Annotated in this window: 33 protein-coding genes; 20 read left to right on the top strand and 13 right to left on the bottom strand. The window is 52.1% G+C overall.

Annotated features, from left to right (window positions below; genetic code table 11):
- Nucleotides 1-22: 22 nt before the first annotated feature.
- The 3 genes from AAF564_05860 to AAF564_05850 form a co-directional block, all read right to left on the bottom strand.
- Entirely contained in the window at nt 23-601 is a 579-nt protein-coding gene (locus AAF564_05860) for a TIGR00730 family Rossman fold protein (protein MEM8485052.1), read from the bottom strand.
- Nucleotides 598-1,722, bottom strand: a complete 1,125-nt coding sequence (locus AAF564_05855; protein ID MEM8485051.1) for a TRAP transporter substrate-binding protein — start codon at nt 1,720-1,722, stop codon at nt 598-600. Before AAF564_05855 ends, AAF564_05860 begins: the two co-directional genes overlap by 4 nt.
- A 112-nt stretch (nt 1,723-1,834) precedes the next feature.
- On the bottom strand, nt 1,835-2,392 hold the full coding sequence (locus tag AAF564_05850; GenBank protein MEM8485050.1) for a hypothetical protein: 558 nt from the start codon (nt 2,390-2,392) through the stop codon (nt 1,835-1,837).
- A 306-nt stretch (nt 2,393-2,698) separates the two neighbouring features.
- Between AAF564_05850 and AAF564_05845 the strand changes: the two genes are divergently transcribed.
- Together AAF564_05845 and AAF564_05840 are read left to right on the top strand one after the other, a co-directional pair.
- Complete coding sequence (locus AAF564_05845) at nt 2,699-4,036, top strand: hypothetical protein (GenBank protein ID MEM8485049.1); 1,338 nt, start codon at nt 2,699-2,701, stop codon at nt 4,034-4,036.
- Nucleotides 4,037-4,083: 47 nt separating this feature from the next.
- Nucleotides 4,084-5,226, top strand: coding sequence for a hypothetical protein (locus AAF564_05840; GenBank protein ID MEM8485048.1), 1,143 nt, complete (start codon nt 4,084-4,086; stop codon nt 5,224-5,226).
- Between the two features lie 4 nt (nt 5,227-5,230).
- Here the strand turns inward: AAF564_05840 and AAF564_05835 are convergent, their stop codons facing one another.
- Entirely contained in the window at nt 5,231-5,668 is a 438-nt protein-coding gene (locus AAF564_05835) for a peptidylprolyl isomerase (GenBank protein MEM8485047.1), read from the bottom strand.
- A gap of 225 nt (nt 5,669-5,893) precedes the next feature.
- Here AAF564_05835 and AAF564_05830 point away from each other — a divergent pair, with 225 nt between their 5' ends.
- The 3 genes from AAF564_05830 (at nt 5,894) to rbsK (ending at nt 10,328) form a co-directional block, all read left to right on the top strand.
- Nucleotides 5,894-6,964 (top strand): dipeptidase, encoded by a 1,071-nt coding sequence (locus tag AAF564_05830; protein ID MEM8485046.1) that lies wholly within the window; start codon nt 5,894-5,896, stop codon nt 6,962-6,964.
- Nucleotides 6,965-7,217: 253 nt separating this feature from the next.
- On the top strand, nt 7,218-9,353 hold the full coding sequence (locus tag AAF564_05825) for a CheR family methyltransferase (protein ID MEM8485045.1): 2,136 nt from the start codon (nt 7,218-7,220) through the stop codon (nt 9,351-9,353).
- A 57-nt stretch (nt 9,354-9,410) separates the two neighbouring features.
- Nucleotides 9,411-10,328, top strand: coding sequence for a ribokinase (gene rbsK / locus AAF564_05820; protein MEM8485044.1), 918 nt, complete (start codon nt 9,411-9,413; stop codon nt 10,326-10,328).
- A gap of 18 nt (nt 10,329-10,346) precedes the next feature.
- Here the strand turns inward: rbsK and AAF564_05815 are convergent, their stop codons facing one another.
- The 3 genes from AAF564_05815 to AAF564_05805 form a co-directional block, all read right to left on the bottom strand.
- Nucleotides 10,347-10,739, bottom strand: coding sequence for a DUF1801 domain-containing protein (locus tag AAF564_05815; GenBank protein MEM8485043.1), 393 nt, complete (start codon nt 10,737-10,739; stop codon nt 10,347-10,349).
- A 213-nt stretch (nt 10,740-10,952) separates the two neighbouring features.
- The gene (locus tag AAF564_05810) at nt 10,953-12,434 is read right to left on the bottom strand and encodes a DUF1501 domain-containing protein (GenBank protein ID MEM8485042.1); all 1,482 of its coding nucleotides are present in this window, start codon (nt 12,432-12,434) and stop codon (nt 10,953-10,955) included.
- A complete protein-coding gene (locus AAF564_05805; GenBank protein MEM8485041.1) occupies nt 12,434-14,833 on the bottom strand; it encodes a PSD1 and planctomycete cytochrome C domain-containing protein in 2,400 nt (799 codons plus the stop codon). The genes AAF564_05810 and AAF564_05805 overlap by 1 nt, the downstream gene beginning before the upstream one ends.
- Nucleotides 14,834-15,088: 255 nt before the next feature.
- Here AAF564_05805 and AAF564_05800 point away from each other — a divergent pair, with 255 nt between their 5' ends.
- A complete protein-coding gene (locus AAF564_05800; protein ID MEM8485040.1) occupies nt 15,089-17,281 on the top strand; it encodes a VIT domain-containing protein in 2,193 nt (730 codons plus the stop codon).
- A gap of 36 nt (nt 17,282-17,317) precedes the next feature.
- On the opposite strand, the gene AAF564_05795 is transcribed toward AAF564_05800, so the two are convergent.
- The 3 genes from AAF564_05795 to AAF564_05785 all read right to left on the bottom strand — a co-directional run bounded on the left by AAF564_05795 (nt 17,318) and on the right by AAF564_05785 (nt 20,472).
- Entirely contained in the window at nt 17,318-17,947 is a 630-nt protein-coding gene (locus AAF564_05795; GenBank protein ID MEM8485039.1) for a trimeric intracellular cation channel family protein, read from the bottom strand.
- A 4-nt stretch (nt 17,948-17,951) separates the two neighbouring features.
- Nucleotides 17,952-19,559, bottom strand: coding sequence for a M1 family metallopeptidase (locus tag AAF564_05790; GenBank protein ID MEM8485038.1), 1,608 nt, complete (start codon nt 19,557-19,559; stop codon nt 17,952-17,954).
- Nucleotides 19,560-19,755: 196 nt separating this feature from the next.
- On the bottom strand, nt 19,756-20,472 hold the full coding sequence (locus tag AAF564_05785) for a hypothetical protein (protein MEM8485037.1): 717 nt from the start codon (nt 20,470-20,472) through the stop codon (nt 19,756-19,758).
- A 460-nt stretch (nt 20,473-20,932) separates the two neighbouring features.
- On the opposite strand from AAF564_05785, the gene AAF564_05780 reads away from it, so the two are divergent.
- The 3 genes from AAF564_05780 (at nt 20,933) to AAF564_05770 (ending at nt 26,023) form a co-directional block, all read left to right on the top strand.
- Complete coding sequence (locus AAF564_05780; GenBank protein ID MEM8485036.1) at nt 20,933-23,032, top strand: hydantoinase/oxoprolinase family protein; 2,100 nt, start codon at nt 20,933-20,935, stop codon at nt 23,030-23,032.
- Nucleotides 23,033-23,284: 252 nt separating this feature from the next.
- Complete coding sequence (locus AAF564_05775; GenBank protein MEM8485035.1) at nt 23,285-24,850, top strand: hydantoinase B/oxoprolinase family protein; 1,566 nt, start codon at nt 23,285-23,287, stop codon at nt 24,848-24,850.
- Between the two features lie 69 nt (nt 24,851-24,919).
- Nucleotides 24,920-26,023 carry a serine hydrolase gene (locus AAF564_05770; GenBank protein MEM8485034.1) on the top strand — a complete coding sequence of 368 codons (1,104 nt, stop codon included), beginning with the start codon at nt 24,920-24,922 and terminating at the stop codon, nt 26,021-26,023.
- Nucleotides 26,024-26,026: 3 nt separating this feature from the next.
- Here the strand turns inward: AAF564_05770 and AAF564_05765 are convergent, their stop codons facing one another.
- Nucleotides 26,027-27,010 (bottom strand): N(4)-(beta-N-acetylglucosaminyl)-L-asparaginase, encoded by a 984-nt coding sequence (locus AAF564_05765; GenBank protein ID MEM8485033.1) that lies wholly within the window; start codon nt 27,008-27,010, stop codon nt 26,027-26,029.
- Between the two features lie 115 nt (nt 27,011-27,125).
- On the opposite strand from AAF564_05765, the gene AAF564_05760 reads away from it, so the two are divergent.
- Nucleotides 27,126-27,524, top strand: a complete 399-nt coding sequence (locus AAF564_05760) for a hypothetical protein (GenBank protein ID MEM8485032.1) — start codon at nt 27,126-27,128, stop codon at nt 27,522-27,524.
- A 193-nt stretch (nt 27,525-27,717) separates the two neighbouring features.
- Here AAF564_05760 and acnA read toward each other — a convergent pair whose 3' ends face one another.
- Both acnA and AAF564_05750 read right to left on the bottom strand, forming a co-directional pair.
- The gene (gene acnA / locus AAF564_05755) at nt 27,718-30,453 is read right to left on the bottom strand and encodes an aconitate hydratase AcnA (GenBank protein MEM8485031.1); all 2,736 of its coding nucleotides are present in this window, start codon (nt 30,451-30,453) and stop codon (nt 27,718-27,720) included.
- A gap of 142 nt (nt 30,454-30,595) precedes the next feature.
- On the bottom strand, nt 30,596-32,599 hold the full coding sequence (locus AAF564_05750) for a T9SS type A sorting domain-containing protein (protein MEM8485030.1): 2,004 nt from the start codon (nt 32,597-32,599) through the stop codon (nt 30,596-30,598).
- Between the two features lie 305 nt (nt 32,600-32,904).
- Between AAF564_05750 and AAF564_05745 the strand changes: the two genes are divergently transcribed.
- The 10 genes from AAF564_05745 (at nt 32,905) to AAF564_05700 (ending at nt 46,680) form a co-directional block, all read left to right on the top strand.
- Nucleotides 32,905-36,222, top strand: coding sequence for a carboxypeptidase regulatory-like domain-containing protein (locus AAF564_05745; protein MEM8485029.1), 3,318 nt, complete (start codon nt 32,905-32,907; stop codon nt 36,220-36,222).
- Between the two features lie 60 nt (nt 36,223-36,282).
- Nucleotides 36,283-37,341, top strand: coding sequence for a PA0069 family radical SAM protein (locus AAF564_05740; GenBank protein MEM8485028.1), 1,059 nt, complete (start codon nt 36,283-36,285; stop codon nt 37,339-37,341).
- A gap of 422 nt (nt 37,342-37,763) precedes the next feature.
- The gene (locus AAF564_05735; GenBank protein MEM8485027.1) at nt 37,764-38,222 is read left to right on the top strand and encodes an FKBP-type peptidyl-prolyl cis-trans isomerase; all 459 of its coding nucleotides are present in this window, start codon (nt 37,764-37,766) and stop codon (nt 38,220-38,222) included.
- Between the two features lie 237 nt (nt 38,223-38,459).
- Nucleotides 38,460-38,852: an FKBP-type peptidyl-prolyl cis-trans isomerase gene (locus AAF564_05730; GenBank protein ID MEM8485026.1), complete on the top strand. Its 393-nt coding sequence runs from the start codon at nt 38,460-38,462 to the stop codon at nt 38,850-38,852.
- Between the two features lie 9 nt (nt 38,853-38,861).
- Nucleotides 38,862-39,413 (top strand): adenylate kinase, encoded by a 552-nt coding sequence (locus AAF564_05725; protein ID MEM8485025.1) that lies wholly within the window; start codon nt 38,862-38,864, stop codon nt 39,411-39,413.
- Nucleotides 39,414-39,839: 426 nt separating this feature from the next.
- A complete protein-coding gene (locus AAF564_05720; protein ID MEM8485024.1) occupies nt 39,840-41,561 on the top strand; it encodes an AMP-binding protein in 1,722 nt (573 codons plus the stop codon).
- Between the two features lie 134 nt (nt 41,562-41,695).
- Complete coding sequence (locus AAF564_05715) at nt 41,696-43,006, top strand: AMP-binding protein (protein ID MEM8485023.1); 1,311 nt, start codon at nt 41,696-41,698, stop codon at nt 43,004-43,006.
- A gap of 78 nt (nt 43,007-43,084) precedes the next feature.
- Nucleotides 43,085-45,679 (top strand): SGNH/GDSL hydrolase family protein, encoded by a 2,595-nt coding sequence (locus tag AAF564_05710; protein ID MEM8485022.1) that lies wholly within the window; start codon nt 43,085-43,087, stop codon nt 45,677-45,679.
- 66 nt (nt 45,680-45,745) lie between these two features.
- On the top strand, nt 45,746-46,024 hold the full coding sequence (locus AAF564_05705) for an acyl carrier protein (GenBank protein MEM8485021.1): 279 nt from the start codon (nt 45,746-45,748) through the stop codon (nt 46,022-46,024).
- Nucleotides 46,021-46,680: a chorismate pyruvate-lyase family protein gene (locus tag AAF564_05700; protein MEM8485020.1), complete on the top strand. Its 660-nt coding sequence runs from the start codon at nt 46,021-46,023 to the stop codon at nt 46,678-46,680. Before AAF564_05705 ends, AAF564_05700 begins: the two co-directional genes overlap by 4 nt.
- Nucleotides 46,681-46,816: the final 136 nt, after the last annotated feature.

Raw genomic sequence — 46,816 nt, 5'->3', positions numbered from 1 at the left:
GTCTTTGCAAGCAGAGTAGGCGCTAGGCGCTTCCGTCCGTTGAGATTGGCTCAAACGTCGAATTGATGTACACCATGGCTTCTCTCACGTTTTCTACAACAGTGAACAGCTCCGGGAATGAGGCTTTGACAAACCGCTTTTCAAGAAGCTCGCTGAGCAACGCAAGCAAAGAATTGTAAAATCCGTCGGTGTTGACAATCACCATTGGGGCATTGTGGTAGCCCAATTGTTTTAGCGTTAAGGTCTCCAGCAATTCCTCCAGCGTGCCTATGCCGCCAGGCAATGTGATAAAGGCCTGGGATTTATCGAACATCAGGGCTTTACGCTCTCGAAGCGAATCAGTAACAACCAACTCGTCAGCTATTTCGTAGGCGACGCCTTCACGGTCTTTGAGGGCTTGAGGAATCACGCCATACACATAGCCGTCGCTTTCATGTACGGCTTTTGCGATAACCCCCATCAATCCCACATTGCCGCCTCCATAAACAAGGCCGTAGCCCTGTTTTGCCATAAGCTGGCCGAGCAGTCGGGCTTCGAGGTAATAAATGTCGTCCAGTAAATTGCTGGATGAACAGTAAACGCAGATGTTTTTCTTAATCATGTAGCAGGAAGCTTGTCCCGAAAGGCATAAGTAGCATATGTATTCTCTGCTGCGGCAAACCATCGATAAGACTGTTCGCGGAATTCCTTGAAAGCAGTGAAGACTTTGTTATACGTAGCATCGGATGCTGCCTGACTTTCCATAATTTCGAATGCATGCTTTTCAGCTGCAGCCATCATGTCTGCCGGAAAAGGACGGACCTGTACGCCTTCTGCCAATAGCCGGGCAAACGCTGGTGGGTTCTTGGCATCATAGCTTGTTTGCATTGCCGTAGAGGCTGCTGTGGAAGCTGTTGTCACGGCTTCCTGGTAAACCTTGGGTAGTTTGGCCCATTCATCCTGGTTGATGTAAAACGTCAATGCGGGGCCTGGCTCCCACCATCCCGGATAGTAGTAATAGCGGGCAACTTTGTAAAAGCCGAGTTTTTCATCGTCGTACGGCCCAACCCATTCTGCGGCATCGATCGCGCCTCGTTCGAGCGCGGGGTACACTTCGCCGCCGGCGATTTGCTCAACGCCCACGCCAAGTCGATCCATCACTTCGCCACCCAGGCCCGGGATGCGCATTTTCAACCCACGCAAATCTGCCAGTCCGTTGATTTCTTTCCTGAACCAGCCGCCCATCTGTGTGCCAGTATTTCCACCGGGGAAATTGACGACATTAAAGTCGCTAAACAACTCTCGCATAAGCTCGAGTCCGCCTCCGTGGTACATCCAGGCATTCTGTTGCCGGGCTGTAAGGCCAAACGGAACGCTACAGTCGAAAGGCAGCGCCGGATTTTTTCCCTTGAAGTAGTAGCTGGCCGCATGGCCCATCTGTACGGTACCTTTTTGTACCGATTCCAGTACCTGGTCGTAGGGTACAATTTCGCCGGCAGGGTACACACGTATGTCGAATCGCCCATCCGTGAGGGCGTGCACGCGCTGAGAAAAAACCTCAGCTGCTCCAAAAATGGTGTCCAGCGATCTTGGGAAACTTGAGATAAGCCGCCAGCGCAGGTTTGGCTGGGTTATGATAGCGGGCGCATCGGCACTGCCGGTGGATTCGCTGCTACATCCGGCGACAAGTCCGCCTGCCGTAACGGCAAGCGCGGATTTTTTGATAAACTTACGTCTTTCCATCGTACACAAAGTGGGGTGTGCTTCCCGTCAGATCATTCCGGTCCGTTCCCCTCTATCTCCTGCACTAATGATCGTGTGTAGGAAGCAGGATCAATTTCTCAAAAGTCGTCAATTAAAAATAAAAAACAAAACCTGACGAGAGAATGTGTGGTGCAATTTCAACAATTCCTGCGTTGAATTCTAGCAGGACATCAACGTGGTCCAAAACGCTGTAGGAAAAGCCAAGGAAGGTCCACAGTGGCAGGTCGGGGTCGTCATCAACAATAAGGTCGGCATCGAGTCCGCCGTACAGGTCGACGTTTTTATTCAATGGTACCGTTAAGTTGAATGTCACATCGGCTGCTGGGTCATTAACGTAATGGCCGCCGAGTGAGAACGTGAAAGATGGCCCACTTCGGCGCAAGGTCCATTCAAAGTTGCCCCCGATGTAATTGTCCGCCTCAAAAAAGCCCGCACGCACACGAAAATTGGTGTTACTGCCAAGCCCGTATTGACCGTAAAGAAAGAGCCCTATATCGTTGGTGCCGCCATCCATGTAAACGGCTGGAGCAGCGCTGAGCGCAAAATCTCCCCCGGGGATTGTCGATGCTTTTTTTAGTACCTGTCCATGCCCTTCCTGGGGAAGTACAAAGGCTGCAAGTAAAAATAAATAAGCCAGAAGTTTTGACATGTGAAACGAAATGGTTTCTGTTTCCAGTTGCTGCCTGAACGGATTTGCAACCAGGCACAGTCGATACTAATCATGCGAATTATGTGCAACTAGATCGCCCCTGACAACAGATTTTTTTGGGATACGTTCCGTTTTTGAGCAATATTCGTCGCATTGGCACCGTTAACATGATACTTCTTTTGGAAGCATGTATGAAGACTTTGATGCGAGAGTTGGTACGTGCACTCATTTCCTGGAAGAACACATCATCAGGAAAATACAATTCTCCCGGCCCCGATATTCACAAACTTATGATCGGTGCATCTTATGAAACCAGCACATTTAATTCTGGCGGGCCTTGGGCTTGCTGTGGCTTCCTTTGGCGTATGGAGCGCTGTGGATAGCCCAAAGATTGTTACTTCTTACGACCTGGTGTCTTCGCCCCTAACCCCTGCTTCATTTCCTGTTACACAGCCTGCTGGGCAACCTGGCACCCATACCGTCTCTCCGGTTACGTTTATTCATCCAGACGAAGATGTGAAGCCTATGCCGGCTTTTGTTGAGCGTGGCCTTGCATGGCTTGTCGCAGCGCAGTTTGACAATGGTGGGTGGGGCGCCGGCGCGCACGCGCGGCAAGACATCCGTGACCCACGCGAAGTGCAGGTAGATCCTGCAACAACAGCGTTTTCTGCGATGGCGTTGCTCCGTGCCGGCAATACACTCGACAAGGGCCCGTACAGCGAAAACCTCGAAAAAGCGTTGTTGTTTATGGTAGAACTTGTTGAGGCGCACCCGAAAGAGGGGCCCAGCATTACATCCATATCAGGGACACAACCCCAGGCCAAACTCGGTCAAAACATCGACGTTTCGATGGCTGCTCAACTGTTTACCCGTGTTTTGCCAACGCTGGATGACCGTCCTGTACTCGAAAACCGCGTACGCGCCGTGTTGCAGACCTGTCTGGATAAACTGGCAGCCGCGCAGAGTGCCGACGGCAGTTGGAATGATCGGGGTGGTTGGGCTGCTGTATTGCAGTCTGCTATGGCAAACAACGCGTTGGAATTTGCTGATGAAGCCGGCGTTGAAATAGATAAAAAAGTACTCGAAAGATCGCGGGCGTACCAGAAAAGTAATGTGGATGCACAGACCGGCAGCGTTAAAACGGAAAGCGCAGCAGGAATCTCGTTGTACACCATTACAAGTAACCAGCGCGCTACAGCGAAAGAAGCACGCAAGGCACAAGAACTTGTTGAACAAGGCAAACGCGATGGTCGGCTCGATGAGGATGTAATCATGAGCCCCCAGGCCCTTGAGCAACTGGGTGTCGATGCTGAAGAGGCAAAACGGCTTGAAGAAGCCTATGCCCAAAATGTAGCAACGCGGCAAATGCTCAAGGATGACGAAGTTCTGAAAGGATTTGGCAACAACGGTGGCGAAGAATTCCTAAGCCATATGATGACGAGCGAATCTCTTGTGGTCACGGGGGGTGAAGATTGGGAAATGTGGTATGCTCGCTTACATAACCTGCTGGCCAGAATCCAGAACGAAGACGGAAGCTGGGCCGGTCACCATTGCATTACGAGTCCGGTTTTTTGCACAACTGCGGTTATTATGGCGATGCTGGCCGACCGTGATCGCGAACTGCTTGTGCAGCAGGCAGACTAATGAGGGCTGAGGGCATATATGTGTTTCAAAGCGGAGGAGTGGCTTTCTTGCCGCTCCTCCTGCTTTTTTTATTGTGTTGCGCCGACCCAAAGCAGCCGGCGTTGTTTCCTGAATATGATCAAGCCCTTGAACTCAAATCACGGGCCGCTGCGTATCTGTGGACGCAACAGGCTGATGATGGCGGGTGGCACAGCCGTACCCACGGTTTATTAAAAGGAGGGGCTGCCTATACGCCGTTTCTCCTCTATCATCTCCTTGAAGTAGCGCGATCACCATCCCGCACCCAAAAAGTAGCTACTGCGGATGCGCTACGTTTTATGCGGGAGCAAATCAATTCAGCTGGCGCCCTGGGTTTTTCAGATCCTTTGTTGCTGGAATATCCCAACTACGCCACGTCTTACGGATTGCGCGTCCTTACAGCAATGAGCGATCCTGTCGACAAAGATCGTATTAGCCAAATGAAGACGTATTTGCGTGCCCAGCAATTTGCCGGGTCGCGCGGTATTACTGCTGGGCACGCTGCGTATGGGGGCTGGGGATTTGGAGAGCAGCGTTTGGTGTATGGTCAGGTTGGGCACGTCGACTTGTCTCACACGCGTCGGGTGCTTCAGGCCTTGCGGGCAAGCGCCGGCACATATGACCGGGATGCAGCCAGCGCATTTCTCGCGCAACTCCAGAATCGACACTGGCTTGCCAGCGCTGACACGCTGTTCTATGATGGCGGCTTCCACTATGCACCAGCAGTGTTTCTGGCCAACAAAGGCGAAGTGACGCAAGCTGATAGTGTTGCCGTCTTCCATGGTTATGCAACAGCCACTTGTGACGGCTTGCTGGCACTCCATGCGTTGGGTGTTAACCACGATGCGCCGGCGGTACAGGATGCGTTAAGCTGGCTTGCACGACATGATACCCTAGCCTATCCCGCAGGCATTCCACAAGATACGCCTGCGGCTTGGGATAAAGTGATGTTCTTTTACCACCTGGCGGTTCGGGCGGAAGTGTATGCGACGTTTGGATGGCCCGATGGAAAGCGCACTGAAATGCACAACCTGTTGGCCGCACACGTCCGCGTAGACGGTTCGTACATGAATCCGCTTGGTGCGCCAAACAAAGAAAACGATCCGTTGTTGGCGACAACGCTGGCGCTTGCAGCGCTACACCATCTGACAAAGCCGATGGGTAGCCCGTAAGCTGTTATTCACCTGTTACGATATCAACCAGCTTGATTTCGAATGTAAGGTCTTTGCCGGCCAAAACATGGTTGGCGTCAAGCACGACAGCTTCGTCTGAGACTTCGCTGATTTTAACAACGAGGGGGTTGCCGTCTGGCTGGGTGAGTTGCAGTTGCTGTCCAACTTGTGGGTCGATGTGTGGCGGGAATTCACTCCTGTTTACGCTGATGATCAGGTCTTCCCGTACAACACCGTAAGCGTTGGCAGCTTCGATGTTAATGGTTTTTGCATCTCCTACTTCCATATCGAGTACGGCTGCTTCAAAATCCGGAATCAGCATGCCGCTGCCAACAGTAAACTGTAATGGATCGTCTTCTGTTGACTGATCGAAAATTGAGCCATCTTCGAGCTCACCGCGATAGTGGACAAGTACTGTATCACCACTTTTTGCAGCTGCCATTGCGCTACCTGTAATTATATGCTTAGGAATGAAAGGAGAAAAGCTTGTTGTCTGAAGAGGCCATTTATCTGATCACCTTCAGGCAACAAGCTTTTGACGTGTTCAAGACAGCAAATCATGCTGTAAGGGGCCCTATACTGCCCCATGGCTTGAAAGGTCCCATCTTGAGAATTCCAATTCACCCTGTCTTATATTACCCGCTCATCCTATAAATTATGCGGACTTATGGCCGAAAATATTCCAATTTTCGATGGGCACAACGATACCCTGCTCAATCTTCTCGAGCAGCACAGGGGGCAGGGGCGCTCTTTCTTTGAGGAATCGACAATTGGACACATCGATCTACCTCGTGCACGTAAAGGTGGGTTGATCGGTGGTTTTTTCGCAATGTTTACGCCGCCCCCAAATGTTGGCGCGAAGCCGGCAGTAGGCAGCGATCCTGCTTTGCTCGAGGCATACCTGGAAAAAGCGCGCCATCCGGTGGATCTGCATCATGCGTTGTCAAAAACGATGGCTATGGCGCGGATCATGTATGAGATCGAAGCTGCTGCTGACGGTCATGTTGCAGTTGTGCGCACCCTCGATGCATTGCATAGCGCTCTTGACAACGGCGCGCTTGCCATGATTTTTCATATCGAAGGCGCGGAAGCCATTGATGAGGGGTTGGATGCCCTGTATGTGCTTTACGAAGCCGGCTTGCGTTCGCTTGGCCTGGTGTGGAGCCGGCCCAATGTTTTTGCCAATGGTGTACCGTTTACTTTTCCTGGTTCCCCGGACCAAGGAGAGGGCCTCACCGTGGCCGGCGTCGACCTTGTTCGGGCCTGTAATGCGCTGGGTATCATGATCGACATGTCCCATCTGAATGAAAAAGGATTTTGGGATGTTGCGCGGTATAGTACGCACCCGCTGGTAGCAACCCACTCGTGTGTCCATGCACTAAGTCCCTCGCCGCGTAACTTAACAGACAAGCAACTTGATGCCATCGCGGAATCAGGCGGTATTGTAGGGGTCAATTATCATGTCGGATTCTTGCGTGCAGACGGGCAGCAAAATGCAGATACCCCGCTTGATGATCTGGTGCGTCACATCGATTACATGGTGAAGCGAATGGGCATCGATCACGTTGCACTAGGGTCTGATTTTGACGGGGCTACGGTACCAAATGAACTCGGCGATGTAACTGGCCTGCCCCGGCTGATGGCGCTGCTCGGTGAGCGTGGATATGCTGCTGCTGCCCTGAGGAAAATCGGATCAGAAAACTGGATACGCATTCTGGAGGCTACCTGGCCGGCATAACCTGCTATTGTGTCAGGTCCCTGGTTCGTAAGTGCAGTATTTTCATGTAGATATGCAGGGAGCTGGTCGGCGTTGTTAGATATTGGAACCTTCCTTCATAGTCGGCGGTAGTAGCGCAAATTTCTGAAACAGAGATCCTCTAGCACTTCCCCGGATTCTGTTTGTAGAGCCACTCAGGCTACAAATCATTTACCTCGTTTCGACACCCTTCTACCCCTCGGCAATCCCGTTAGCCGTAGCATACACCTCTTAGATGAACTCAACGATTGAAGTTTCTTCGTCGCAGGCACCGACGAAGTGGGAGCCCGGCTTTAAGCTGGTTTCCAAACCCAATACCTTTGCTGTATCCGACGTTTCGATCGTCGCGCAGCTCATTGGTTTTACCGATTCGTATTGGCCGCAGGATAAAAAGCAACAGCTGGATGCAGATCTGGCGCGCGAAGGCAATGGCCTGCGTAGCCTGCTGAACACCCTGCAGGATGCAACAGGGATCGACATATGTCAGCTTGATCCCACGCTGCTGCTGCGTCGCCTGGCCTGGCGTATGCGACTCAATGGCGTGGACGATCTTGCTACCTATGAAACGGTACTGGCGCATAACCCGGCTGAACTGCCAGCGTTACGTCGCAGCCTGCTGATTCGGGTTACAGACTTTTTCAGGGATCCCAATGTGTACTTTGAACTGGAGCGCGCTGTATTGCCTGCGCTCCTAAAAGCACCGGGTAGCCGGCTTGGTGATGACGCTGGGATGCGCATTTTGGTGACGGGATGTGGTACCGGTGAAGAAGCCTACTCCCTTGCGATGCTGGTGGAGGCGATGATGAAGCGGAATCGTCACCGCGTACCCGTTCGTATTCTTGGGAATGATGAAGACAAAAACGCACTCAACCAGGCGCGGCGTGGCTATTACCCGCACCTGGTTACGGCAGACCTTTCGCCGTTTTGTCTCGATCACTTTTTTGAAGCAACACGGGATGGATACCGCATCAACGAGAAAATTCGGAGCCACGTTCGCTTTGTGCACAACGAAACCGATGACGCGACCACATTTTCAGATCTCGATCTGCTGGTTTGCCGCAATCCACTGTTGTTCAGAAATAGCGACATCCAACACAAACTGATCCAGGCGTTTTACAGCCGGCTGCGTCCCGGTGGCTACCTTATGTTGGAGCCTACAGTACGGTCCGAAAAACTATCTACACTTTTTGAAGAGCTGGATGTGCAGCACGGATTGTATCGCCGACGCGATACGGCCGTAGCAACGCGGAAGCCGGCTGCTTCGCCAGCCATGCCGGCGCCATCAGATGTAGCAACGCCACAAGTTATGCCGTTAACCCGGTATCTGGAGGAAGAACTGTTCGAAACCAAAGAGCGGCTACGGCTCACGATCGAGGAGTATGAAACCGCACACGACGAGTTGGTCGATCAAAACCACAAGCTACAGACCGGCTTGCGCCAGGCCCTTCTCGAAAAAGACCAGATCCAGGCTGAACATGCCGCACTAAAGGACATGGAAGATGGCATTCTTCGGGCCAACAAAGACCTCAAAAATCAGAGTACACAACTGCAAAATGCCTATGCGCATCTTGAAGGGATTATCGCCCATAGTGGCATCGGGTTTGTGCTCCTTAACGAAAATGGAGGGGTGGAAATGTTTACACCTGGAGCCGGCAGCCTGCTCAACCTGACGCGATCAGATATTGGCCGGCCCATTTCTAGCGTTGCTTCTCCGTTCCATTGGGATTTTCCCAAAGCGGTCGCGTCTGTTGCCCGGTCGCAAACGGCCATCGAACGCAAAGCCTACAGCACCAACGACCGCTGGTATAAAATCCGGGTACAGCCGTACAGTTTTGGTGAGCAAGACAAAGGTTTGGTCTGCACCTTTGTGGATGTGACCGATCAGCATCGCGCCGGCGAATGGGACCGATTCAAAGCGGACGTGCTAAACCAAATGAAAGACGCGGTTGTTATCACAAATCAAAATCTACAGGTGACCTATCTCAATAAAGCAGCCATCGAACGGTACAATCTGTTCAATAAAAAGGCGATGGGTTGTCGGTTGGAAGATCTATACACCAGTGTATGGAAAAATGAGGCAGAACGGGAAAAAGCATACCGGGTGCTGGCCGAGAAGGGCCACTGGACGGGGACGCATTATTTGCTTCAGTTGAATGGCACAGAAAGCCGTGTCGAGTCTTCCATCCATGTTTTACGCGATCAGGCGGATGACGAAATGGGGATGTTGATGGTGGTGAGGGATATCCAGCACCGGGAAGAAGAAGATACGGGTGCATTGCGTCGTCTTATTTCTGATCTGGAAAAAAGAAACGAGGCCATCGACGAGAAACTCAGGCAGCAAAGCACTACTTTGCAGGAAGCTGATAAATAAGCCTGCCCCGAGGCGTGTTTTCTTCGGGGTATCATTCCCCTGGAGGCGCACTGCAACATGAATGAAGCAAAGATCCTGGTTATAGGATCCATAAACATGGATCTGGTTGTGCAAGCCGGCCGAATGCCTGGCCCCGGTGAAACCGTGATGGGTCACACCTTTGTTACTGTGCCTGGGGGCAAAGGGTCAAACCAGGCCGTTGCAGCTGCCCGATTGGGGGCACAAGTCCACATGGTTGGCGCGATTGGCGCAGACGATTTTGGAAATGAGCTGCGAGACGGCCTGGAAGATGAAGGGATTGATACAACCCATGTTGGCCGTGTAGATATCGCAAGTGGTGTGGCGCTGATTCAGGTTGATGCTCTGGGTGAAAACGCAATTACCGTTGTGCCTGGTGCTAACGGAGCAGTCAGGCTCCCACCCCCATTGGCATTTGATACGCTGCTGGCGTCCGCTGGCGTGGCGTTGATGCAACTCGAAATTCCCCTTGAAACGGTGGTTGCAGCCATACATGCATGCAAAGCGGCCGGCGTGCCCATCATCCTGGATCCCGCCCCGGTACCAGATGCCGGCCTGCCTGAGTTGTTGTACCACGTGGATGTGTTTACACCCAACCAGCACGAGGCAACCGTTTTAAGCGGAATACAGATCAAGGACCGCTCCACAGCTGAGCAGGCTGCGCGCTACCTGAAAAACCAGGGCGCACAGCGGGTGGTGTTAAAAATGGGCAGTGAAGGGGCGTATGTACTCGACACTGACAATGTGTTTGACCACGTTGCAGCGACTAAGGCGCCTGTAGTAGATACAACCGCGGCCGGCGATGCATTCACCGCTGCATTGGGTGTTGGATTGGCGCGCGGTTGGTCGCTTGTTGAAGCAACCCGGTTGGGGTGTGCTGCCGGCAGTCTTGCCGTCCGCAGCCGCGGCGCGCAGGATGCCATGCCCGTGTGGGATGATGTGGCCGATCTGTTGTAATGCCTGATCGCGTCTGGGCTATCGGCCCAGCGTTGCCCTTCGTTCTGCAATTGCTTCGCGAAGGAGCGTTTGGGTAGCTTCGTCTGATGCCTGCGCGAGGCTACGGATTTTTACATGGCGCAGTTTCTTGCCCGTTCCCTCCAGTAAACCATCCGGGTCACTCAGGATGGCGCCATAGAAAAAGCCGAGGTTTACATACCCGTTTCTGGGCATGATATACGCATAGGCTTCACTCATTTTTTTCGGACCGAGCCCATACGAAGCAGCGTTATCCCCTAGTCTGACAACTTCTACGGTTTCTGGGTGCAGATCCAGAATTACTTCTTTTAGTGAAGTGCAGATTGCCTGCAGGTCGGCGGGTATAGCAGCAATCAGTTCTTCGAAAGTGCCAAATTTGGTTGCTGATTTCATACGCTTGATGTGTCAATACGGCAGCGCTTCATAAGCGTACCCGGAAGCAAGCCCCCGGATGTTAGGCGCTGTGTTGCTAAAGGTAATCGGTATAGAAGTATACGGCCACGTCGGGTCTTCAGCAACCACTACTGGCTGGCTAAAACCAGTGTGACAATGCAAAGGACGGCAAATAAGGAAAGCATTCCGTTGCTCATAAGCTGACCGGCAGGTTTAGGTCAGAATCTGGTTGACTACCTTGCCGCTTACATCAGTTAAACGGAAGGGCCGGCCCTGGAATGGATACGTGAGTTGTTCGTGGTCAAAGCCCATCTGGTGTAAGATAGTTGCTTGTAAATCGTGTACATGGATCTGGCCATCAACCCCGTAGTAGCCGAGTTCATCGGTTTCGCCGTACGTAATGCCCGGTTTGACACCCCCACCGGCCATCCACATGGTAAAGGCTTCGCTGTGGTGGTCTCTGCCGTTAAACGGCGCCACCTTGCCTCCCCTGTTTTCGCGCATGGGGGTGCGGCCAAATTCTCCTCCCCAGACAACGAGGGTCTCTTCGAGCAGGCCCCGTTCGCGCAGGTCGCGCAGTAGCGCGGTCATCGGTTTATCAACCTCTTCGCACCGTTTTAGAAAGCCGCCTTCGAGGGCTTCAAATTCGTTGCTTCCATGCGAGTCCCACCCGCGATGAAATAGCTGAACAAACCGTACCCCCCGTTCTACCAGGCGGCGGGCAAGCAGGCAGTTGTTGGCAAAAGATGTGCTGCCTGGCGCCGTGCCATACGCAGCGTGGGTTGCTTCGCTTTCTGAGGCAATGTCCATTGCTTCGGGCACCGTCATCTGCATCCGGAATGCCATTTCATACTGTGAAATCCGCGATAGCGTCTCCGGATCGCCTATGGTTTCGTGCTCGATGTGATTGAGTTTGTTGATGGTGGCAATGGCTTCTTCTCGAACGCTGCGGTCGATACCATTGGGGTCCGATACGTAGAGTACCGGGTCGCCCTGAGACCGAAATTGCACACCCTGGTAAACGGAAGGCAAGAATCCACTCCCCCAAACACTTTTGCCGGCGCTCGGTGCTGATTGTCCTGAGACCAGCACGACAAAACCGGGTAGATTCTGGTTTTCTGAGCCAAGACCGTACGTTACCCACGAGCCAATACTTGGTCGGCCATGACGAGGGCTGCCCGTATGCATAAAGAGCTGCGCCGGCGCATGGTTAAATTCATCCGTATGAACGGCTTTGAGGAATGCGACCTCGTCGACTACTTCGGCGAAATGGGGAAATAGTTCAGAGACCCATGCGCCAGATTTTCCATATTGTTTGAAGCTCGTTTGCGGTCCGAGCAGTTTGGGGACGCCCTGGATGAAGGCAAACCGTTTGCCTTCAAGAAACGAGTCGGGGCAATCCTGCCCATCGTATTGATGCAGCGCTGGTTTGAAGTCAAAAAGCTCCAGTTGTGACGGCGCGCCGGCCATGTGCAGGAAAATGACTTGCTTGGCTTTGGGCGCAAAATGTGCAGCCCGCGTCATCAGCGGCCGGCTCATGTCCCGCGCCGTATCAGCAGTGTCAAGTGTATCGGTGCGACATCCCATCATTGAGCCCAGTGCAATCGACCCGAGTCCGAGTGTTGCGTCACGCAGGAAGTGCCGGCGTGTCAGGTACCGTTGATGGCGAGCAATAATCTCTTCGAAGTAGTTCATCACGGTTTATTAAGGAATTCGTCCAGATTGAGGATGACGTTGGCGGCGTTGATCAGTGCAGCTGTTGCAGGTTCTTGGGATAAAGTATCCGGCACAAGCGCGGTAATTGCTTCCGGGTGCTGGTCGTAGTGGGCGCGTGTGTTGTTGTAAAAAGTCTCGAGGGTATTGTGCTGCATTTCGGACGGTGGGTAAGCAAGGGCCAGTTGCAAGCCGTGATGCAATTGCTCAGCAGGCGTAGGGCCGGCTTCCTGTTGCATGCGCTGGGCAAGGCCAACAGCTGCTTCTACGTAAACCGTGTCATTGAGCACGACCAGCGCTTGTAAAGGCGTATTGGTACGGATACGCCGCGAAACACAGAATTCACGGCTTGGCGTATCAAACGAAATCATGGAAGGGTATGGACTGGATCGCCGCCAGTACGTGTAGAGCGCTCGGCGGTACCGATCTTCGTTTTTGGCGTTTTCCCAGCGCATCACGTTACGAATGACTTGCCATGTGCCTGCCGGCTGGGGGGGCATGACGCTTGGACCATACATTTTTTCGCTCAGGAGCCCGCCAACAGCCAGCGCCTGGTCTCGGATTTGTTCTGCGCCCAGGCGGTAGCGGGGGCCACGCGCCAGCAACCTGTTTGCTGGATCTTTTTCGAGCAGATCAGGCGAAACCGCACTGTCTTGCTGGTAAGTCGCCGACATCACAATCGTTTTGAGCAATGCCTTAATATCCCAGTCGAGTTCAAATTGAAATTCTACCGCCAGCCAGTCGAGTAATTCCGGGTGGCTTGGTTGGGCGCCTTGTGAACCGAAGTCTTCAAGGGTTTCGACGATGCCGATCCCGAATATTTGCTCCCAAAAACGGTTTGCTATTACCCTGGCAGTTAAGGGATTGTCAGCGTCAACAAGCCACTGTGCGAGCCCAAGTCGGTTCGACGGGTATGCTGGGCGCATGGGAGCCAACGAAGCCGGCACGCCCGGTTGGACCGTGTCGGCCAATACCAGCCAGTTACCCCGGTCAAAAAGCTGTGATGTTCTGCTGCTATCTGGCGGGAGCTCGCGCATTACGGGCGTTTTGGGAGGCGCAAGCGATTTTAGTCTGGCAAGCCGTTCCTGCCAGTTTGGTAGCTCCATGGCTTTGGCGCAACGGGCATCAGGATCTTCGCTTATGGCAATGATGCGGTCATAGCGTTCAACAAGCGAGGTTGCTGGATTATCCTTTTCTGCTTCGTTTACATCTATAGCACAGTTTTTTTCGAACCAGGAAATAAGTTTTTCCAGTTCATCCCGGTGTGCCGGGCTAAATGCGCGTAGCAATGGTTTTTCATGGCCTTTATCAGCATCAGCTGTGTTGTTGAAAAAGGCGTATAGCTCGTAGTACTCTTTGTGTTTGAAAGGGTCGTAGGGATGGCTGTGGCATTGCACGCAACTCATGGTGATGCCTTGCCAGACTTCAAAAGTAGTGTTGACGCGGTCGAGTACAGCTGTGACCCGAAATTCTTCGTCGTCCGTGCCCCCCTCGTCATTACTCATTGTGTTGCGGTGGTAGGCCGTGGCCAGGATTTGGTCGGTGGTAGGGTCGGGGAGCAAGTCGCCGGCCAGTTGCTCGATGGTAAATTGATCGAACGGCATGTTGTTGTTGAGGGCCGTAATCACCCAGTCGCGGTAGGCCCAGATAATGCGGCGTGGGTCTTTCTGGTAGCCCTGCGAGTCACCGTAGCGTGCGAGGTCAAGCCACATACTTGCCCATCGCTCACCAAAGCGCGGAGAGGCAAGCAGTGCATCCACAACTTTTTCGTATGCATCAGGATTGGTGTCTGTTGTGAAGCTGGCAACGGCGTCAAGCGTTGGGGGAAGCCCTGTGAGGTCAAGGGTTACCCTGCGGATGAGCTTTTCCCGAGATACCTGGGGCGCCGGCTTCAGGTCGTTGGCCCGCAGGGTTTCGAGGGTGAAGCCATCGATGCCGTTTTTAACCCAGTCGTTGCCCATGTTGGGCGGCTCGATATCGCGATCGGGTTTGATGTAGGCCCAGTGCGTTTCCCATTTTGCGCCGGCTTCAATCCAGTCATGCAGTTTTTCGATTTCATCGTTTGAAAGCGCGTCATGATCTGCCGGCATCCGCTCCTCGGGATCGGCATGGTTCACCCGTCGAATCAGTTCGCTTTCGTCTGGTTTGCCGCGCACAATCGCAAGTTCGCCACTCTCAGCTGGCTGGAAGGCTTCCTCTTCAAAAAGCACACTGAATCCACCCGATTGTTTGACCCCTCCGTGGCAGGCGATGCACTTGTTGTTGAAGATGGGGCGTATGTCTGCATTGTATTGGACAGGCGCCGGCTGCGTCCAGTAAAAAGCTGCAGCTCCAAGAAGCGCGAGCAGGCAGACAATCGGTACCAGGCGGCGGTAGGACATGGGTGGCTGTTTGTTATGCTGCGGGATATAAGAATATCGTATTTCTACCCATCAATTTCACTGCAAATCTTACAGGATGATGTGGATTGCATATTCAGGCACAGCCTTTGGAAATAAAGAAATATGCGGCCAAATTAGCCTGTTTTAACCGTTTTTGAGGGTGTATTGTGTACACGTCAGAAGCAGGTGTAAAAATAATCTACAGGGTACAGGAGGCCGGTTGATGTACCCAATCACGTGTTCACCCTGAATTCCATGAAAAAATTTATACGCACGCTGCTGATGCCGGCGCTAACCATTGCGCTGCTAACAATGACGGTGCTAACCGTGCCGGTGTTTGCCCAATCAGACTATAACCATCTGATGGTACTTAATCCCCAACGTAATTGGGATCAACGTCCTGGCACGATCGAAGAGGCTACTTTTTCTGTTAGGCCAAAAGGAATTTACGCAGAGGTAGGTGTTTACCTGACGTTTTCGTCACGCGGTGCAGCTTTCAGCGGGGCTGAAAATTTGGAGGTTGAATTTCGATTTGAGCTGCCAGATGACGCTATTATGACTGATTCCTGGCTGTGGGTAGGGGATCAAATCATGCGCGCCCAACTCATCGACCGTTGGACAGCAACAGAGATTTATGAGGGAATTGTCAACCGGAATCGTGATCCATCGCTGCTTACGAAGAAAAACCAGACCCAGTATGAACTTCGCGTGTTTCCCATGCGAAACGACATGCCGCGAAAGGTAAAGCTGACCTATCTGGTTCCGGTAGATTGGACGCTCACCGATATGCATATTCCGCTGCCGTTCGACTGGTTGGAGGATTCCCGGCATGAAATTGAAACCGTAAATATTCTCGCCTGGCCGGGTGAGCACTGGACCGCACCGCGCTTATTGGAACGTCCTGATGTCACTGTGGAAACGCTTAGTGACGAGGGTTTTGGTATGTATCATCGCATGCAACTAGAGCCTTCTGAGCGTAAGGGATTAACGACACTTTCTTTTGAAGCCCCCCTGGAGTCCGGTGTTTTCATGAGTAACCTGGATACTGAAGAAGACGGATTTTACCAGCTTGCCTATTTACCGGCCGTGTTTTCACTCGATGGCAATCCTCAGCGGAACGTAGCTGTGCTGATCGACTTCAGTACTGCCAGTACCACCGTTGCGTTGGAAGAAATGCTGCTCATCTTGCGGCAGGCGCTCAAAGATAACCTCGCGCCAACGGACCAATTTACTGTAATCTACTCCCAGGCTGATATACGACGCGCAAGCGAAACCTGGCTGCCGGCAACGCCTGATGCCATCGATGGGGTGTTTGATACCCTCGACCAGACCGTTCTTGCCAACTATTCCAACCTGCCGGCCATGCTGGCAAACGGTATCGCCTTTGTGAATGACCTGGGCGTAGAAGGCAGTCTGTTTGTGATTTCCAGTACGGATGCGTTGGGGGATAAACAGGTTTCCGACCGGCTGATGGCTGATTTGGTTGCGCTGAGTGCACCCGAGCCGCTGCCTGTGATGCTGTTTGCAGATCTTGCTAATGACAGGTTGACAACAACCCGTGATAATGGAATTTTTCATGCGGGTAATAGCTTGCTTTACGCTGCTTTGGCCCGGGAAAGCGGTGGTCAATTTGTGACGATCCGAGATGGCAAACCCCTTTCCACCCTTTCACGCGAACTGCTAGCCGGCGCTGACGGAGGCGTTGAGGCTTTCGACCTTTACGCGAGCTTGCAGAGCGGCTTTACGTACGGCCGCTTTACCCATACAACCAGCCAGATTGCAGATGTTATTCCCTTGCATTCAGCAGTTACCCAGGTTGGCCGTTATCTTGGTGATACACCGTTTGTTATTCAGGCCTCGGGTGTTTTTGATGCTGAACCATTCTCGAATCAAATTGATATCGTGGGTGAAGAAGTATCAACGTCGGACAGCACGCTGGTAGCGTATTGGACAGGCAATCAGATCGACGCGTTGGAGCAGCGTCAACAAGATGACAATACCATTGTGGACATCATCGAGTTTAGCCTGGGAGCCCGCGTAATTTCGCTGTATACCGCGTTTCTGGCGCTGGAGCCCGGCGTGAACGAGCAAGAACCCTGTGGGGATGAATGTGAAGACGAAACAGCACTGGTTACTTCTGTTGATGATGAAGTGCCAGGAGAGATGTCCGTCAATATTGATGCGTATCCAAATCCGTTTGTGTCGCATGTAACCATCACAGTGACCTTTCCTGAAGTGGTGGATTTTGAAGCGGTCACGTTTGAGATTTTCAATACGATGGGGCAACGTGTTGCGCTACTTCGTCCGGCTTCGGTAAATGGCCGCGTTGCTGAGTTGGTCTGGGATGGCACAACGGATGCTGGAGCGCCGGCGGCCAATGGCATCTACTTTTTTGTTATGACTTCTCCTGCAGGCCGGCATACACACAAACTGGTACTTGTAAGGTAGTTTTCCCCTCGACCCTGGGCCGGATGTGTGGAGTTGTCATCCGGCTCCGGGTTTTTTTCGAGCACGCGGCAGGTTTAGCCGGGAGAACATGGCAAAGAAACGCAGTCCGATTGTAATGAGTGCTGTTGTGATAAGCTGTGTGGTGGGGCCGAATCCTAGGGCGCCCATCAGCAAAAAAGATAACCCGCCGGCAAGTGCCGCAGTGGCATAGAAGTCCTTTTGAATTACAGCAGGAATCTCTCGGACTAGCATGTCTCGGATGACGCCGCCGCCCGTCGCCGTTAGGCCAGCCATCATGATGATGCCCAGCGGGCCAAGTTCGAATGAATGCGCCTTAGATGCACCAATTGCGGCAAATACGCCGAGCCCGATGGCATCAGCAATCATCATGCGGTGCCACCAGGGCTCAATGTGGGACGAGGCAAGAAATACAAGCAAGGCTCCGAGCGCACATACAATCAGGAATAGCTCATCCTGAAAAACCGCCGGCGGTGTAGCCCCCAGTAATACGTCTCGCACAATGCCGCCGCCTACCCCGGTTAAGATGGCAAGCACGATGATGCCAAGCAGGTCGAGGTCGTATTTGGTTGCTTTGAGTGCCCCCGAAACGGCAAATACAAAGGTGCCAATGAGGTCGAGGGTGTAAAGGGCAATTTCTGGATTCAACGGATTACTGTTCGTTGATCGTGATGCCGGCCAGCAACCAGGTTTTCGGGTCCAGTTCAACGGATGCCGGTGCTGCTTTAAGCGGGATTGCCACGGTTTCTGTTTTCTTTTCCAGCATCATCGTGGTTAAGGACATAGAACCGTCAGGCCTGTAGATGCCAATTTCCAGCGGTGTTTTGAACAAGGGGCCGTCCTGGGTTTGCGCAACGGTCAGGGCCAGTTCTCCTTTGTTTGCATTGTACGTCCAACTGGCTTCGATCATCGGCTGGCCCGGCTGGTAAAGCCATTGTTGGAAGAAAGAGGTTAGGTCTGAGCCGGAGGCTGCTTCCATGGCACGCTGCAAGTCGGCCGAGGAGGCATTGCTGTTGCGGTGCGATTTGTAGTAGAGCTGGATGCCGGCCCAAAACGCGTCGTCACCTATGGTATGGCGCAGCATGTGTAGTACCCACGCCCCTTTTTGGTAACTGTTGGAGTTCAGGTGCTGATTGGGGTCCGTGATTGTCGGGTTTACGAGCGGTGCATTTGGCACCCTGTTGTAAAAGCCGAGTACAGATTGACGTGCTCTTGCCATGCCTTCGACCATACGCTCACGCCCATAAGCGTGCTCCATATACAACTGCGTGAAGTAGGTAGCAAACCCTTCGCTGAGCCAGATGTGTTGCCAGTCCGATTCAGTTGCTGAATTGCCAAACCACTGGTGGGCTATTTCATGTGCCACAAGGCCTTCGTTGGTGCGTTCGCCGCTTATTGAGTTCTCACTGTAGAAGATGTTGCTGGCGTTTTCCATACCGCCATAGCGGGTTTTCGACTGAACATTGGCCAGTTTCTCGTATGAATAGGGCCCGATGTTGTCCTCGAAGAACTTCATCATATCGTGCGTGACGCCAAAGTCGTGGAAGCCGGCTTCGCGGTCTTGGGGATATACCCAGTGCTGGATCGGGAAGCCGTTGTAGGGTTCGTCGTGCTGGATTGCGAATTGCGCGGCACCAATGACCGCTACTTTGGTAGGGATCGGGATCTTGGTAGACCAATGGGTCAGCCGATTGCCATCGAGCAAGTCACTTTCTTCAATCATAACTCCGCTCCCAATAACCTGGTAGTGGTTTGGGGCAGTGACAATAAACTCCATCGTTGCTTTGTCTGATGGATGGTCATTTGAAGGAAGCCAGTGCCGTGCCCGGTTGGGCCAGTTGTCGCCAAAGAAGGTGCGCTCGCCGTATTTGTTTTTGGAGATGAACAAGCCGTCAGCCGGCGTTCCTGTGTAGCTAATCATAAAGGTTAGCTCATCGTCTTTGTTCGCGGGCGCCGGAAGGGTAATTGTTACGCGGTCATCTGTGTGATCGAAAGCAAGTGCTTCCTTGTTGTGCGTCACGGAAGCTATCCGCATGCCTGTACGCTCCGAGCCATCAATGCCAATCAAGTCGAGCGCAAAAGAGCCCACGTTTGATGCCGTGAATTTGACGGTGACGGCGGTGCGCCCGGTGATGTTATTACTCTCATCAGTCAGTGTCAGGTGAAAGGCGTAGTGCAAAACATCTATGTTGGGAGACTGTGCGAACGCGTATCCTGGCAGGAGCAACGCAAACAGTAGCAAGCTTTTCAGGTAGTTCATGTATCAATTTATCTGAAGAAATACGGCGCGTTGTTGTAAAGAACGCCAATCTACAAACAAAAAGATCCTAAGGAAAAAGAAAGTGCCTCAATAATTGGGTGTGTGCCTCACGTAAAATGGTACCCCATAAAAAAGCAGCGCAACCCTCGGGGAGTTACGCTGCTTGCAGTAAAATGGGCCGGGCGCTATTAAATTATTAAGACTCCGGTGTAGCGCTTTCGTCTCTGCGCAACAGCTGACAGTGTATACCCACCATCCTGATCTTCCCATTGTTCGAATTCTGTCGAACCCGGATACCCGTCATTACTTCCTGCGAACCGCATTGCAGGAAGGTTACATGGGGGTTTGTGCCAACAAGCTGTAGCCGGGGATAAGCCGGGTAATCGGTAATCGTTTCGGCTGTGTAATCTGGATCTGTGTAATCAGAAAGGATACCCTGATTTTCTGTTACATAGAGAAACTGCAAGTTCTTGACGTAATTATTGTTGGTGTGGGTGACTGCAAGTCCAATCGGCAGCTGCCCAGACTCCAGGTCAATAGGCTGCTCAGAAGAGCCGGTCCTGAAAGACAGGTAAGTTGTGAGTACGGTTGGATTCTGATTGTCGATCGGGCGGTGAAGATACTTGCCGCCAAACTCGATATGTTCAACGCAATCTACAATCAGCCGCGCCATAAACCGGTCTAAATTGGTTGCAGGTTCTTTGAAGCCGGCCAGGCCGGTCATCAAGTGATTTGCGCCGAACGTGTTAACACAGTTCAGTGAAAGCACGGGTTCATTTGGATCCTTGTTTGTGTCCCATATCTCGCTGGTGTCGATTGTGGGTTCGAGGATCCAGGTAACTGGTTCAAGTGATTTACAGCTTTGTATGCCAAGTAGAATGAAAAAGGAAAAGATGGAAATTTTTGAGTACATGATGTGTGTGCCGAGCGTGGATGCCTAATGGTTCAGATGATAATTGATAAATTCAACTATAAATGCGCAGGCACCCGGGCGTTTACGACATAGGCCGCTGATCTTCTAAAACCTATGGGTATAGTTTACCTTGATTGCAGCACCCGTTTCGAGGGCGCGCAGCAGAATCCTGGCAGGATCCATATAAACCGATAATCGGACACAAGCGCCCCGTCGCGTTGCTTTTTGTAGCCGAGAATACCTCCGGGGTTCACTATCTTTGAGATGGACGTCGAGGTACGGTACGTGGCCATCATAAACAGCATAGACTTCCGTATCTTCAGATGCCTGTGAGTAACAATGCAAGTAAACGCTTTTGAACAAGGACTGTGTTCATCGCAACCAGGTGTAGGAGGGAGAAACAGGTAGGGGAAATACATAGATGTTGGGAATTGGCGTCCGTTAAGAAAGAGGATTGTTTATGAATGCGGGAAGCAAGTCGCCCGAAGCAGAGCTGGTAGGTATCGATGTTGGTGGTACATTCACTGATTTTGTCTGGCTGAGAGAGGGGCGCCTCGTTGTGCAAAAAGTCTCAACAACCCCGGAAGATCAGAGTACAGGTATTTTGGCCGGCATTGACGCGCTTGGGGTCTCGGAGCATGCAGCTGTTGTGCACGGGACGACCGTTGCCACCAATGCCTTGCTTGAATACCGTGGTGCACGAACCGCCCTGCTGACAACAGAAGGATTTGCTGATGTCCTGGCGATTGGCCGGCAGAACAGGCCGCATCTGTATCGCCTGGGGCAGCAGCGCCGCCCCTCCCTTGTGCCGGAGTCTTTGCGGTTAGAGGCTGCTGAGCGGGTAGATGCTGAAGGGCGTGTATTGAAGCCGTTGGATGTGGCCACACTCGATGCAGCGGTAGCGGTGCTTATTGCTGAAGAGGTTGAGAGTGTTGCGCTGGTGTTTCTTTTTTCTTTTTTGCATCCGGCGCATGAGCGAGAAGCAGCAGCCTATTTGCGTACGCGGCTTCCTGGAATTCATCTGTCGGTTAGCAGCCAGTTGTTGCCTGAGTATCGGGAGTATGAGCGTACGGCAACAACGGTGATCAATGCGTACGTTCAGCCACTGGTTGCAAACTACCTGGGCCGGCTGAAATCTGCACTCGGAGATCGCCCGGTCCGGGTTATGCAGTCGAGTGGCGGGGCAATCGGACTTGAGAAAGCTGCAGCCCAGGCTGCGCGGCTTGTGCTCAGTGGGCCTGCGGGCGGCATTGTCGGTGCTTTTGATGTGGCGCGTACGGCCATGCAATCTGAGGCTCCCCAGATCATTACGTTTGACATGGGAGGCACCAGTACGGACGTTGCGCTTTGCCCGGGTGTGTTACCGCGTACTTCGGAAGGCGAAATTGCTGGCCTGCCGCTGCGATTTCCATCGACGGCCATACATACTGTGGGTGCTGGCGGTGGCTCTATTGCAAGTGTTGATGCTGGGGGCGTGTTGCGGGTTGGCCCCGAAAGTGCCGGCGCGGTTCCTGGTCCTGCATGTTATGGGCGAGGAGGAGCGCTGCCCACAGTAACCGATGCCAACCTGGTATTGGGCAGGTTGGACGCAGCCGCCTTTCTGGGAGGTACGGCGACCCTGAGCCTCAACCTGGATCTGGCACGCCAGGCCTTGAAGCCTATGGCGGACAAGTTGAATGTAACCATAGAGGCCGCCGCGTTAGGGATTGTGCAAGTTGCAAATGCAACCATGGAGCGCGCTGTTCGGAAAGTCTCTGTTGAAAAAGGATATGATCCGAGGAATTACACCCTGGTGCCTTTCGGAGGTGCCGGCCCCTTGCACGCTTGTGCACTGGCGGAGGCCCTTGGCATGCGGCATATTCTGATCCCGCGCTATCCCGGTGTGTTAAGTGCACTGGGTTTATTGATGGCAGATGTGACGTATGAGTCTTCCCAGTCGGTACTACAGACATACCAGGTATTGCGAGAAGATCTGGTAGGTTTGAAAGCTGGTCTCCTGGCCCTTGCGGAGCAGGTGCAACAGGTGCTTGTTGCGCCTGGCAAGGAGGAGCCTGTTTTGTCGGCGTTATTAGAGATGCGGTATCGGGGGCAAGGGTATGAGATAGAAGCCGGCTTTATCGCAGCGTTTGAATTGACTGCACCATTGGATACGCTGTTGGATGATTCTTATGTGCTGGAATCTCTGCAAGAGGCAGTAACTTCTTTTCATGCCTTGCACAGGCAGCGCTATGGGTATGCGCTTGAAGATGATCGGGTTGAGGTGGTTACATTGCGGGTTGTTGGCCGGCAACCTGGCGCGCGTCCGGAACTACCGGCAATGTCGTTGGGAGCGCCAGATGCATCGGGTGCTATGGCAGGAAATGCTCGGGTTTGGTTTGGGGCAGCGCAGCCCGATATCGTCCCATTGTATGATCGCAACCGCTTGCAACCTGGCAATACGCTATCCGGACCCACCATTGTGTGCCAATATGATACTACACTGGTGATATCTGGACTATGGCGGATGGAGGTTGATGCGCACAATAGCATCCACCTTTGGCGCGAGGATGATGCGCTTTAGGATGATATGAACGTTTAGGCACACCTTATCCACAAAAAAACACGTGTTTGTAGGGATGCACATCTAACATATGTTAAAACTGTGATTATGGCCTAAAGTGCATTAAAACAAACACTTATTCAAAATCAAATGAGAGTTAGTGAAGAATGGATCAAAGTTAATTCCACAAGTTATCCACATTTTACACTACGTGATGTGGGTGTTTTTGTGGGTAGTGGATAAGCCGTAAATCAAGGAAACAAATTGCGAAACATGGATCCTGTACTGTTAACGCTATATGAGCACCGGTTTGCGGGTGTTTCTGAGGAAATGGGTGTCACATTGCAGCGCACCAGCTACTCGCCAAACATTAAGGAGCGCCTCGATTTTTCCTGCGCTGTGTTTGATGAAGCCGGCAGCATGGTAGCGCAGGCTGCTCATATTCCTGTTCATCTGGGGGCGATGCCGGCAAGCGTCGAAGCTGCCCTGCAAACCTTTCCCGATTGGCAGCCGGGCGATGTGGTTATGCTCAATGATCCTTATCAGGGCGGAACGCATTTACCCGACGTTACGCTGGTTTCTCCCGTGTTTGTTGATGGGCAGAGAGATCGGCCAAAATTCTTCATTGCCAGTCGTGCGCACCATGCTGATATCGGCGGCATGACACCCGGGTCGCTGCCGCTATCTACCGAAATCTACCAGGAAGGATTGATCATCCCGCCCGTCCGGCTTTACACGGCCGGGCAATTAAATGCAGATTTATTACGCCTCGTATTGCGCAATGTACGTACCCCTGAAGAGCGAAAGGGCGACCTTTCGGCGCAACGTGCAGCGCATGCTGTTGGCGCGCGTCGATTACAGGAATTGGCCACCCGCTACGGCATCGAAGAAGTACAGGCGTATGCCGGCCATGTGCAGGCCTATAGCAAAAAGCTCGTGCACGCTGCAATTTCCCAGTGGCCGGATGGGGTCTATCGCTATACCGACTACCTCGAGCTTGATGCTGAGGAGCCAGCCAGCCGGGTACCTGTTGTGCTGTGCGTAACGATTGATGGAGGCAGCATTACCTTTGACTTCGAAGGTACAGGGGCAGCAGACCAGAGTTCACTAAATGCTGTACTGAGTATTACCCAGTCTGCGTGTTACTATGTAGTTATTAGCCTGGCCGGCGAAGAGATTCCGGTAAATAGTGGATGTTTTTCAGCCGTGCATGTAAAGGCGCCGAACGGTTGTGTTGTAAATGCCACGCCGCCGGCAGCTGTAGCCGGCGGTAACGTTGAGACTTCACAGCGCATTGTGGACACAGCTTTTGGTGCGCTTGCGCAGGCATTGCCAAATCAGGTGCCGGCGGGGTCGCAAGGTACCATGAATAACCTGACGATCGGGGGGCAGCTTGCTGACGGGCGTCCGTTTGCCTACTACGAAACCATTGCCGGCGGCATGGGCGCAACTGCGTATGCTGACGGGCTTGATGGGGTGCATGTTCATATGTCTAACACGTTAAATACACCCGTTGAGGCATTGGAAATGGCTTTCCCTTTTCGGCTCAACACGTACACCTTACGAAAAGATGGCGCGGGCGGTGGACGGCAGCGAGGCGGGCGCGGTGTGGTGCGCGAATACCTCTTTTTACGAGATGTTACGGCTACCATGCTTAGCGAGCGGCGGGCCATTGCGCCGGTTGGGCTTGCCGGCGGCGAATCAGGAAGTAGTGGGGTAAACACACTTGTCAAAGCAAATGGCGAGCAAATAACCCTGCCATCTAAGTTTTCCAGACGGTTCAAGGAAGGAGAATGTCTGCGTATCGAAACGCCGGGCGGTGGCGGCTGGGGTGTTTAATCGTAACCTTAGGTACGTTGAAGTCGTAAAATGGGCCCTCCCCCTTGCTATAGAAAATTGCATTCTGCCATGCGTCTTTCATACTACACACTGCTATTGCTGGCACTCTTTACTACCGGATGCCTGCAAGCGCAGGATAAGCGTCAGCAAATTCCTGGGCTCGCTTTGGCAGATGCACCGCTATCTGCTGCGCAAGATGCCATTTTTGCTGAAATGGAGCGAGCCATTATGGCTGATTCTTTTCCCAATACAACCAGTGTGCTCTTGCTGCAAGACGGTAAACTTATCTATGAAGGATACTTTGGTTATGGTGACGAATTGTTGTTAAACGACACCCGTTCGGCTACCAAATCATTGACGGCGCTCATGGCGGGTGTTGCTATTGAGGCTGGTTTGCTCGCAGAGGATCAGCTCGTTTTTCCCTTGTTGCCAGATCTTGCTCCTGTTGAAAATGACAGTCCGTTGAAGCAACAAGTTACGGTTGCTGATTTGCTTTCAATGTCATCTGCGTTGGCGTGCAACGACAATGAAGGCACAAGTCCTGGGAATGAGGCAAACATGTACCCGCTGCGCAGTTGGTCCCGCTGGGCGGTGGATATTCCTGCTCGCGAAGCATATGAGCGCGATGAAAACGGACGCGGCGCGTTTGCTTACTGTACCGCTGGTTCTTTCTTGATGGGGCAAGTGATTGAGCGCGTATCAGGCCAAACGCTGGATGCGTTTTTTAAAGCACACCTCTTTGACCCGCTTGGCATTGAAACCTGGCAATGGAGCCGTTCTCCAACCGGTGAATATATGACAGGCGGCGGCCTCAGGCTGCGTGCGCGTGATCTTGCAAAAATTGGACTTATGGTGTTGAATGACGGCGTCTGGGGCAATACACAGGTAATCCCTGCATCCTGGGTGCAAAAGGCCACGTCTCCCATCGTTGTCGCAAATCCATTCCAAAAATACGGGTATCAGTTCTGGCGGCGGGCATGGCAGACGGACTGTGGCCCGCAGGAGGCGCCTTACATGTCGGGAAATGGTGGGAATAACGTGCTGATGCTGCCTGAGCTTGATGCAGTTGTTGTGCTTACGCGGCAGAACTACGGCCGTAATGGTATGCACCAGCAAAGCACCCGACTGACTGAGAATTATGCTCTACGTGCGCTGGGCTGTCCGACCGGGTAACAGTTACAGCCGGCTTTGTGCGTCGATCAGACGGTTGCCGTCGTTGTTGTCATACACCGCGTAATCAAAACCAGGCTGGATGCAGTAGCTGCCATACTCACCGTTTTTGTTGAGCGCAAGAAAGCCCACCTGAATGTCGCGGTAGTCCGGATTTTTGCTGATGACCCGTTCAACAGCAAGCCGGCAAGCTTCTTCGGGCGAGTTACCCTGCCGCATAAACTCTACCACGAGATGGCAGCCAACGACGCGGATTACTGCTTCTCCCCAACCGGTTGCGCATGCGCCGCCGACTTCATTGTCTACAAACAGGCCGGCGCCAATGATTGGCGAGTCACCGATGCGGCCATGCAATTTCCATGATGCGCCACTTGTTGTACAGGCGCCCGCCATATCCCCGTTTTCGTCCAGCGCGAGCATGCCAATGGTATCGTGGTTTTCCACATTAATTTCTGCGCGTACGTCTTCAGGTGCTTCCTCTAGCCATTTCTTCCAGGCTGCTTCGGCATCTGGGGTCAACAGGTTTTCTTTTTCGAAACCTTGTGCGAGCGCAAATTCGAGTGCACCTTCTCCTGCCAGCATCACGTGTGGGGTTTCTTCCATCACTTTACGCGCGACCGAAATCGGGTTTTTGATGTGCTGCAGGAAAGCTACCGATCCACAGTCGCCACTCGGACTCATAATGCAGGCATCTAGCGTAACGTGTCCATCGCGGTCGGGCCGGCCGCCAATGCCTACCGTATGCACATCAGGATCAGATTCGGTTACGCGTACGCCGGCTTCAACAGCATCAAGTGCACCACCACCGGCAGCCAAAATTTCCCAGGCGCCTTCATTTGCAGCAATACCATGATTCCAGGTTGAAATCACTACCGGTTTTACAGGAGTCACCGCAGGCGATTCCTGGTTTGCACAGGCTGAAAGAGAGATACTGGATGCAGCAATACTACCCAGTGAACCGATTTTGATAAACTGACGACGTGAGGCCATGGCTAAAAGTTGTTCTGGATTCCAGAGAATAATCTGTGGAATGATACGAGAACAAGGATTGTCTAACCACCACTTTGAATATTATTGAGCTAAAAAATAGAGAATGATGTATCGCATGATAAAATGTCTCCCGGGTGCGATTGCGCTATTGTTCATTATGGCTGGTTGCGACAGCACCTTGATGGAAGACGAAATACCTGTATTCATCGTTGAGACTGGCGGTGGCGAGACGTTCCGTATCAAAATCAACGATCCCAAAATTGAGCAGCAAGCAGATTCTTTGCTCAGCGCCGGCATCAACAAAATTGTACACGGTCCCATCATCGCTGGCGACGGCGGTTTTAATGCGCCGTACAGCTGGCACCTGAATCCTGGCGAAATCACGTTTCCTGATTTGGCTATAGAGCTATGCGACGGCCGCCCCAGTTTTGTTGAAAACGATTTGACTTACTGGCTGGAGAGCGTAGAAGTATACTGTCCCTGGGGCGCAAAGCTTGTTGGGAAAGAGAATTGATTGCGGATGGGCGCTGGGGTTGAATATCGAGCAAGGAACTCCGAATATCGAAGGAAAATCCAATAACTCCTAACTCCTAACTCCTAACTCCTAACTCCTAACTCCTAACTCCTAACTCCTAACCACAAAAAAACCCGCAGAAGCGTCAGGCGACTGCGGGTTTTTTATAGTACCAGACTTTTGTCGAAACGGCTTAGGCTTCAACGGAAGACGTATTCAGGAAATTCCGGAGTACGTAATGCAGGATACCACCGTTGCGGTAGTAATCTACTTCAACAGGCGTGTCGAGCCGGCAGCGTGTAGCAAAGCTGACAGTTGAGCCATCTGCTTTGGTCGCTGTGACTTGGATGTTTTGCCGGGGCTTCACGTCATCTGTCACAGGAATGCTGAAGGTTTCTGACCCGTCGAGTCCGAGTGAAGTTGGTGTTTCGCCATCAGCGAACTGCAAAGGCAGCACGCCCATACCGATCAGGTTGGAGCGATGGATGCGCTCAAAGCTTTCAGCAATCACAGCCTTTACACCGAGCAGGATGGTGCCTTTGGCAGCCCAGTCGCGGCTGGATCCCATGCCGTAGTCTTTACCAGCGAGGACAACCAGCGGGATACCGGCGTCCTGGTATTCCATGCTCGCGTCGTAAATCGGCTGTACTTCGCCAGACATCAGGTTCTTGGTGATACCACCTTCTGTGCCTGGTACCAGCTTGTTTTTGATGCGGATGTTTGCAAACGTACCGCGCATCATCACTTCGTGATTACCACGCCGAGAACCGAAGGAGTTGAAGTCCAAAAACTTCACGCCTTTGTCGGTTAGATAATTTCCTGCAGGGCCATCAGGTTTGATTGCGCCGGCTGGGGAAATATGATCGGTTGTGGTTGAGTCGCCGAGGATAGCCATGACCCGTGCGCCATCAATAGACTGGATCACAGGTGTTTCGGGCGTCAGGCCGGCGAAGAACGGCGGCTCCTGAATGTAAGTGGAATCCGCGTTCCAGTCGTAGATCGATCCTTCTGGAATTTTGATTCTATTCCAGTCTTCGTTGGACGTCTCAATACCGTCATATTCCTGCTTGAACATGTCGGGTGTAAGGAACTGGTTTACCGCATCCTGAACCTCTGCGTTGGTTGGCCAGATGTCTTTGAGGTAGACGTTGTTGCCGGCTTCATCTTGACCAATAGCATCTTTGCTGAGGTCGATATCAACCGTGCCTGCGAGGGCGAATGCAACGACGAGTGGCGGTGACGCCAGGAAGTTGGCCTGTACCAACTGGTGGATACGACCTTCGAAGTTACGGTTTCCAGAAAGCACACCCGAAACAATCAGGTCGCCTTCTCTAATGGCGTTTGCAGCGGGCTCCGGCAGCGGGCCAGAGTTACCAATACACGTTGTGCAACCGTAACCGACAAGGTTGAAGCCGAGTTGGTCGAGGTAAGGCAGGAGTCCTGCTGCATGCAGGTATTCTGTTACCACCTTTGATCCTGGCGCAAGGCTGGTTTTTACGTATGGCTTGACTTTCAGGCCGCGCGCAATGGCTTTCTTGGCCACAAGGCCGGCGCCGATCATTACCGACGGGTTGCTGGTGTTGGTGCAACTGGTGATGGCAGCAATAGCAACATCACCGTGTTTCATGTCGAGTTCGTTGCCGGCGTCGTCTTTGTACTTGCCGGTGTTGTCCAGCGCATCCTCTCTGAGGCCAAAGCCACGTGGTCCCGGTGGCGTCGTGAGCGACTTGGCAAAGTCTCCCTGCATGCCCGGCAGCGTGATCCGATCTTGCGGCCGCTTCGGGCCGGAAAGGCTCGGGACAACCGTGCTCATGTCGAGCTCCAGAACATCCAGGTATTCCGGGTCGGGGGTGTCATTGGTACGGAAGAGGCCTTGCGCTTTGGTGTAGCGTTCAACCATTGTGATGAGGTCTTCTGGCCGGCCGGTGCGGCGCAGGAAGGCCAGGGTTTCGTCATCAATTGGGAAGAAGCCCATGGTTGCACCGTACTCAGGCGCCATGTTGGCAATGGTCGCGCGGTCTGGCACAGAGAGATTGCTCAGGCCTGGGCCAAAGAACTCAACAAATTTCCCTACGACACCATACTTGCGAAGAATCTCTACAATGCCGAGTACGAGGTCGGTTGCCGTGGCACCTTCTGGCATTTCGCCGTGCAGACGGAAGCCGATCACCTCAGGCATCAACATGTAAATAGGCTGTCCGAGCATGACGGCTTCTGCTTCGATGCCGCCAACACCCCAGCCTACAACACCGAGACCATTGATCATGGTGGTGTGGCTGTCAGTACCAACAAGTGTGTCGGGGTAAGAAACCGTGACGCCGTCCGCGTCTTCTTTTGTCCAAACGCCTCGCGCTACATATTCCAGGTTAACCTGGTGGCAAATGCCGCTTGCTGGCGGGACAACAGAGAAGTTATCAAAGGCTTGCTGTCCCCAGCGCAGAAACTCGTAGCGTTCTCGATTTCGCGTAAACTCTTTTTCAGCGTTGATGCGCAGCGCATCTTGCATACCAAATGCATCAACCTGTACAGAGTGGTCGATGATCAGGTGAACCGGGACGCCCGGGTTGATTTCATTCGGGTCTCCGCCAAGTCGGGCCATCGCAGAGCGCATGGCTGCCAGGTCAACAACGGCGGGTACACCCGTGAAGTCCTGCAGCAGAACGCGTGCAGGCTTGAATGGAATTTCTTCCTTTGCCGGCGCTTTCGGGTTGTACGAAGCCAACCGTTCAACGTCTTCTTTGGTAACCAAAAATCCGTCACACTCACGCAGGACGGATTCGAGCAATACTTTTATAGAGAACGGCAGTTTTTCAATGCCTGTAAAACCCTGCTTGATGAGGGCATTGAGGTCGTAGTAATACGCGCTTCCCGCTCCGGTGTCGAAGGTGGATTTGGCGCCGAAATAATCTCGCTTTTCTGGAGTAGCCATACGCTGCTGGGTGTGATGGTTTATACCGCTTCAAAGAGGCTACTTCATACACAGGATACCCCGTTTTGGTCCATGCTTCGCGGTTTCTTGATGGGGGTTTGAGAGGCCTGAATCATCATCAGTGTATAAATATCACTGTGTACTACTTCATCAGGGTTATGTGCTCGCTTGCTGTAAACTGATGACCACGCACATTATAGAAATACGTACCACTTGCCAACCCACTACCATCAATGGTAAACCGGTGCTGCGTGTTGGCTTCGAGGAAGCCGTTGTGCAACGTCTGTACCTGCCGGCCAAGCATATCGAACAAAGTGATTTGAACATCCTGTCCACGCGCAATTGAAAGACTGAAAGTGGTTTGCGGATTGAATGGGTTTGGAAAAGCTTTACCCAGTTGATAAGCGCCCGTCAGGTCGATTGTCAACTGTGCCTCGTTGCTTAACTCAAACGCGCCGTCGAAGTCGATTTGTTTGAGCTGGAACGTATAGGTGCCGGCTGGCAAGTTATTGATATGATGCGCATAGGTCTGCGGCTCGTTGGTTGTGCCGGCGCCCTCGATAAACGTGATCGATTGCCCGTCTTGGAGCACTTCGAAGCCAGCGTTGTTGGTTTCGGAAGCTGTAGCCCATTTCAGACTGGCTGCGCTGCCATTGGCGGTTGCTTCAAAAGAAGTCAGTTCAACCGGGATGGGGTCACCCACCCGCGTGAAGTCAGCCACAAAATAACCCCGGCCCGAGCCGCCGAATACGTCCATTGCCGGTTCGCCGCCTGTACCGTCAAAATCGATGCTGGTGTTGAAGTCGCCCAGGACCTTGAACATTTCTGGCCCCGTTGGGATGATCTGGTGAATGCTTGCATCCGCACCCGCTGTCCAGTTTGAACCGTTGATACCGTCTTTGGTGTACACGGCTGTATAGGCGGGGAAGCTAAAGGTGTTAACTTCATACTGTCCGTTTCCATCAAAATCGACGGATCCGGTGAGGTAGCCACCCACGTAAACAATCTCCTCATTCGGGCAGACGGCAACGGCGTTGCCGTAGACGCCGGAGAATATGAAAAAGTCGACCAGCGCATTGGGAAATACAGCCCATTGTACTTCACCTGTGGCGTTGTATCTGGCGAGAAACATGTTGTCCGCCGGCTCTGGGCCTGTGTAGGTTGCTTCTGTGTTTTCAAAAATCACGTTGCCCAGTCCATAGCTACCGGCCACATACAAATCACCCGTTGCATCCAGGTCGATACTGTTCGCAAACGAAGAGCCAGTCCCGCCGGCGTAATCAATCCAGTTGATGGTGCCCGATGCGCTGTACTGCGCAACATACGCGCGGGCCTGCGGGCCAAACTGGGTGCTGCCAGCTGCTACCGGGTCGAGGGGGCCATCCCCATCAAAATCGACATTACCCCTGAATGCGCCGGATAGATGAAGCTGACCCTGGTCATCTACGAGCAAGTCGTTTGCCTGCACGTTACCTGTTGTCGGTGTGCCATCAATGGCTGTGCTGGATGTCCATTGCACAACACCTTCAGTGTCAAGTGCTACTGCATGCATCACGCCCGTGCCTTCCGTGTTGCCGGCTTCGTCGAGTTGTGTGGCTGCCAGATAAAGCAGATTGCTGTTATCTGAGAATACCAACCCGTTGACAAAGCCGTCGAGGTCCCCGATGGGTTTGACCCAGTTGAAGGTCCCATCGAGTTCATACTGCGCGATGAAAAGTCTGCTTGTTTCAGGTACGGCAGAAGTGATGTCATCAACCTCATCTTCGTCAAAATCTGCGGCGCCGTCGTAGGTGCCAGCGACGTAAAGTTTGCCATTACCAACCACGGTGCCACCGCCGGCCTCGTTGACCGTTTCAGATGCTGCCGTACCGCCGGCTGCAATGACCCAGTTGAGCGATCCATCTGCAGCATGACTGGAAATGAAAATGTCTGAGCCGCCACGGCTGGTGAAATCTGGCTCGCTATCCTGGTCGAAATCCGGTGAGTCGATAAAAGAACCGGTTTGAAAAAACGTCCCATCGCTATGGATATGCGTGTTGGATTGCGTAGGTAGCTGGACTGCATTTCCTGTAAATTCCTGTGCTACAACATCAGCAGCAAAAAACGAAACGCACAAGAGGAGAAAAGCTGGAATAGCAAATTTCATGGCAAGGCAAACAAATAGGCTATGCGGTGGACAGACGTCCGGCATAGCCAGTGATAAGACGCAGAAAGGCAGGGAGCAACCTGTCAGGTTTCGGGATGAAAGGACAGGGAAAACTGAGGAGCATTGTTATGATAAGGTCGTTTACATCGAAGCAGATCGCGGACACATTTTTCAGTAGTTCGTCCGAATTCGACGTGCTTTGCCCCGACTTCCTGGTAGCGTGCACTTCCATTACATTTCTCAGTAGTGCCTAGATTATGATTGACGCAGTGATTAAACACGTCAGGTGTTTCAGCTTGGTTTGTGTGTTATGTTTTTTAGCGCCGGCGCTTTCTTTCGGGCAGGCAGTTGGTTCGCTAACCGGGCAAGTCAAAGACCGGGCAACCGATGCACCCATTGCAAACGCCAGAGTTTTGATCAAACAGACAGGCATCCAAGCCAGATCAGGGGCCAGTGGTACCTTTCGTATTTCCAGTGTCCCTTTGGCCACGTATGTGGTTGTTGTTGAGGCAGACGGTTACCAGCAGGTGGAAATTCGGAATGTATTGTTGGAGCGTGCGTTGGCTGTAAATCTTGATATTTACCTGAATGAAGCATCCCAGGGCGGTACATATATTATCCTGCATACACCTGATTTGTTGGCTGAAGATGCGAGTGGTTTCGCCAAAAACTACAGCAGTGCTGATTTGACTATGCTGCCCTACCGAAACATTGACGACGTTGTGCGCACGCAGGCTGGCGTCATTTCTTTTGATGGACAACCCGGCCTTTACATGCGCGGCAATCGGGCCAGCGACGTGCAATACACCCTCGACGGGTTCAACCTGGACGGCGATTTTCATAACAATATTCCGTACCTCGCGCTCAATCAGTTGTCCGTTGAGACCGGGCACATGGGTGCGGCTTATGGCGACAAAATGGGTGGTATGGTGCACCTCTCTTTGAAATCAGATGCCCAGCGGTGGTTTGGGTTGGTGGAAGGACAGACTTCGGAGTCGTTCGATGCCTTTGGCTACAATGCCATCACGGGTGCTGCCGGCGGGCCGCTGTTGAAGGGGCGAGTCAACTTGCTCCTGGCAGGTACTTATGAAGACCAGTTTGACAGCACACCGAGTGCATTGGGGCAGTTGCGGGTTAAGCCAGAGGTATTGGAAGATTTGCGGGCATTTCCAATGGCATTTAGTGGTACAGACGTAGAGGGGAATCGGGTTTATTTGCCAATTCCTTTCAACCTGGAGAATGGCGCGTCGCTGATGGTTGACAATGATGGTTTTCCTGTGTTGACCGATGGGCATCTCACGTTTTCCGACGGGGTGACCATTGATGCTCAAAACCTTGCGCCTGCTGATATACAACTTGGGCCGGTCCAGCGCGCCAGCGTTCTTACACCAGATGCATTTAGTGTGGAAGATGCACTGCTGGGCCGGCAAAAAGAAAACCTCTTGCTGTTAGGTAACTTGTCTGTGAAAATCCTGCCCCGAACCCAACTCAGAATTGGGGCACTGTTTAATCAACAGGAACGAGATTGGTTTGATGAGACCAGCAACCGACGTGTATTATTTGCACCAGAAATGACGCAGCGCGTGGACCAGGAGGAGCAGTATTTGCATGTTGCACTGCGTCAACGTTTTTCAGCCAATACGCTGTTACACTTTCAAGGATCATACAGGAGTTTTTCCCAAACTATATACGACCCGCGGCTGGGGGAGAATTGGGAAAATCTTTTCTTTTATGGAGACATTGATGACCCTGCATTCATGTTCTTGTCATCGTACAAGTTTTTGTCCTTTGAAAACGAAATCCGGATTGATGATCATGGGACGCCGAATGATCCTTCTGATGACACAGAGTTTACCGTGCGCGTTCCCTTCTTTCCAGCCGTTTATGGTGATGGGAACGACCCGGCGGGTACCGACGAAGTAATCAACAGTCTCGTTCAAATTCCTGGAGGCCGCTATAATGCATTCCAGCAGCGTAGCGACGCTCGCATAAGAATGAGCGGATACTTTACTGCCGGCCTTGGATTGCATCAGGTGACGATTGGAGGTGCTTATGAAAAGCATACAAACCGGTTTTGGTACATCAACGCATCTAATTTGGCACCTTTTTATGCAGATGGAAATCCCGAGCGTATAGATCCTCTAAATCCTGATTTTAACCAGGAGGGATACACAACCTATGAGGAGCTTCCATTACAGCTACTTGATACCACCGTCGGGCTTTATTATGGCTACGACCTTCGGGGGCAAAACGAAGTGGATAGCGAAGATTTTGATACGTTGCTTTCTCAGGATCCCAATAAGCCCCTTGAGCACTATAACATTGCCCCATATCAGTCCGAATTGTTGAGTGGGTATGTGCAGGATCAGTTTGCATGGGATGGGCTTGTGGTCGAAGCCGGCGTGCGGTTTCAGCTTTTTGACAATAACACGCTTACGGTTATTGATCCCTTTTTCAACCGACCTGTATGCCGCGTAAGGGACCTGGGTAATTCGTTCAATGGAATCTGCGGCGAAGGTGCTGTAGCGACCGGTATCGGAGAAGACTTTGCGATATTCTACAGCGGCTCCACTATTGTTGGTTTTCGGGATACCAATGGCGTTTATTACGACGCCAGTGGCCAGGTAGCAGACGCTGGTACAATACAGTTGCAGGGGCAGGCGCGGGTAACAAGTAATGTCATAACCCGAGATATGTTTACTGCATACGATGCTGATCTCATTATTTTGCCTCGCATTAGTACGCGATATCATCTGAACCAAAATACAACGCTTTTTGCCAGCTATGGGCATTTTGCCCAGGCACCCAATGCATCGGCATTTGCTACCTTTGGTAGTTTTAGATCCGCCGGGACGCTGAGGAATTCCGGGCTTACTTCAGAGAAGCTTGCAAAAATTGAACTGGGCTTTCATCAGAAGTGGCATGAAGGTGTAGAGAGTACTCTGGCTGGTTTCTACAATAAGGGTAGCGACCTGATCGCTTCTTCGATTAACCGGGATCTTAGCTATTCTCGAGGCATCGAGCTAGGCTTGTTTTTAGCCGCACAACCTTTTCAAGTCAGGTTGAATTATACCTTGTCGTATTCAGAAGTGGAAGAAATACCACGGTTTTTCGATCAGCGCCATCGGCTGAACCTTGCTTTTCAACTTGATACGCCGGCCCAATTCGGACCTGCGATATTCGGCGTCCATCCTTTTGGTAAGATGCAGCTACATGCTTTGCTACAAGCCGGTAGTGGTTTTCCTTATACCCTAATTGAAGAACCTGTAAGTCAGGTCGGCGGAGCGCGCCTCCCAACTGTAGCCAGCAAAGTCAATGAGCTTCGGATGCCAGGCCAGGTGCGCGCCGATTTGCATATAGCCCGGCGGTTTGTGTATGCAGGATCCGCTGAGGCTGTCCTTTTCTTGCAAGTCCAAAACCTGTTCAATCGAACCAACAGCAACAAAGTCTGGCCTTTTACCGGACAACTGGATAATGATGGATATCTTGCGATGCCTGCTGGAGAAAGATATTTAGGAAATACTACTCCCACTGGAGAAACGCTTTATCGTCATCGCAACAGAATTCCCGAATGGGCAGGCATCCCCCGACTCATCCGGCTCGGCGTACGACTGGCATTCTAAGCGATTCAGGATCGTTTTTTGAACATGTGCATAACATATGTTCAATTTGATCCTGATCTCATGGAAATCGATCCAACCCCACGCCGGCGGGGGCGGGGCGCTGCCTCAAATCCTGCCAACAAGTTTTTGCAACACCATCACGTCGAGGATCCGGCTGCCCTCGATGCAGATGATCTCCGTCAAGTGAGAACGGAGTTCATCGCGGATACCTCCAAAACGGTCCTCTCCAAAAACAGCAGTCCGGATGTACCCTTCGACTACAGCATCAACCCGTATCGCGGGTGTGAACACGGCTGTATTTATTGTTATGCCCGGCCGTCCCACGAATTCCTGGGGTACTCCGCTGGCCTCGATTTTGAGACCAAAATTGTGGTCAAGCACAACATTGCAAAGCTACTGGCGAAAACCTTTCAGAAGAAGTCCTGGCAGCCGCAAACGGTGATGATGTCAGGGAATACGGATTGTTACCAGCCGGCAGAGCGCGAATTAAAACTCACCCGGTCGTGTCTGGAAGTGTTTGCCTGGCACCGGAATCCGGTTGCACTCATCACCAAAAACTATCTCGTTACCCGCGATATCGACTTGCTCGAAGAGCTCGCTTCACGCAACCTGGTCAGCGTCAGCATTTCAATCACGAGTTTGAAGCCGGAAGTGACCCGCGTGATGGAGCCCCGTACCTCCCACCCGATGCGGCGTATCGAAGCGATTGAGAAACTGGCGGCGCGTGGCATCCCGGTTGGCGTCATGGTTGCGCCCATTGTGCCCGGTCTGACCGATGAAGAAATGCCCGAGATTATCAAGGCGGCCGCCGGCGCCGGCGCGTCCTGGGCGCACTATGTCATGCTCCGGTTGCCGGGTGCTGTAAGAGAACTGTTTCTCGAATGGCTGGAGGCTGAGTTTCCGGACAGAAAACAACGCGTCATTAACCGCTTGCGCGACCTGCGCGGAGATGAACTTACCGATCAAAAGTTTGGACGCCGCATGCGCGGTGCTGGCAAGTGGGCGGAAATCCTGCGCCAACTACATCGCAACACCGTCAAGCAATACGGCCTCAACCAGGGCCGCATCAGCCACAGCACCGAACACTTCCGCCGCACAGGCCAGCAAGAGCTGTTTTAGGGACTGTGTGCTGAATAAAGGGGTTAAGGAGATGAGCTGCGTTTTTCGTGTTTTCGTGCTTCTGTTTTGAACTATTCCGGTACACGTAGCGATGCTATTGCATGCGTCTTTTAAAAAGAGAAGAACATCAATCGGCATTCGGCACTAAACGCAACCCTTCATTCGTATGAATGCCGAGTGTTCAATGAATGGCAACCTGCTTCTCAACCGTCATCCTGAGTCCTCGAAGGATCTTGGGTTGGCAGATTGTTGAATTGCGATTTAGGATTAGCGATCTTCACCACCTTACAACATTCCTTAATCACGGAATCATCTGGGCGCAATAGGCATTTAGGGAAGAAACGCGCGTGTCTATCCACCTCGCCACCGTAAATAGGCACGCCAGTTACATTTACATTCAGGAAATACTTTGAGGAATCCCTATGAAGCCTGCGTCCCTGCTGGTGGCCTTGTTGCTTGTGTGTAGTAGTTGTGACTCTGGAGATCCAGATCCCATCATTTTACCGTCTCCCAAACCTGAGTTTGTAGCAGATTCAAGCTATATCGTAACCGCAACCGGGTTGAAATATTTTGATCTCGTTGTTGGCGATACAGCCCGTGTCACGGCTGATTCAGGTGATGTGGTCCTGATCGACTACAATGCCTGGCTTGAAGATGAGACCATTTTTGACAGCTCTATTCTGGCCGGCCAGCCTATTCAGTTTGCTTTAGGTTTTGGCAATGTAATTGCAGGCATTGATGAAGGCGTGAGTGGTATGTACCTAGGCGGTTTGCGCCAGGTTGTTATCCCCCCCGAACTCGGCTATGGCGAAGAAGGCAATGACCTCGTCCCGTCAAATGAAACCCTCACGTTTGAAATTGCATTGCTCGGCGCTCAGTAATATTGCCGATTTGCCTTGTGATTTTATGGTCTACGGGTGTAGCTTTTGCTTTGTTGAAACAACCGGCACGGCCTGGTATTATCGACGGATCTGAGCCTTACCCATAGAGACGCTCTAAATTTACTCCCTCACCTAATTATAGACATTATGATCAATCGTAAGATCGTAACTGGATTTTCTTTGTTTCTTGCCCTCTTCTTTGTTGCTGCGTGTGATAGCAACGAAGATCCGGATGATATGATTGAAGGTCCTCAGGCGCGTGTCGTTGCTGAAGAGGATTTTACCGTAACCGACTCCGGATTAAAGTACTTTGACTTTGTGGATGGTGAAGGGCCGGCAGCTGCGGTTGGCGACACCCTTTTTGTAGACTACACCGGATGGCTTACCAACGGGTTGATTTTTGACAGCTCTGTTCTACTCCCTGGTCGCACCCCTATCCGTGTGATTATTGGTACAACCAATGTGATTCAGGGCTGGACCGAAGGATTACAGGGCATGCGTGAAGGCGGTGAGCGCCAGCTCGTGATTCCTCCTTCGTTGGGTTATGGCGCTTTCGGACAGGGTTCAGTGCCGCCAAACTCTATTATGATATTTGAAGTGGAGGTTGTAGGCCTTCGCGTTGGGAGTTAGCAATCATCAATGCCTCGGATTCTGGTTGTAGGCTCAAGCTGCGCCGGCAAATCTACCCTTTCACAAAAGTTGAGTGCCGCGCTGGATCTGCACTATATCCAGCTTGATGCCCTGCAGTGGATGCCTGGATGGACCGAGCGAGACGATCCTACCTTTTTTAAAATGCTGACTGAAGCGGTTACCCAGCATTCGCACTGGGTAATCGATGGGAATTACAGCAGAACCCATGCTATTTCCTGGCCTCGGGCCCAGGTTGTCGTATGGCTGAACTACAGCTATTCCCGCGTAGTGTGGCGTGCACTAACCCGTACGTGCCGCCGCGTTTTTACACGCGAACAACTCTATTCTGGCAACGTCGAGACGTTCCGGCGTTCTTTTCTTAGCCGCGATTCTATTCTCTGGTGGGTGATAAAAACATTCCATTACCGCCGCCGTCGCTATAGCGACATCCGCAAAAAGAATGCGTACGCCCACCTGGTGTGGATAGAATTGCGCCGGCCGATCCCGCTGGATGCACTTATTCTGAAAATAGAAAGCGCCATTCCTGCAGAAAAGCGCTAGACAAACACCCCTCATTTTGCCGGCAATCCGGCCTGGCTCCGGCACGGTTAAGATCTACCGAACGCGTGACGATAACGCAGATAAAGGAATTCCGTCGATTTTAATTCCGTTTCGTGTGGATGTCTGCTCCTTCAGACATGGATGCGCAAGCCAAAAGTGGCAGCTATCCGCGCCTAAGATCGAACAATTTCTCCTCCATAGTCGAGCGCTGTCCGCATAAGAGGTGGATTAATTTATGTGCCTATTTAATGCCACACCTCCCATTCGTTCGTTTTGGTCGAAATAAGCTGTGAGCAAGAAATGAATTTAGTTGCATTTTTTGCTGCTAGCGCAGTGCGCGATGACGGATATCTAGAAAGCTATTGCTTACGCCATAGAAAACTTCAGTTATAGATTTTTCTTATTGACGATTACACTTCTAATTATATGACTAACGCTTCCCTTCAAGAGAGGCTATATCGCCGGCTAGATGAAGCCCCTGAAAGCAAGGCGATTGCTTATTACGATCCTAAAGAGTCCCTGTCCTGGATCAGCTACGAGCAGTTTTTTACCCAATCCCTCGAAGTTGCTGCTCAAATCAAGAAACAAGGATTTAAGCAAGGTGACGTTTGTGTCATCGTGCTGCCAAGTGGCCACTTATCGGCCCGCTCCATTCTGGCTGTGCTGTTGCTGGGCGGCAATCCGCTGCTCGTTGCACCTCCTGCTGTGCAAGGAAGTATGCTCGACCTGCCCAAAATTCTGAAGCACACCGTTCGCAAATCAGGCGCCCGCGTGGTGCTTTGTGCTGATACGATGACCGATCTTCGGGAAGAGTTGACAGGTGACCTGGAAGGCGTGTCGCTCCTATTTGGCGAATCTGAGATTGTGCTGCCGGGCGAAGGTGGAGACATCGAACGCTATTACCCTGCTTCGGACGCCATCGGCGCGATGCAGCTAACTTCTGGTACAACAGGATTTCCACGCGTTTGCGTTTGGAGCCAGGAAGGCATCCTTGCTGCGCTGGATGGTATGGAAGCTGCTTGCGGTATCACGCAGGAAGATATTTGCTTTAACTGGACGCCTTTGTACCACGATATGGGGCTGATCAACAACTTTATGTTGTGCATGACCGCCGGCATTCCGCTGATCCTGTTCAGTCCACACGAATTTGTTAAACGCCCTTATCTCTGGCTTAAAGCCATGCAAGATACGGGCTCGACCTTTACTTGGTCTCCTAACTTCGGATATGCCATCACTGCCCAGCGTACGCGCGATCGGCAGATCGAAGGCCTCGATCTCAGCCACGTCAAAGCTTTTTGGAATGCTGCTGAAAGAATCCACTACGATACAGTTGTGGCGTTCTACGAGCGGTTCAAAGACTACGGATTGCAGGAAAGCGCACTGAAAATGAACTTTGGCTGCGCTGAAAACGTGGGCGGTGCAACCTTCACCGGTATGGATGAGCCGTACCAGGTTGAACACCTCGATCCGAGCAAGCTATACGGTGACTTTGTTGCCGAGCAAGTGCCGGAAGACAGTGAAAGCGTTGTCACCATTGTGAGTTGTGGCCAACCACACCCAACACTGGGCATCGAAATTCTTTCGGATGACAATGAGCTGTTACCTGAAGGTCGCGTAGGTCGCGTTGCGCTTCGCACGCCGTCGCGGTTGCTCTACTACAAAGAAGACCAGGAATCTACAGATGCAGCGCTTGTCAACGACTTGCTGCTAACGGGCGACATCGGGTACAAGCGGAATAACAACCTGTACTGGGTGGGTCGTGAAAAAGAGCGGATTGTACTACGCGGTAAAAAGTATGACCCAAGCGATTTTGAGCCCATTCTTTTTGATATAGAAGGGTTACGAACAGGCAGCTTTGTCGTTTTTGGTGTTGATGAAGGCGCCCATGGCACGCAGCGTGTTGTGGTTGTGTCTGAAGTACGCGAGCCGTTAACCCGCAGCCTGGAAGACATTTCTGGTGACATCACCAAGCAAATATTGCTGCGCCTGGGTGTTACCGTATCAGATATTGAGCTTGTAAAAGCCGGCACACTGGCGAAAACATCCAGTGGCAAGCGTCGGCATCGGCATTTCCGTCAGATGTACATCGACGGAAAACTTAAACCCTATCGTGTTGACGAATCTTCAATAGAGGCTGATATAAGCTAAACCCCCGGGAGTGAATCGCGCCGCCGGCACATACGCCCTGCGTGTGGCACCTTGTGTGTCTGTTCGAGCGGCTAACGTCTTTAATGTCGAAATCTTCTTCATGAAGCATTTTTGATAGCGATTGTGAGATAGCAATGATTAGTAATTTAGATCCATTTATTGAAAAGCTGGGCCGACACGCGCTTGAAGAAGTGCAGCTGAGGAAATTCCAGATAATGCTGGATAAAATCCTCACCCACAACACCTTTTACCAGCAGAAGCTGAATGCTGCCGGCATTACGTCGTCAAGCGATATCAAGTCGTTTGAAGATTTTCGCAAACTGCCGTTTACCACGAAGCAGGAGCTTGTGCACGACCAGGTGGATAACCCGCCTTATGGCACCAATCTTACGTTTCCGCTCGAATTATATACGCGGATTCACCAGACTTCCGGTACCACCGGTGAGCCACTGCGCTGCCTTGATACCGAAGAAAGCTGGGATTGGTGGGCACGATGCTGGGCAGCAGTATATCGGGGCGCCGGCGTAACGCCTTCCGATCGCATTTTCTTTGCGTTCTCTTTTGGGCCGTTTATCGGGTTCTGGAGCGCATACGCAGGAGCACAGCGCATCGGCGCGCTGGCGCTGCCTGGTGGCGGTATGTCGTCATTGCAGCGCATCAAGTTTATGCTCAAAAACGAAGTGACGGTACTGGTTTGTACACCAACTTATGCCCTGCATCTCGCTGAAGTAGCAGAGCAGGAAGGTATCGACCTGTCAGAATCCAATGTGCGCATCACCATTCACGCAGGAGAGCCTGGCGCCAGTTTGCCGGCTACCAAAGAGCGGATCGAACGGGTTTGGGGCGCGCGATGCTGTGACCATGCCGGCGCAACGGAAGTTGGTGCATGGGGCTTCGAAGCGGCCAATAGCGGCTCTTTCTTTGTCAATGAAGCTGAATTTATTGCTGAAGTAGTCGACAAAGAAGGTAATCCTGCTAACGAAGGCGAGCTCATTATTACGAACCTCGGCCGACTCGGCATGCCAGTTATCCGGTACCGTACAGGTGACCGTGTGGCGATCGATACTTCTGAAACCAGCAGCGAACGTACGTTCCGCCGGCTCAAAGGGGGGGTCATCGGACGCATTGACGATGCATTGATTGTGCGCGGCATCAACGTATTCCCGAGCGCAATTGAGAACATCGTGCGCCGGTTTGAAGATGTTGGAGAGTTCGCTGTGGATGTTTACCGCAACAAAAACCTGGACGAAATGGAAATCCGGGTCGAGATTGGCGGCGAAAATCCTGAAGAGACGGCCAAAGACATTGTGAAGGTGCTTCGTAACGGTCTTGGACTGCGTGTCCAGCTGAATGTGGTGCCCCAGGGGACACTGCCACGGTTTGACCTGAAAGCCCGTCGCTTTACAGATCACAGAAAACTTAACCTGGCAGTAGCCGGGAGCTAATATCCTGCAATATTTCAGGATGTACGGAAAAGCCGGCCTCGTGCCGGCTCCGTATTTAATGTCCCACAGATCTACATTATGTTAAAGTATACCAAAGTAGTTTCAGAGCAGTTGGGCGAGGGAAGCGCTGGCGGGATGACCAAAGGGATGGGCATTCCATTCCTGGCCAGTAATATTCAGTTTCCCAAATTGTTGGTGCTGGTTTTACAACTGGCTGTTGTCATTTTCTCGATCAGGCTTTTCAACGTAGAAGATGCCAGCGCGCTGCATATCATTCTGCCTATCATTTTTGGCGGCTTTATTATTCATGCCGTCCTGGCGCCTTCTTTACGGTTGCCCTTCTTTGTATTCCTCTCGCTTGCAGCCATAATCGCGGTTTTTAGCTGGGTAAATGGGCTTTGGCTCATCGGTATAGGGCTCGGCTTGATTGGATTGTGTCATTTACCGATACCGTTTCGTGCGCGTGTTGCGCTGGTGCTGCTTGCAGTTGCCGGCCTCGTTGTGTTGCGCGGCGGTTGGGTGACAACGTCGTGGTCAGAGTTGATTCTGCCTATTCTGGGCGCCATGTTCATGTTCAGGCTTGTGATTTACATGCACGACCTGCGCCACGAACGGAAGCCGGCGACCATCTGGGAGCGGCTTGCCTATTTCTTTTTACTGCCCAATGTTGCGTTTCCACTTTTTCCGGTAATTGACTACCAGCTGTTTCGGAAAACGTATTACAACGACGACGACTACAAAATTTATCAGAAAGGGGTACTCTGGATATTTCGTGGGGTAACACACCTCATCCTGTATCGGGCGGTGTATTACTATCTCGTCCCTACGCCTGAAGAAATTCAAGGCCTCTGGCAGGTTGTGCTGTTCATCATTTCCAGCTATCTGATCTACCTGCGTGTATCCGGACTCTTCCATGTGATCATTGGGATCTTGTGCCTGTTCGGCATGAACTTGCCTGAGACGCACCACCATTACTTCCTCGCTGGTGAATTCAACGAAGTCTGGCGCAAGCTGAACATCTACTGGAAGGACTTCATGGCGAAGGTGCTGTATTACCCGCTGGTGATGAAGATCAGAAAGATGGGCATGATGCGCGCCCGTGTACTTGGGACAATGCTTGTGTTTGTCGCAACCTGGCTGCTGCACTCGTACCAATGGTTTTGGCTGCGGGGTGCCTTTCCGCTAAACGCGATTGACGGCCTTTACTGGGGGATCCTGGGTATGTTTGTGGTAATCAATACCATCAAAACAACCAAAGATCTAACACCTAAAGACGACGAGGACACAGGATGGTCGTGGGGCCTGGCATCTCGCCAGTCTATGCGGATTCTGGGCATGTTCATTTTTATGAGTGTGCTCTGGTCTTTCTGGAGTAGTCACTCGATTGCTGACTGGTGGTCTGTGATGATGGTTGGTGGCACAGCGAGTTTGCAAGAATATGGCCTGCTGATGCTGGGTATATTTGGCATTTTCGCAATGCTGGTAACGCATTTGTTTATGGATTTCAAGGGATGGAGCTTGCTGTGGGATGAAAATGAATTGCCTTTCTATAGCGTTGCGCTGCGTACAAGTATTGGTGTGCTGGCGTTGGTAGCCGTTGGGATGCCTCGCGTGAACAACAATTTTGGCGAAAAGTCTGCCTCATTTATTGCCTCGCTCAAAGAAAGCCGGCTCAACGATCGTGACCAGGGTGTATTGGAGCGCGGATACTATGAAGGCCTGATCGACGGGAATAGCTACACGTCGCAGATCTGGTGGACCGACAAAGGAGAGAAACCGGATAACTGGAAAGCCACAATGAACTCGGATGCCGTACAGCCGGGTGAAGATGTGCTGGTGTATGAACTCATTCCTTCCTACAGTGGCATCATCAAAGATGCACCGTTCAACGTGAACGAATGGGGCATGCGCGACAAGTCCTACGCCAAAGAAAAGGAGCCGGGTACCTTCCGCATCGCCTTTATGGGTGCCTCGTTTGAACAGGGCGCCGGCGTTGACGACGAAGAAATTTTCCCTGCGCTTATCGAACAGATGCTGAATGCACAGCACGCGGGACAGACGTACGACAAGTATGAAGTGCTCAGCTTTGCTGTCGGCGGATACAGTCCGGTGCAGACGCTGTACCTGATGGAGAACCGTGCAGCCGAGTTTGCGCCTGATGCCATTATCTATGCGATTCACTCTACCGAAAAGCGCCGGCTCCTGATGCAGTTGCAGAAGTTGGCACAGGACAAGCGCGACGTATCGTACGTGTTCCTCAACGATATTTTTGCTGAGGCGGGTGTGACCAAAGATATCACACACCAGGAAGCTCGTCGCCGGCTCGATCCATTTGGCGATAAAATTATTCGCACCAGTTTTGAGAAAATGGGTGAATTTAGCGAAGCCAACCAGATTCCGATCATCGGACTCTTTGTGCCAAGCACCGAGGAGGTAGATGGATACAATGAAGAATGGCACCCAATCCTAAAAGGCTATGCTGAAGAATCTGGCTTCAATGTTGTTACGCTAGAAGGAGCATACCAGGGGGTAGATGCTGAATCAGTATATCTCGCGCCATGGGATACCCATCTCAACAAGCGCGGACATAAACTGATTGCTGATGCCCTTTACAAAACCCTGGTCGAGGAAGATGCTCGACTGCAACTGGGATTAACTGCTACGACAGATTAAAAAGCAGCATGGGCTGATCCGTACCGGACAGCATTCTCTTTACGTAATCAAGATTTAAATAATACAATGAGCGAAGCGGTAACACAGAATATTGACGAGATCAAGGCGGTAACCAAGAAATATCTGGGCGACTTCATTCCTCCCAAAAAGATGGAAGTATTGGAAGATGCCACTGCACTGATTACCGGCGGTATCCTTGACTCGATCACCATCGTAGAACTGGCTGCCTCTCTTGAAGACCACTACGATATCAAGTTTGAAACCTTCGAAATGAGTGTAGACTACTTCGATACCCTTGCGGATATCGCGAACGTAGTTCAGGAAAAAATTGCAGGAAACGCATGAGTAGTGCCGGTGACAGCGCCCCCGCAGGATTGGATGAAAGCCGAATTACAATCAGCCCCGATATAAACGGAGCCGGCTTTGATCCGCTTGGTGATTTGCTGGTGGCGCAAGTCGAAAAACCGGCGCACTTGCGTGAGATTAATCTACGCACGCTTACGCCTTACCAGCGCGCGTTGCTTACCATCGATGGAACAGTAACAAAGTTCATCGAGGCGTATGTAATGGAGCCTGTCATGGTGAAATTACTGGAGCAGGATACAAGAGAGCTGGCCGACCGGCATCCCTGGCTTGAAGTGGATGCCGGCACACCGGTCATTACACGCCAGGTGATTCTGGAAGGTAAATACAGCAAGCGCCTCTTTGCGTATGCTGTATCGCTGCTGGTCCATGATCAGTTGCCCGACGCTGTGCGCGAAGACTTGAAGGTTCACCCACAGGGCATTGGCCGCGTGCTTATCAAGAACAAGCTCGAAACCCGGCGTGAAGTACTCTGGTACGGCAGAGAAGAAATGGAGGAGTTGCCGGCAGCCGTACGGAGCCGTTCAGATGGTCGCTTCAACAGCCGCACCTACCGCGTGATTTGTAGCGGAAACCCCTTTATGCTCATCAACGAGAAATTCCCCCTCATCGACGGCCAGATCCTCGATCATCACTAGCGCGCCATATCAGGCGCCTTGTCCCATCCATGTTTGCCCGCGTCTCACGAAGGACCTGGGCGAGCAAAAGGCTTGTTGAATATCTAACACCGAACCAGGGGTGTTCAGAAAAAATAGTAGCTGTCAAAGTTCAGTT

The organism is Bacteroidota bacterium (assembly GCA_039111535.1).
Taxonomy (GTDB): domain Bacteria; phylum Bacteroidota; class Rhodothermia; order Rhodothermales; family JAHQVL01; genus JBCCIM01.
The sequence above is the reverse complement of the archived record's forward strand: the minus strand, read 5'-3'. Positions and strand labels throughout refer to the sequence as shown.

Coding starts and splice junctions, on each gene's coding strand:
- AAF564_05860 (MEM8485052.1), bottom strand. CDS start 601: ATGATTAAGAAAAACATCTGCGTTTACTGTTCATCCAGCAATTTACTG.
- AAF564_05855 (MEM8485051.1), bottom strand. CDS start 1,722: ATGGAAAGACGTAAGTTTATCAAAAAATCCGCGCTTGCCGTTACGGCA.
- AAF564_05850 (MEM8485050.1), bottom strand. CDS start 2,392: ATGTCAAAACTTCTGGCTTATTTATTTTTACTTGCAGCCTTTGTACTT.
- AAF564_05845 (MEM8485049.1), top strand. CDS start 2,699: ATGAAACCAGCACATTTAATTCTGGCGGGCCTTGGGCTTGCTGTGGCT.
- AAF564_05835 (MEM8485047.1), bottom strand. CDS start 5,668: ATGGCAGCTGCAAAAAGTGGTGATACAGTACTTGTCCACTATCGCGGT.
- AAF564_05830 (MEM8485046.1), top strand. CDS start 5,894: ATGGCCGAAAATATTCCAATTTTCGATGGGCACAACGATACCCTGCTC.
- AAF564_05825 (MEM8485045.1), top strand. CDS start 7,218: ATGAACTCAACGATTGAAGTTTCTTCGTCGCAGGCACCGACGAAGTGG.
- rbsK (MEM8485044.1), top strand. CDS start 9,411: ATGAATGAAGCAAAGATCCTGGTTATAGGATCCATAAACATGGATCTG.
- AAF564_05815 (MEM8485043.1), bottom strand. CDS start 10,739: ATGAAATCAGCAACCAAATTTGGCACTTTCGAAGAACTGATTGCTGCT.
- AAF564_05810 (MEM8485042.1), bottom strand. CDS start 12,434: ATGAACTACTTCGAAGAGATTATTGCTCGCCATCAACGGTACCTGACA.
- AAF564_05805 (MEM8485041.1), bottom strand. CDS start 14,833: ATGTCCTACCGCCGCCTGGTACCGATTGTCTGCCTGCTCGCGCTTCTT.
- AAF564_05800 (MEM8485040.1), top strand. CDS start 15,089: ATGAAAAAATTTATACGCACGCTGCTGATGCCGGCGCTAACCATTGCG.
- AAF564_05790 (MEM8485038.1), bottom strand. CDS start 19,559: ATGAACTACCTGAAAAGCTTGCTACTGTTTGCGTTGCTCCTGCCAGGA.
- AAF564_05785 (MEM8485037.1), bottom strand. CDS start 20,472: ATGTACTCAAAAATTTCCATCTTTTCCTTTTTCATTCTACTTGGCATA.
- AAF564_05780 (MEM8485036.1), top strand. CDS start 20,933: ATGAATGCGGGAAGCAAGTCGCCCGAAGCAGAGCTGGTAGGTATCGAT.
- AAF564_05775 (MEM8485035.1), top strand. CDS start 23,285: ATGGATCCTGTACTGTTAACGCTATATGAGCACCGGTTTGCGGGTGTT.
- AAF564_05770 (MEM8485034.1), top strand. CDS start 24,920: ATGCGTCTTTCATACTACACACTGCTATTGCTGGCACTCTTTACTACC.
- AAF564_05765 (MEM8485033.1), bottom strand. CDS start 27,010: ATGGCCTCACGTCGTCAGTTTATCAAAATCGGTTCACTGGGTAGTATT.
- AAF564_05760 (MEM8485032.1), top strand. CDS start 27,126: ATGATAAAATGTCTCCCGGGTGCGATTGCGCTATTGTTCATTATGGCT.
- acnA (MEM8485031.1), bottom strand. CDS start 30,453: ATGGCTACTCCAGAAAAGCGAGATTATTTCGGCGCCAAATCCACCTTC.
- AAF564_05750 (MEM8485030.1), bottom strand. CDS start 32,599: ATGAAATTTGCTATTCCAGCTTTTCTCCTCTTGTGCGTTTCGTTTTTT.
- AAF564_05740 (MEM8485028.1), top strand. CDS start 36,283: ATGGAAATCGATCCAACCCCACGCCGGCGGGGGCGGGGCGCTGCCTCA.
- AAF564_05735 (MEM8485027.1), top strand. CDS start 37,764: ATGAAGCCTGCGTCCCTGCTGGTGGCCTTGTTGCTTGTGTGTAGTAGT.
- AAF564_05730 (MEM8485026.1), top strand. CDS start 38,460: ATGATTGAAGGTCCTCAGGCGCGTGTCGTTGCTGAAGAGGATTTTACC.
- AAF564_05725 (MEM8485025.1), top strand. CDS start 38,862: ATGCCTCGGATTCTGGTTGTAGGCTCAAGCTGCGCCGGCAAATCTACC.
- AAF564_05720 (MEM8485024.1), top strand. CDS start 39,840: ATGACTAACGCTTCCCTTCAAGAGAGGCTATATCGCCGGCTAGATGAA.
- AAF564_05715 (MEM8485023.1), top strand. CDS start 41,696: ATGATTAGTAATTTAGATCCATTTATTGAAAAGCTGGGCCGACACGCG.
- AAF564_05710 (MEM8485022.1), top strand. CDS start 43,085: ATGTTAAAGTATACCAAAGTAGTTTCAGAGCAGTTGGGCGAGGGAAGC.
- AAF564_05705 (MEM8485021.1), top strand. CDS start 45,746: ATGAGCGAAGCGGTAACACAGAATATTGACGAGATCAAGGCGGTAACC.
- AAF564_05700 (MEM8485020.1), top strand. CDS start 46,021: ATGAGTAGTGCCGGTGACAGCGCCCCCGCAGGATTGGATGAAAGCCGA.